Origin of the sequence: Paenibacillus ottowii, from assembly GCF_006874425.1 — a bacterium.
Taxonomy (GTDB): domain Bacteria; phylum Bacillota; class Bacilli; order Paenibacillales; family Paenibacillaceae; genus Paenibacillus; species Paenibacillus ottowii.
Map to the genome: position 1 here is coordinate 1 of NZ_VIJZ01000021.1, position 41896 is coordinate 41896.

At 42.1% G+C, this 41896-nt stretch carries 36 protein-coding genes; 30 read left to right on the top strand and 6 right to left on the bottom strand.

The genetic code is table 11. From position 1 onward, the window contains the following. On the top strand, window positions 1-252 hold a 252-nt coding region (locus tag FKV70_RS25475; protein WP_244310848.1), incomplete at its 5' end, for a condensation domain-containing protein. A gap of 370 nt (window positions 253-622) precedes the next feature. Here the strand turns inward: FKV70_RS25475 and FKV70_RS25480 are convergent. Beyond that, on the bottom strand, window positions 623-1891 hold the full coding sequence (locus FKV70_RS25480) for a helix-turn-helix domain-containing protein (RefSeq protein ID WP_142614940.1): 1269 nt from the start codon (window positions 1889-1891) through the stop codon (window positions 623-625). 544 nt (window positions 1892-2435) lie between these two features. Between FKV70_RS25480 and FKV70_RS25485 the strand changes: the two genes are divergently transcribed. From FKV70_RS25485 to FKV70_RS25585, 21 genes are all read left to right on the top strand, one after another. Next, window positions 2436-3461, top strand: coding sequence for a 3-oxoacyl-ACP synthase III family protein (locus FKV70_RS25485; protein ID WP_142614941.1), 1026 nt, complete (start codon window positions 2436-2438; stop codon window positions 3459-3461). A gap of 37 nt (window positions 3462-3498) precedes the next feature. Beyond that, the gene (locus tag FKV70_RS25490; protein WP_064797184.1) at window positions 3499-4518 is read left to right on the top strand and encodes an alpha/beta hydrolase; all 1020 of its coding nucleotides are present in this window, start codon (window positions 3499-3501) and stop codon (window positions 4516-4518) included. Between the two features lie 13 nt (window positions 4519-4531). Then, window positions 4532-6418 carry an HAD-IIIC family phosphatase gene (locus tag FKV70_RS25495; RefSeq protein WP_142614942.1) on the top strand — a complete coding sequence of 629 codons (1887 nt, stop codon included), beginning with the start codon at window positions 4532-4534 and terminating at the stop codon, window positions 6416-6418. Further along, on the top strand, window positions 6411-6665 hold the full coding sequence (locus FKV70_RS25500; RefSeq protein ID WP_063212019.1) for an acyl carrier protein: 255 nt from the start codon (window positions 6411-6413) through the stop codon (window positions 6663-6665). Before FKV70_RS25495 ends, FKV70_RS25500 begins: the two co-directional genes overlap by 8 nt. Further along, window positions 6666-8015 (top strand): MATE family efflux transporter, encoded by a 1350-nt coding sequence (locus FKV70_RS25505; protein ID WP_142614943.1) that lies wholly within the window; start codon window positions 6666-6668, stop codon window positions 8013-8015. Between the two features lie 32 nt (window positions 8016-8047). After that, window positions 8048-9295: an ATP-grasp domain-containing protein gene (locus FKV70_RS25510; RefSeq protein ID WP_063212017.1), complete on the top strand. Its 1248-nt coding sequence runs from the start codon at window positions 8048-8050 to the stop codon at window positions 9293-9295. 60 nt (window positions 9296-9355) lie between these two features. Beyond that, window positions 9356-10822: a chorismate-binding protein gene (locus FKV70_RS25515; RefSeq protein ID WP_142614944.1), complete on the top strand. Its 1467-nt coding sequence runs from the start codon at window positions 9356-9358 to the stop codon at window positions 10820-10822. Next, window positions 10806-11897 carry a phenazine biosynthesis protein gene (locus tag FKV70_RS25520; protein ID WP_142614945.1) on the top strand — a complete coding sequence of 364 codons (1092 nt, stop codon included), beginning with the start codon at window positions 10806-10808 and terminating at the stop codon, window positions 11895-11897. Before FKV70_RS25515 ends, FKV70_RS25520 begins: the two co-directional genes overlap by 17 nt. 3 nt (window positions 11898-11900) lie before the next feature. Then, window positions 11901-13283: an aldehyde dehydrogenase family protein gene (locus FKV70_RS25525; protein WP_142614946.1), complete on the top strand. Its 1383-nt coding sequence runs from the start codon at window positions 11901-11903 to the stop codon at window positions 13281-13283. 10 nt (window positions 13284-13293) lie between these two features. Next, window positions 13294-13989, top strand: a complete 696-nt coding sequence (locus FKV70_RS25530) for a cyclase family protein (protein ID WP_142614947.1) — start codon at window positions 13294-13296, stop codon at window positions 13987-13989. A 9-nt stretch (window positions 13990-13998) separates the two neighbouring features. Then, on the top strand, window positions 13999-14763 hold the full coding sequence (locus tag FKV70_RS25535) for an SDR family NAD(P)-dependent oxidoreductase (RefSeq protein ID WP_142614948.1): 765 nt from the start codon (window positions 13999-14001) through the stop codon (window positions 14761-14763). 25 nt (window positions 14764-14788) lie between these two features. Then, complete coding sequence (locus FKV70_RS25540) at window positions 14789-15535, top strand: 3-oxoacyl-ACP reductase family protein (RefSeq protein WP_142614949.1); 747 nt, start codon at window positions 14789-14791, stop codon at window positions 15533-15535. Window positions 15536-15759: 224 nt separating this feature from the next. Beyond that, window positions 15760-17472, top strand: a complete 1713-nt coding sequence (locus tag FKV70_RS25545; protein ID WP_063212010.1) for a sensor histidine kinase — start codon at window positions 15760-15762, stop codon at window positions 17470-17472. Then, the gene (locus tag FKV70_RS25550) at window positions 17469-18890 is read left to right on the top strand and encodes a response regulator transcription factor (protein ID WP_142614950.1); all 1422 of its coding nucleotides are present in this window, start codon (window positions 17469-17471) and stop codon (window positions 18888-18890) included. The genes FKV70_RS25545 and FKV70_RS25550 overlap by 4 nt, the downstream gene beginning before the upstream one ends. A 269-nt stretch (window positions 18891-19159) precedes the next feature. After that, window positions 19160-20896, top strand: coding sequence for a type 2 periplasmic-binding domain-containing protein (locus FKV70_RS25555; protein ID WP_142614951.1), 1737 nt, complete (start codon window positions 19160-19162; stop codon window positions 20894-20896). Window positions 20897-20959: 63 nt separating this feature from the next. Beyond that, a complete protein-coding gene (locus tag FKV70_RS25560; RefSeq protein WP_064797173.1) occupies window positions 20960-21874 on the top strand; it encodes an ABC transporter permease in 915 nt (304 codons plus the stop codon). A gap of 13 nt (window positions 21875-21887) precedes the next feature. Continuing rightward, a complete protein-coding gene (locus FKV70_RS25565) occupies window positions 21888-22781 on the top strand; it encodes a carbohydrate ABC transporter permease (protein WP_064797172.1) in 894 nt (297 codons plus the stop codon). Window positions 22782-22947: 166 nt separating this feature from the next. Further along, the gene (locus FKV70_RS25570; RefSeq protein ID WP_244310849.1) at window positions 22948-23607 is read left to right on the top strand and encodes a histidine phosphatase family protein; all 660 of its coding nucleotides are present in this window, start codon (window positions 22948-22950) and stop codon (window positions 23605-23607) included. A 232-nt stretch (window positions 23608-23839) separates the two neighbouring features. Then, window positions 23840-24823, top strand: a complete 984-nt coding sequence (locus FKV70_RS25575; RefSeq protein WP_167669755.1) for a LacI family DNA-binding transcriptional regulator — start codon at window positions 23840-23842, stop codon at window positions 24821-24823. A gap of 197 nt (window positions 24824-25020) precedes the next feature. Beyond that, window positions 25021-26256: an MFS transporter gene (locus FKV70_RS25580; protein WP_063212004.1), complete on the top strand. Its 1236-nt coding sequence runs from the start codon at window positions 25021-25023 to the stop codon at window positions 26254-26256. An 11-nt stretch (window positions 26257-26267) separates the two neighbouring features. Further along, the gene (locus FKV70_RS25585) at window positions 26268-27752 is read left to right on the top strand and encodes a glycoside hydrolase family 32 protein (protein ID WP_142614953.1); all 1485 of its coding nucleotides are present in this window, start codon (window positions 26268-26270) and stop codon (window positions 27750-27752) included. Window positions 27753-27856: 104 nt separating this feature from the next. On the opposite strand, the gene FKV70_RS25590 is transcribed toward FKV70_RS25585, so the two are convergent. Further along, window positions 27857-30703 carry an alpha-amylase family glycosyl hydrolase gene (locus FKV70_RS25590; protein ID WP_142614954.1) on the bottom strand — a complete coding sequence of 949 codons (2847 nt, stop codon included), beginning with the start codon at window positions 30701-30703 and terminating at the stop codon, window positions 27857-27859. A 700-nt stretch (window positions 30704-31403) separates the two neighbouring features. On the opposite strand from FKV70_RS25590, the gene FKV70_RS26825 reads away from it, so the two are divergent. Genes FKV70_RS26825 through FKV70_RS25600 form a run of 3 tightly spaced genes read left to right on the top strand, consistent with a single transcriptional unit; the run spans window position 31404 to window position 32361 of the window. Beyond that, entirely contained in the window at window positions 31404-31793 is a 390-nt protein-coding gene (locus tag FKV70_RS26825) for an alpha-amylase family glycosyl hydrolase (RefSeq protein WP_244310850.1), read from the top strand. A 36-nt stretch (window positions 31794-31829) separates the two neighbouring features. Continuing rightward, window positions 31830-32153 (top strand): alpha-amylase family protein, encoded by a 324-nt coding sequence (locus FKV70_RS26830; protein ID WP_231116882.1) that lies wholly within the window; start codon window positions 31830-31832, stop codon window positions 32151-32153. 22 nt (window positions 32154-32175) lie between these two features. Continuing rightward, entirely contained in the window at window positions 32176-32361 is a 186-nt protein-coding gene (locus tag FKV70_RS25600) for a hypothetical protein (RefSeq protein WP_142614955.1), read from the top strand. A gap of 349 nt (window positions 32362-32710) precedes the next feature. On the opposite strand, the gene FKV70_RS25605 is transcribed toward FKV70_RS25600, so the two are convergent. Further along, the gene (locus FKV70_RS25605; RefSeq protein WP_142614956.1) at window positions 32711-33724 is read right to left on the bottom strand and encodes a LacI family DNA-binding transcriptional regulator; all 1014 of its coding nucleotides are present in this window, start codon (window positions 33722-33724) and stop codon (window positions 32711-32713) included. A gap of 305 nt (window positions 33725-34029) precedes the next feature. Between FKV70_RS25605 and FKV70_RS25610 the strand changes: the two genes are divergently transcribed. Further along, window positions 34030-35418 carry an MFS transporter gene (locus tag FKV70_RS25610; protein ID WP_142614957.1) on the top strand — a complete coding sequence of 463 codons (1389 nt, stop codon included), beginning with the start codon at window positions 34030-34032 and terminating at the stop codon, window positions 35416-35418. A gap of 134 nt (window positions 35419-35552) precedes the next feature. Here FKV70_RS25610 and FKV70_RS25615 read toward each other — a convergent pair whose 3' ends face one another. Together FKV70_RS25615 and FKV70_RS25620 are read right to left on the bottom strand one after the other, a co-directional pair. Next, a complete protein-coding gene (locus FKV70_RS25615; RefSeq protein WP_063212000.1) occupies window positions 35553-36008 on the bottom strand; it encodes a hypothetical protein in 456 nt (151 codons plus the stop codon). A 460-nt stretch (window positions 36009-36468) separates the two neighbouring features. Next, complete coding sequence (locus FKV70_RS25620; RefSeq protein ID WP_063211999.1) at window positions 36469-37197, bottom strand: SDR family oxidoreductase; 729 nt, start codon at window positions 37195-37197, stop codon at window positions 36469-36471. Between the two features lie 191 nt (window positions 37198-37388). Between FKV70_RS25620 and FKV70_RS25625 the strand changes: the two genes are divergently transcribed. From FKV70_RS25625 to FKV70_RS25640, 4 genes are all read left to right on the top strand, one after another. Then, window positions 37389-37733, top strand: a complete 345-nt coding sequence (locus FKV70_RS25625; RefSeq protein ID WP_044785920.1) for a winged helix-turn-helix transcriptional regulator — start codon at window positions 37389-37391, stop codon at window positions 37731-37733. Between the two features lie 189 nt (window positions 37734-37922). After that, window positions 37923-38504 carry a TetR/AcrR family transcriptional regulator gene (locus tag FKV70_RS25630; RefSeq protein ID WP_063211998.1) on the top strand — a complete coding sequence of 194 codons (582 nt, stop codon included), beginning with the start codon at window positions 37923-37925 and terminating at the stop codon, window positions 38502-38504. 118 nt (window positions 38505-38622) lie between these two features. After that, the gene (locus FKV70_RS25635; RefSeq protein WP_162305694.1) at window positions 38623-39036 is read left to right on the top strand and encodes a nuclear transport factor 2 family protein; all 414 of its coding nucleotides are present in this window, start codon (window positions 38623-38625) and stop codon (window positions 39034-39036) included. Window positions 39037-39072: 36 nt separating this feature from the next. Further along, the gene (locus FKV70_RS25640; RefSeq protein ID WP_142614958.1) at window positions 39073-39954 is read left to right on the top strand and encodes an ergot alkaloid biosynthesis protein; all 882 of its coding nucleotides are present in this window, start codon (window positions 39073-39075) and stop codon (window positions 39952-39954) included. A gap of 769 nt (window positions 39955-40723) precedes the next feature. On the opposite strand, the gene FKV70_RS25645 is transcribed toward FKV70_RS25640, so the two are convergent. Further along, window positions 40724-41896: IS110 family RNA-guided transposase (locus FKV70_RS25645; protein WP_244310852.1), on the bottom strand; the 1173-nt coding region annotated here is incomplete at its 5' end.

The window sequence follows — 41896 nt, forward strand, 5'->3', positions numbered from 1 at the left end:
GTTCAGGAACACAGAACCTCCAAATTCGATTTGACCTTGTCCATGAGTGATGAAGACGGGCAGATCAAGGGTTCCTTTGAATATTGCACGAAGCTGTTTGGCGCCGATGCGATTGAACGATTAACCGAAGATTTGATAGCGATCCTGTCACAGGTTGGAGCCAATCCAGATTTGCTATTAAGCGATATTCAGGTGAACTCAGACGAGCAGACAGAAGGCTTCTCGCCAGATTCCATTGACTTTATGTTCTAGACCAGTTTTCAGTTTTCTAAAAATGATTTCACTGTGCAGGCAAGGGCAACGGCTCGTCCGATGGCCCTTGCCTGCAAAATATTTTCCTGACATAACAACGATTCGTTCTTATTTCGTCGCTCTCTCAAATTGCTTTGCTCGGCCCAATAACTGTGATCGTATTCTCCTATACTTAGGAGATGAACCCCACAGCTCGAATAGCAACACTATATTGTCTGAGACAATCAAGAGATTGACGATATGCGTTTTGGTAAATACACACTTCAGTAGAGAGGTAGCACATGCTCAATCTGATTTGGTCTGGACTATGTATAAATGAATAAACCTCAGGGACCTATCCATCTAAAAAAAGGAGCCCTGAGGTTTTTTATTATTGAGTAGGAAGGACTTGCCTGTAGTAATACGAAGCGGTCTCAAAATCTTTTTGGTGATAGTAAGCTTCAGCTATAAGGACATACAATTCGCTTATTTTTTTGTGAGCTTGCTTTTGTTGATATATGGTGCGAGCTAAGAAGAAGTGATCCAGAGCTTGCGCTAGATTTCCATTACAGGAGTTGATTCGTCCTATTAAAATATTGAGCTGGGCTTTTAAATCCAGATTCATATTTACATGCAAAAAATCATTACAGATTCTTTCTGCTTCTTTAATGTTTTGAATGTCAATATAGAGCTCAGCAAGCTCCAATTTGGAATTGATCAGTCCTTCTTCATCGGATAACAAGGAGTATGACTCAATAGATTTCTCGATATAGACTAAAGATTCATCATAATTCTTGATCTTTTTATACAGAATACCCAAATTTAAGAGTGAACCCGCTTTCAACTTCTTATTGTTGGTTTGTTCAAAAAACAGGAGGGATTGCTCGTACTGCAGCTTCGCTTCCTCCCAATTCCCCGTTTTTTTATAGCATACGCCCATGGTCATTGAAATTTCGCCAGCCTTATAAAATGCACTGTTTTGTAGATTAATCTGCTGAGCCTCCAATAAATGAGTTAGCGCAGAAGTAATCTCATCCAAATGGCAGTGAAAGATGCCAAGGTTGAGAAGAACATCAACATAAAGCAGTTTGTCGACTGTAAATTGCTTGGTCAGCAGCAAAGCATTGTTGAAGCTTTTTAAAGCCTCTGTTAGCTGATTGGTGCGATACAAAATTTGACCCTGCAAATTATATGATTTGGCTCTAATATCGTAATCAAAAGGAGGAGCATGCTGAATGACATCTTCAATATATTCATAGGCTTTTTCCATATCGTTAGATAACCAGTAATACCTTGCATACAGTAATTGTTGCTTGGCTTTTAGATCCGCTTCTTCCTCTGTGATTTCTATACTCTTTATTATGTTTAGAAACTCATTTAACAAATTGTTTTCAAGATACTGTTCCGCCCTTACTAATTGAGCAGGAATGGAGGGAGGAAGGGAAACGGTTTCCGGAACCTCTTCTTCTAACAGAAAAGTAATAGAGCAATTTAATCGCTCCGCAAGCTTGCTGATGATCTCAAAAGAGGGCATCGCATTTCCTTTCTCAATTTGACTAATGTAACCTCTGGTTACAACATCTCTGGCTAGATCCTCCTGACGCATTTTTAAACCTTTTCGTAAATTCTTTATCTTTTTTCCTAGTAAAATCATATCCATAAAAAATACCCCCTTCTAATACATATTAATATGTTAGCATAAAATACATTTATAAAAATATATTCAAAAGTTTACTAATTGTGAAATTGAAGAAAATAAAGCTAGTACAAGTATGGCATATTAATCCAAATAAATCATTAGAACTTATTAAACTTTTTTTGTAATATTGCCAAATTAGATAGGTTCAGATGAACCATTCGCGCCAAAACATACCATTAACAACTAATTTCTTAAAATATCTTGAAAGTTTTCAAAATAAACTTTGACATAATTTGTTACCAGTAGTATCATAATTTCCAAGGAATTAATGACATATGAGGAGATGATGAGGGATGAACAAGAAACAAATGATTCGAGTTTCGCTTTATTTGTTACTGTTGGTATCATTTTCATCTGGTTGTGAATATTTGTTTGGCAATGGATTTTTTGCAAATCTCACGACAATAGATGTCTTGCCCTGGTCATTAAATGTATTTCGTCTATAGAACAGCATGAGTAAACTACATAAGATTTATTGAAGCCCACATTAAAAGGGGGAAGAGAATTGTCAACTTCGAGTTATGGAATTCGTGGTTTTGGACAGGCACTGGGGCAGAAGCGAAAAGTAGAAGACGAGGTTCATAAATATACATCTAATATTGATAAAGTGAAAAAATGGGGTTACGAGTATTTTTATGCGGCGGCTCCTGAAGTCAGCCAAACGGATTTAGCGTTTCAGGCTGCGGAAGAAGCTCTGAACCATGCGGGGATCACAGCGGAAGAACTTGATTTTATTATACTGGCCATTAGCGAAATTCCCGAGTATCTCTATTGGGACCCTGCCTGTGAGCTTCAACATCGTCTTGGTGCACATTCCTCGGAAGCCATTTTATTTAACCAAGCCTGTAGTGGCGGGCTCATGGCCTTTGACACAGCAGCTGGCAAGTTTGCTGTTCACCCCGACTATCAATATGGCTTAGTGGTTACCTCCAATCGTAATAGCGAAGAATACCGCAATCGTGTCACATACAATTCTTGTTTTCACTCCGATGGTGCTTCCGCTGCTGTTGTCCAAAGAGAACATCCACATTGCCGCTGGGTCAGCACGAAAATATGGAGTGATGGTACATATGCTCCTCTTTTCCGGTATGATTGGGGCGGGAGTACAGAGCCATTTAATCCTGTTAATTTGCAGCACATTCATTCCTTTTCACCGCTGGCAAAAGTGCAGGTTTTTTTTGACGCTGATCCTGTAAAATTGATGGAATTTATTGAATTGCTAAACAAGCGCATTCGTCTGGTTACAGAGCAGGCGTGCGAGCAAGAGGGAATTCAATTAACTGATATCCGTCGAATCATTTATCTCCACGATAATGTTAAATCTATGCAGGAGATTGCTGAAATTTTTGAAGTAGATATAGACCGAACCAATGCTAAATTGGCGACCCAATATGGTCATATGGGAGTCACCGATCAACTTTTTGATTTTAAACAATATATAGAATCCGGCGAGCTGAACAGAAACGACTATGTGGCACTGATTGGGATTGGAAACGGAATGCACTGGGTTTGCAGCTTATTCCAGGTCTAATTTAGCTTGAAATAAAGTCTGTTTTTGGAGGAATATAGTGAAAGAAGATATGATACAAATTCATAGTCAAGATGGTGTGCTGGAAGGTCGATTGGCATGGCCTGCTTGTACTGAACAGGAAGTCCCTTGTGTCATTTTGTTACACCCTTGGGGAGCATGGGACATGGATGGAAGCCATCCTGCGGATATGAGTGTGGATGATCAGCCTGTTCGGATGTTTTTACAACTACGCGATGCCATCGCAGATAAGGGAATGTCCGTACTTCGATATAACAGCCGTTTTGTACCTGCGTCCAATGATTCAGCCGTGGATTATCAGCGCCGTACGTTTTCAGGACTAGTTGAAGATGCATGTGCAGCCGTTGATCTTGTAAGAAACACCGATGGAGTACAAGCTGAAGCCATATGGTTGCTTGGAATTTCTTTAGGTACTGAAGTAGCTATTGCAGCATCTGAGAAAGCCCCTATCTTAAAAGGGTTAGTCCTTATGTCTACCATCGGCGAAAATTATCTTTATCGACGTTACTATATGGATGTAGAGCGCAAGCTGCAATGGTTGTGGGAGCAACAACTAGTTGAAAAGGACGGTACGGTGAAAGTAGAGGCCTTACGGGAACTCGATTTACCAAGATGGGGATGGTGGGACCATCTGGAGGAAGAGTTACAGACCTTGGAATCTGCTTCATATGAACAGATCGCTTCTATTTTAAAATTACATTACGATAAAAATTTAGCACGGGATTTGCAATTAGGGAATGAAGAAGCACCATCCCAATTTTGGCAGGAATGGATAAGCAATGAACCTGCCTATAAGCGTATTACACAATTTACTGGACCAATATGTATTATACAGGCAAGCGATGATAATGCGACTCCTATTCGGGAAGCGTATTTGCTCAAAAATGCACTGAAGGATCGTTCTAATGTGAGCTTCACTGTATTCGATCAATTAGGCCATATTTTTTCCCCACGCAGAGGTGACGCTCGAAGAACATATGGACCTATAGCTAGTGAGGTGCTGAGTTTTTTAACGCATTATCTTGAAGAAAATAACTGAGCAGGAGGAGACTATGGAAATCCATGAGCTTGCCAGGAAAATTCGTCGCTTGAGCCGGGGAGATGATACAAGCAATACCGATATTCTTCTAGCATTGCGACAATTAAAGACCTATGAAGAGCTTGATGTAGTAGGCCACGCTTTGGAAAAGGTGAGTCCTGTTATGATCGGGATTCAGCCCAGAAAGCTCAAAACTTTAAAAATTGCAATTGTCAGCAACTTTATAGCTCAACCTATAATATCCTCTCTACGTACTCTTCTACTCATACAGGAAATCTCACCCGAATTTTATCTCGCTGAATATAACCAGATTGCATTCGAGTTATCCAATCCACACTCAAGATTAGCAAATTTTAAGCCTCAAATGATTCTCTGCCTGCTGGATGAGCAATTTTTGCTTCCACAGGATTGGGATACATTGAATTCTGACTATATTCGTTCACACGGTAGGGAACAGCTTGATACGCTATACAAAATGCTGGACCAATACAATACTTGGCAGCCCAGCACGTTTGTTTTAAATACAATTCCGATTAATTCAATTGATTTAAGTAGTATTATTTCCTTTAAGCATAAGGCTTTATGGGGACGTTTGTGGAGAGAGCTAAACGGCCGATTACTTGAATTCTCGGAGCTGCTTCCTTCGGCTTATGTGCTGGACCTTGAAATGCTATTAATGAACCACCCCGGATTATTAAGAGATGAGCGTATGCATTATTATGCCAGTATCGCTTGGCATAACGATGTGTTTTTACTCGTTGCTCAAGAAGTTGCCAGTTTGAGCCGTGCCTACCTGGGCCTCTCGAAAAAGTGCCTGGTGCTAGATTTGGATAACACATTATGGGGAGGTGTTATTGGAGACGATGGTCCTGCAAATATACAGCTTGGAAGCCTGTATCCTGGCAATTGCTTTGTAAACCTGCAACGGATTGCTAAAAGATTAAAGCAGCAGGGAGTTATTCTTGCAGTATGCAGCAAAAATGAATTTTCCATTGTGGAGGAGGCATTAGAGAATCATCCTGAGATGTTACTTCGACAGACGGATTTTTCAATCATGCAGGTCAATTGGGAACCCAAAAACGAAAATATTCGCTACCTTGCCAATCAACTGAATATCGGTTTAGATTCTCTTGTCTTTATAGATGATAGCCCGTTTGAGCGGCAACTGGTCGCTTCAACGATACCTGAAGTAACAGTTATTGATATAGGTACGGAACCTGCTTTATATCTAAACAGCCTATTGGAGACAGGTTACTTTAATGTATTGCAGACAACGGAAACCGATCAAAATCGCACAGAAATGTATCGTATGCAGGTTGAAAGAAAAGCGTTTTCCAAATCCTTTTCTTCTCCGGAAGAATACTTAAAGCAGCTGGAGATTTGCGTAAATATATTTGAGGCTGATGAGTATTCTATGCCGCGTTTGATGCAGCTGAATCTGCGGACGAACCAGTTTAACATGACCAAAAATCAATATACCGAAGCCTACAATCTACAAAATCAAAAAGAAGGACTGGTAAGCTTGCTTGGTTTTACTTGCAAGGACCGTTTCGGACAGGAAGGAATTATTGGGGGAGTCTGGATTAACAAGCAGCCGAATCATTGGGTGATCCAGAATTTTATGATGAGCTGTCGTGTATTCTCACGTAAAATTGAATACGCGGTTCTTCAGTATATAGTAGATGAAGCCACGCGTTGCCGCATTCAATACATTGAAGCGGAGTATCGTCATACCTCTAAAAATCATATCGTATCTGATTTCTATACAAATGCTGGCTTCCATATGATCCGCCAAGAAGATGAACATACTCAGTACAGAATAAATTTGCCGATTTCAGGTTCGCTACAGCCAGCCTGGATACAAGTTCGCAGTGAGAAAGGAGAAATGCACAATGTCTGATTTTGATCGGCAACTTCAGGAACTGGTGACAGATGTATTAAATACGGATACGGAAGTTCAAGAAAATACTCGACTGGATACTCTTGAAAATTGGGATAGCTTCAATTCCCTCCGTCTCCTTGTTCAGATTGAACAAAACTTTCAGGTCCGAATTAAACTGGAGGATTTTCACAAGTCGCTTACAGTAAGAGAGTTAGGGAATATTATTTTATCGCAACAAAGCGGTAAGACAGTAGAGGTGGAGTAAGTGGAACTTTCTAAAAAACGGAAGAGCCTAGGTTTGCTGGCTTATCCCATTTACTTTGAGCTGTTAGCCGGGGTTATAGCGGGAATTATTGATATTTTTTGGGTCGCACAGTTGGGTAGTGCATCAGTCGCAGCCGTGACGGTCGCAACCAGTCTGGAAAATGTACTTCTTGCCATTATACTCATTGCCAGTGCAGGAACTACGGTTCTGATTTCACGCTACTTGGGAAATAAAGATTTATCCTCTATCAAAAGTGCAGTCAGAGATAGCTGGATTTTGTGGGCGGTAATAAGTCTTCTGGTTGGTGGAATGGGGTATGTATTCAGAGCTGAAATTGCGAGTCTTTTCACTAGCTCTGAAGAAAAAGACACGCTGATTTTAACTACAGCATTTTTGGCAATTTCATTTCCGGGAATCATCATTTTCTATGCGCAAAATATGGTGGATTCTATATTCAAAGGTTACAGCAATACAAAGTTTCCGATGCAAATGGCGTTATTGTCTAATTTGTTAATTCTCGTGCTGGATCCGCTTTTTATATACGGTTGGCTGGGATTTCCCCAATTAGGTGTACAAGGAGCAGCTTTAGCTACTGTGTTAGGGCGAACAATCACTTTGATGATTGCTTTATACACATTCTACCGATCCGATATTATCAAGACATTAAAACAGGTCGAATATGGTGCAAAAACACGGAAAAATGTAAAAGATATTCTTAATATCGGTCTTCCCATGTCAGGTGACTTTATAGCTCGTATGGGGAGCAACATGATTCTCATCGGCTTGATTGGAACCTTTGGAGTCTATAGCATGGCGGCCTATGGAATCGGGACGAAAATCATTGTATTTATAACGATGTTTTTCTACGCGGTTCGACAAGCAGCGAGTATTCAAATCTCTTACCAATTGGGTGCAGGAGAAGGCAAAAGTTTTCATAAAATCGGTAAGAAGGTACTTTGGCTAGGCGGAACCGTTGGATTACTAGCCGGCATACTATTATTAGTATTGGCTCCATTTTTACTTCGAATCTTTACGAATAGTGAACAAGTCATTCAGGAGGGGATGATCTATCTTTATTACATGAGTCTCTATTTGTTGCCTCTTTCGCTTGCAGTAAGTATCGGAGGTGTGTTTTTAGGCTCAGGTCAAAGTCGAACGATGTTTTATGTGACATTAATAGGGACTGCCGTTACTCTTTTAGGGGCATTCACACTCCCTTCTTTTAACAACCTGTATGTGCATGGTATTTGGATATCTCAAATTCTAGGAGTCGTGGTACAAGCAGTGGTGCTGTTGTTTTTATTCCAGAGAGGAAATGCATCTATTAAATCAATTGCTCTGGAAGGCTAACTATTCAATGAACTGAAATGGGAGTGAGAGAATTGAAGGATAGACAGGTCATTGTCGTGATTCATCGTTTTGGAGGTTTAATCTTTGGTAATTATATGAACTACAACACAGTTATTGATCATTCACAAAACGATGTCATCTACTTTGTGAATGAAAATGGATATAAAGATATTGCCGCTTATAAAGAACAAGCAGCTAAAATAGTTCGATTTGAACGTCTGGAGCAGCAAGATGAACTGGATCAAGCTATGTTTGAAGTGGTCAGTACCTATGGCCCAATTGATCACCTCATTAGCTTATCCGAATTTGATATGGACGTTGCCGCATTTTTAAGAACAAAGTACGCTATTCCGGGTGTAGATGAGCAACAGGTTCAGTTGTACCGGAATAAGGTTGAAATGAAGAAGAGATTGAAGGAACACTCTATACGTACCCCTTATTTTATTGATTTTACGACCTCCGATGAAGTCCTTGCTTTCGCTAAAAAAGTGAATTATCCGCTTATCCTAAAACCTAAAGTTTCAGCAGCCAGCATAGGGGTCAAATTAGTGCATACCGATGCAGAGCTGGAAGAATTTCTAACCACCATTTCCTTGGCTGATTATGAGGCCGAAGAATTCGTTGAGGGTACCATTTTTCATATCGATGGCATTGTGAATAAAGGAAAAATCGAGTTTATATCTGTGTCGCGCTATGTAGGTAGCTGTCTGGACTTTTCCAAAGGAAAGCCGTGTGGTTCCATTCTGATTACTAAAGATAAGAACCTACGGCAGCGTATTGTTGATTTTACAGGCCGTTCGTTAAAAGCCCTGGAATTAAGTGAGGGTTCCTTTCATATGGAGCTGATTCATAAACAGGAAAAAGAATTGGTGTTTTTGGAAATTGGCGCACGTTTTGGCGGGGCGGAAATTCCATTCTTTTTACTTGATCGCTTCGGTATCCATCTCGGTGAAGAAACGGTCAAAATCCTGTTGGGCACATTTACGGGAGTTCCTGAAGCGGATTTAAATATACATGGTGGTTTTCTACAAATACCTGAGCCACAGAATACTCCGCTAGAAGTCATCCATGTAACAAGCCTCAAGGAGCAAATTCCGGAAATCTTTTCAGAAGTTATTCCTAATGCTGGAGATATCATGGATGGAAGCGGCTCTTACTACCATATCAGCGGTCGATTTATGTTCGACGGACAAAGTGAAGACCAGGTAGAGCAGGCTATTCTTAAAAGCATTCAACTTTTCCACTTGGAGGGGAAACCTTTAGAAAAAATAAAGATATGAAAAACATCCCTTCCCCTAAACGGTCACTGTAAATATAAAATCTCGAGGAGGTAGTGGAAAATGGTTGTGGACATCAAAAAAATTTTTCCGATTCCTGGTGTAGAATATTTGACAGCCAAAAGAAATATCGTGATCGAGGATTTAAATGTGAATAACTCTTTATATTGGATGCAGGCGCTCTCGTCTTTGTATCCGGAGTTCGCAGAAGAATTTAAAACGGTCTTTATCTCTCAAAATGAGTCAGGAAAACCTCATATCATTTTAGGTTTAGGTAATTATGTATCTATCAAAGTCTCCGCAAGTAAAACGCTGTTAAAAACGAATATTTATATTCAAAATAAAATGCTCTCTGAAATCAATGAATATGTGAATGTAACGCATATGCCTTATAAGGATATTTTTAATAAACTTTCAGAAATGATGAAGACAGTTCAGATGCAAATCCCAGAAGAGTTTGCGGATATGTCATTTTTAGGTGGCTGGATGTGCGAAACCATTCATGATGAATTGCAGGAAGTTGCCGTGTTTACCCTCCCCAAAATCCTTATTCAAGGAACGGAAAATCAATTTGATGTCCTTAGCTGGTCTAACGACGTAATCTTGCCTACCTCAGAAACCATTAGCTATTTAGAGAAGGCAATTCAGGAAGAATACAAAGGAACGATTTCTTATATACCCGATCAAGATACCTATATGAATAACCTGAATCAGATTTTAGATCAGCTGGGTAACAAGGAATTTGCCAAGGTGGTAGTGACCAGAAAGGCAGTCATTCAATTAGAAGAAATGAAAAGTATAATCCCCTTATTCTCAAAAATAAATCAAAAAAATTATCAGGAATACAGTTACTTTTTTAAGTGGAATGATGAAAAAGAGTGGTTTGGTGTATCGCCTGAGGTGCTGCTTATTAAAAAGGGACAGAAGGCGATTAGTAAACCGCTTGCAGGTACACGAAAAATTGCATACGGGCACAAAACAGAGGAGGAAATTATAGCTGAATTGCTTCACGACAATAAGGAGAATAAGGAGCATCAATATGCTGTCAGTCTCATGGTTAACGATCTGAAGGAATTGGCGGTCAACAAAGATGTAGTTATCAATGAGGATAAACATATTCTCAAAACTCCGTATGCCTTCCATTTGAAAACTCATATGTATGCTTCCTTAAAAAAAGAAGTTTCTACATTTGATGTACTCGGCAGCATTTATCCGCCTGCTACGATATGGGGGGTTCCGCGTTTGGAAGTAGAGCCTGTGCTGTCCGAGGTGGAGGCATTCAAACGGGAGTTTTTTGCAGGCGGTTTTGGTTATTGCAGAGCCAATGACGATTCCAATTTTGCGCTAACGATACGAACTGCCTATCTGGAAAATGGAAAGTTACACGTTTTTGCCGGAGGCGGGATTGTTGAACATTCAAATCCTGAAAATGAATGGAAGGAAACAAGAACGAAAATGACTCCGTTCATCGGGAATATTGAAATTACGAATGAAACTAAAGGGGGAAGTTTGCATGTTGGACATCTATAAATATAATAAATCGGCTCCGCCTTCAATTCATGATGTTATCCAAGCGACCTTAAAGTGGCATTTTTCAGAAGAGACAGGCTCCCCCTTTTGGCTGGAAAAGCGCACCTCCTTGCCTTTCAACCCGCTGCATGACATTCAAACATTGCAGGATCTGGATGAGTTTCCCGACTATACGGAAGAGATGAAAAGGATTCCCGTGGAAAAATTGATTCCTAAAGGGATGCATACATTGGATTGGGGCTTTGAAGTGTTTGAAAGTGGGGGAACGACAGGCTCTCCTCAAAAGATCGTCGACATGCTTTCCAGAAAGAAAGCTCTTGAATGGGTATTTCAAGAACTGAATGATCAATCTGTATTCGAAAATTGCACAGGGCACTGGCTGCATGTAGGCCCTACGGGACCCCATATCGTAGGCCGTTCGATTGGACGGATGGCAACCTACCTTTCCAAGCTGTGCTACTATATTGATTTTGATCCGCGCTGGGTAAAAAAGTGCTCCAAAAATAGAGAATTCGATGTTGTTAAAGCCTACATACAACATCTTTTGGAACAGGTTTCTACGGTGCTGGAAACGCAAAATATTGAAGTGTTATTTGCAACTCCGGCGCTCCTGGAGGCGATGAGTAACAATGAAAAGCTGTCCTCCTTAATTCAGAAGAAAATTAAAGTTATTATTTGGGCCGGCACCTCTATTGATGAAGGCACACTGGATGCGCTGGAAACTTTCATTTTTCCAGAAGCCCGCTTCATCGGGTTGTATGGAAATACGTTAATGGGGATCGCACCTCAGCGCCAAAAATTCAAAGACGATCCTAAAGCCTGCGTTTTTCAAACATTACATCCCTTTTCTATGGTTCAATTAGTGGATAAAGAGAATCACAGAGTATTAACACCATATAACACCTATGGACAAGTCAAGTTGACATTATTCTCTCCTGAGTTATTTATCCCTTCACGCCTCGAGCGGGATCAGGCCCTGCGCGTTGCTCCTGTAGGTAGTTATACTTGGGATGGCGTAGCCGATGTGAGGCCGATGGAAAATGTGAAAGAGAAAATCTTCGAAGGGGTTTATTAACCTATGCATATTCCTTTTATATGGTCTGGAGCGAGATACGAGTCGAAGCATAGAAGAGATTTAACATCTCTGCAAGGTTTATCTCTAGGTGAAATAGATGAGCTCCCGTCCATCCTCATATCGAGAATCGCTCATGAGCTAAAAGCAACTCCGAAGCAAGCGTTGGCTGATGTCCATAAAGCTTTCAAAAAAGCTGCCGATTTATTTGGTTCAGCTACGCTAGATGGAGAGAGTCCACAAGATTATGTACGTCATGTACATTTGATATCAGGCGTTCCGCTGAAGGCGATTGAATCCTCGGTAAAAGAATTAAGTCATGCCTTGGCTACAGCAGAACAGTATATTACCGGAAGTGCTCCAAATTTGGCTCCTATATATACGGAAAATGCTTCACGAGAAAATAAAACAGCCTATTGGGTACCGAAAGGCCAAATTTTATCTGTTATCGCGCCCGGTAATAATCCGGCCGTGCACAAAGCCTGGATTGAAGCGCTGGCAGCAGGTTATAAAATTTTATTGCGGCCCAGCGCGAAGGACCCTTTTACACCTTACCGCCTGATCCGTTGCCTGTTAGCTGCCGGGATATCTCCCTTTATGATTGCTCTAGTTCCTGGAGATCATTCTATTGTCCAAGCCATTGTAGACGCAGGCGATCTTGCACTCGTATTTGGAGATCGTAATACAGTCGAGCAATACAAAGGCAATCCAAAAGTGATTACCCGAGGACCGGGCTATTCAAAAGTATACTGGCACTTTGAAGCAAGCAATCACGACCTAATTGCACATGCTCAAGCGAGAGATGTGATTGTTCGCTCCGTCGTAGATGGTGGAGGAATGAAGTGTACCAATGCAAGTGGGATTGTCGTGAATAAAGCTCATCTTCATGAGCTAGATGAAATCGCGCTGCAGCTAAACGGGTATGGCTCGAATGGTTTGCTAGATTATACAAGTGATCTTCCCGTATTTAGGTCAGATAAAGCCTATGCAATTAGAGACTATGTTCATCAAATATTTCATTCCACCGACATCCTTTGGAAAAATGTGAAGGATGAAGAATGGATTATAGACTATGGAGACGGTACAGCCGCACTTTCTCCCTTATTGGTCCATATCAATCATCTACCCGATCATATTCGGTATATGGAGCTGCCCTTTGCCTGTAGCTGGGTATACACACCTGAACCAGATGAGGTCCGCCAAACTCTGAAATCCACCTTGGCACTAAGCCTGCTAACGGAGGATCAGGATTTGATCCATTGGGCTATTACCGAACCGACGATTAAAAAATTAGTAATCAATAATGCACCGACATGGACTACTCACGATATGGTTCCTCACGACGGCTTTATTACAGAACATCTTTTTATTTCAAAAGGTGTAATTTAGGAGGGGAAATATGAGTATTCAAACATCTAAAAAACTTGAGTTGATTGATTTATCTATTGCTTTTTCCAAAGGGATGCCTAAATATAGTGCGGACTGGTTTCCAAAGTTTACGTTTGATGAAGTAGCTCCGGAAACGATGACGGCCGCAGACTGGAAACGACGCTTTACCATTGTATCTTTGTTCGCACATAATGGCACTCATGTAGAGTCTTCCGACCATGTGTTTCGTGATGGAAAAACAATCGACCAGGTTCCTCTACAACACTTTGTCGGGTATCCCGTTTTGATTGACCTGACCGATATTCCAGATCAAACCGAAATTTCAGCAGATCTCCTCAAGCATAGAATGGCTCCTCTCGCTATAGAAGAAGGCGAAATTCTGTTATTCCATACAGGCTACGATGATAGAGAATGGGGAAAGGAAGGCTTTTGGGATCGCTCCCCTTGGCTCAGTGCAGAGGCTGCGGCTTATATTGCCTCCTTAAATCCTGTTTTCATAGGGCTGGATTTTCAAACTGAGAAACCCGCTGAGAAAAACTTTGTGGTGCATAAAAATATAGTTTCACAGGGCGCGGTTCTATGCGAGTATTTATTTAATTTAGATCAGCTCAACTCTGACACTTTATTCGTAGCCCTGCCAATCAAAATTTCCGATGTAGAAGCTTCACCTGTTCGAGCGATTGGCATCAAGGGATTAAGGGGCTAGATCATTACCATGGCGAAAAAAATATGCATAATTAGCGGTGCAGCCAGAGGGATCGGGAAAGCCACGCTCTATAAATATGTCGCAGAAGGATATACATGTATAGCAGTTGATAGGGATCTTAACGCTTTAGAGCAATTAAAAGCAGAGGTATCCACAGAAAAAGCTGCTTCGATAACAACATGGTGTGTGGATCTTCTGCATGACCAAAAAGAGTTGAAGGATCAGCTTGCTGATTATGTACCCGACACAGAAACGCATCTGACCTTAGTCAACAATGTAGGCGGTTCTCAAGAGAAACGGACGCCTTTTCATGATATTTCATGGGAAAGCTTTAATTCATCTTTTGTTTTTAACTTGAAGCCTGTTCTTCAATTGACACAAGCTTGCTTTCCCGTAATGAACAGAAATCAGAGTGGGAAAATTGTGAATATATCTTCAATATCTGCCCGTAAAACGCTAAAAAATGTAGGTGCGGATTATTCCGCGTCCAAAGCGGCTGTCATTGCTGTTTCCCGGCATTTGTCCTATGAATTTGCCGAGCATGGAATTCTGGTGAATACAGTATGCCCTGGAATTATCGGAACCGATCGCATCCTTCATAGATGGCAAAATCGTGAAGAGAAGATTAATCATGAGGTGCTGAGCGGTATACCATTACTTCGTTTGGGGACGCCGGAGGAGGTAGCCGAGGCTGTTTATTTTCTGGGTTCAGAAGCAAATCAATATATTACAGGAGCTGTTCTGGACGTGAACGGTGGAATGTATACGCCTTAAACCAAACCTGCTTGAAAGGGTGAACATGTTGCAAAATAACAGAGTGGCATTAGTTACAGGCAGCTCCAGAGGTATCGGTGAGGAAATCATTCGAAAGTTATCTGAGTCCGATATGGATGTAGTGATTACGTATCATAGTAATAAGCAGCAAGCAACTCATTTGTTGGATACCATCAAAAAAAACAATCGAAACGGGTTATTGGTACGGCTTGACCTGAGAGACGAGTCCAGCATTCTTCGGGCTTTTGAGGAGATTGAAAAGTATTATGGGAAACTGGACATTTTAGTTAACAATGCAGGGATTGGAGTTCCCCAACCCATTGAACAGCTGACGCTAGAAGAATGGAATCATACCTTAACGATTAACCTTACCGGAGCATTTTTGTGTACCCAATATGCTATTCCGCTGCTTAAAAAAAGCGAAGAAGGCAGAATTATTAATATTTCCTCTGTTGCGGCTTTAACAGGAGGAAGCTTCGGCCCTCATTACGGCGCTTCCAAGGCTGGATTGATTGGATTAACTAAATCCTCAGCCCGCGAGCTGGCAAAATACAATATTAGTGTGAATGTGATCGCGCCAGGCCCGATTGCTTCGGAAATGACAGATTCGTTAAATGACGCTGTGATGGAAGGGATAATTGGGAATACGCCGCTGGGTCGCTTGGGTAAAAAATCCGAGGTAGCGGAGCTTGTGCTCCAGCTGGCCAATCCGCAAATTGGTTATCTCACTGGACAAACCATTGTCATGGATGGCGGACGCTATATGCAATAATTGCATACATTTAGGATGATCCAATGTGTAGGCATATGGCTCCTTTAAAAGTCGCTAATTTAGCGGCTTTTTTTATCGCTACAAGTTGTACCACGTCGAAAATAGAACTTACTTCGATTGCCGTAAACTCCATGTAAGCGTTTGACATATTGGAATATCAATCTATAATTATGAACAGAATTGGACACGCCGAGATGGGAGAGTCCTTAGGAGAATGGGTCGGAATGACACTAAAAAAAAGAATCTTTTTATTGTTTTTTCTTAGCGCGTTTATTCCCTTTATCAGTATATTTGCAATTTCTTATTATACCATTGACTCTATTTTTGCGAATAAAATCAATGACGGAATTAGGAGCAATCTACAACAGGTAACTTCATCACTGGAAAATTCAATTACCAATCTGAATCATGTTACTCAGCAATTATCATATAGCGGTACTTTAGGCAAAAAACTGGATGAAGTCTTGAAACCTTCCTCCAATATAATTGAATTGATTGAGGCTAGAGATGAATTAAAGAATGAGTTAAATGTTGTAACGTTTACTAATCCGAATATAGGCTTGACCTTATATTATTTCCAGAAAGAAGGCGCTACACAGTTCGCTAACTTTCCCATCAAAGATCGTTTTGCCCCTGAGTCTTTGCCTGTGCTTTTCAAATCTTATGGAATCGCGTACTATGGTCCCCATATCAGTATGAACCGATTTAATGATCAGCTCGTTTTATCTGCTATGCGAAAGGTGCAACTGCCTCAAAGGGACGATGTATATGTATACGTAGAATCCGGCTTTCGCCTTACGCAGGATATACTGGGTTACAACCAATACCAAGGAGCTTTATCGCATTTGATCCTGAATGGTGAGGGTCAAATTGTTTACAGTGAAATTCCGGAAACGATGAAAGTGGGGGAGAATTTCTTCAGCTTATCAAAAAGTGCTGCAAAAGATGGAATATCCCGTGACTATCATTGGTTTAAGGAGGACTCCGCTCAGAATTGGAGCGTCATATCAGTAATATCACAGGCTAAGTATCAACAGGAGAAAAACCAGTGGTTGCTTCAAATAGTACTGGTCGCTTTATTTTTTCTTGGCTTTACTGTATTTCTTGCTTGGCTTCTGTGGAAGATGGTATACAAGCCACTCGGTCTGTTCCATTCGGAAATTAACGGAATGTCTCAGAATCCACAAGAGGCAGGTAGCCAGACCCGCACTCATATTCCCGAGTTCGATTTTCTATTGGGCGAATTCTCAAATATGCAGCATCAAATCGGTGACCTGTTCAAGGAAGTACAGCAGAAAGAGAAGATCCGTGCAGATTTGGAAGTAGAAAAATTGTTATATCAGATCAATCCTCACTTTCTGATGAATACGCTAGATACCGTACACTGGCTGGCCGTCATGAATGGACAAGGAGAGATTGACAAGTTGGTACAATCTTTAAACAAGCTGTTGTATTACAATTTGGGTAAATTAGGGCAAGTATCGACGATGGAAGAAGAAATTGATGCGCTAAGACAGTATCTAGTCCTGCAGCAAATTCGATATGACTTTGAATTTGACGTGCGTATTTCAGCGGATGACCATGTGCTTCAAATACCTGTGCCTCGTTTTATTCTGCAACCGTTGGTTGAAAATTCTCTCTATCATGGACTGAGTGACGAAGGTTTTATTCAAATTGAAGTTACACTCACCAAAACGCTGAATATCCTGATACAGGATAATGGAGCCGGCATGACCGAGGAAGCGATTCAAAGACTCTTGAACAATCGTATAGCAGAACATAAAAAAGTAGGGATGGGCATCGGACTCAATTATGTTCACCGCATGTTGAGGGCACAGTACGGAGATCAAGCACAACTGGTGATCGAAAGTGAATTGGGTACAGGGACAAGTATTCTGCTCATACTTCCTATCAAAGGAGAAGATGTTCGGGGATGATTAAAGTATTGATTGTGGATGACGACAAATTGGTACGAAAAGGTATAAGCTCTGCGATGCCGTGGAATGAGTTCAATATGGAAGTTGTAGGAGAAGCAAGTAACGGGTTAAAAGCATTGGATTTTCTAAAATCTCAACCAGTCGATCTGATGTTGACGGATCTCGCGATGCCGGTGATGTCAGGTATTGAACTGATGCGAGCTGCAAGGCAACTCTATCCAGAGCTTCATATTGTCGTATTAACACTGCATCAAGATTTCGATTATATCCAGGAAGCGCTCAGGCTGGGAGCCGTTGACTATATAGCCAAGGTACAGCTTGAGAAGGAGCAATTCGAACATGTGCTGCATCGAATACATACCCGAATTGACGAGCTGGCGAATAGAAAACAAAAGCAGCCGCTGCTGAGCGAGACCAATGTCCATTATCGCCATGTGTATGCCCTTGTTTCACTGGATCGCAAGTTAGGACAGAACTGGCCGATTGAACCGACATCCAATGGAGAAGAGCTCCGATGGGAGATTGAACGGAACAGTTGGATGTGGGCGGCACCCATGGACGTAGGGGATCAGCTGTTCCAAAGACTGAAGGAATCCCTGAACCAAGTCCACCAAAGCGCCTTGCTGATTATATCCGATGTACAAGAGCGAACGTGGTCGCAAATCCAAAACTGGATTATTAATTATACAGAAACTTCCTTATTCTATGCATACGACCCTGATGATCCTGTCATTGCCGTTTCGATGAATGTGGATGACTCACTTCCAATTGAACCGCAGGATGAAGATATGGATCGAATTAAGCAAAGTTGGTTTCTATCACCATGGCCCCATAATGACAGTTACTACAACCAACTGATTGAACAGTTCAAATCACTAAGACTGCATAAAAGCCAGCTGATAGGATTGCTATACTCGATCGTTATGGAATGGAATCACCTTTTTGCCCAGACTAAGCTGGGTAGAATCTCAATGAGCCATTCTTTTCTATCCTGGTACGAGGTAGAAGCTTGGATCAAGCAGACTTCTGTGGGCATTCGTAAGGCAGATGTACAGACTTCGTATTCACAGGAAATTGTAGACGCCGTCAAAAAATCGATCATAATCATGCAAAATGATTTGGACCAAGCCTTCACTGCTTCAAGTTTGTCCCGGCAACTGAACATCAGCCGAAGCTATTTCAGTCAATGCTTCAAGGATCTGATGGGGAAGACCTTTAATGAGTACTCCCGTTTTATACGCATAGAGAAGTCTAAAGAATATTTATTGAATACAAATAACACGATTTTCTGGATTGCGGAGCGAGTGGGTTATACGGATGAAAAATATTTCAGCCGAATTTTTCGCGAATTGACAGGCCTGCTGCCAAGCGAATATCGCCAGCTGGGCAGAGGGGATAAAAAGCGTACTCTTTTATAATTCAGTCAAGCCGACAGATTTCTGATAGGAGCTGCCGGTTTTTTGTTCTTCACTTTGATTAGTAAGTTTGGATAGACAGATGTATGTCGATAGGTAGGATAAATGATTACAAGCTAACGATGACCTCATGCTCTGACATGAAACCGCATACATTTTTCTATCCAAACAGACGTTAAATCCCTATCTCGTTTTGTCTTCATCGAGTTTTATAATGAAAGCGCAACCAACAATGATAGAGAAATATTCACAACGAAGGGGAATCGAATGAGATGACAACTAATTGGTCCGTAAAAAGCAAATTGTTGACGAGACGTCTAGCCGTGCTGTCGTTATCTGCCCTGATGATTTCAACCCTTGCAGCCTGTGGGGCATCATCCAACCCTCCCACTGCGAAGGAAGCGGGCAAATATGAGGTAACACCCGGGGACCCATTCAGTGCCTATAAAGACGAAATAACCGTCACGATGGGTCGTGTGACTACAGCCAACCCGAAACTGCCGGCTGGAGATTCGTATGAGAACAATGCGTATACTCGACTGGTCAAAAAAGCGTTTAACGCTCAAATTAAAGACCAATTTGAAGCGAACGGAGAAGATTACAGCCGTCAGGTTTCGCTCGCCATCGCCTCTGGAGAACTGCCTGACATGATGCGTGTCGATTCCAAAGATGAACTCAAAGAGCTGGTTGATAATGATCTGATTGAAGATATGACGGAAATTTACAAACAGTATGCCACAGATAATATCAAGAATATTTACGACTCTTATGAGGGCCGGGCGTTAGACAATGCGACGATAGATGGACGTTTAATGGCGCTTCCAGCTACTTCCCTAGATTCGGCACCAACCATGGTCTGGCTTCGTCAGGATTGGCTGGATCTACTGGGAATCCAGCTTGACGCAGACGGAGATGGTGCCATCAAGCTGGACGATGTGGAGAAAACGGCCGAGGAATTCTTGAAAAGAGATCCGGGTCAAACCGGGAAACCGGTAGGTATACCCTTTGTGAACACCCTGAATACAACTGACTATAATGGTTCTGCCTATACCATGCTTGGAGTTGCCTCAACAAAGGGTTCATTCCCTCAGTACTGGATGAAGGGTAAAGATGGCAGCATTGTTTATGGCTCAACAACAGAGGAAACCAAGCAGATGCTAGGCGTCATGGCAGATTGGTTCAAGAAAGGCATCATCGATCCGCAATTTGGAACACGCACATTTGATGATATTACTGCACTGTACACCAACGGCCAATGCGGTATTGCTTTTGGACCATGGCATATTCCCGACTGGGGTCTGGGTAACGTGAAGCAGAAGGATAAGAATGCGAAATTCACGGCTTACACTTTGGAGGATGCGGATGGAAAGGTAAACGTGGCACACGCCAATCCAGCTAATCAGTTTATCGTTGTAAGAAAAGGATACGAACACCCGGAACTCGCCGTTAAAATAGTGAACCTTTTCTACGATAAACTGGCAAATGATAAAAATGTGGGAACATCTATGCCAGAAGCTGCCAAGTATCAAGAGAACGGCGTAGACGGTTCTACCAGACCGTTTAATATTGAAGTCAACTCGGCGACCTCGTTACTGGATGACTACTCTGACATCGTTCGCGGGATTAAAGGAGAGATTAGTCTGGATCAGGTCCGGACAACAGAATCAAAGAACAATATTAAAAGTATCCAAACTTACTTGAGCAATATGGATACGGATAACGTAACAGCTTGGTCAAAATATCACTCGCGCATCAACGGAGTGGGACTGATTGACAAACTGACACGGGAAAACAAATTTGTATGGATGACACCTGCTTACTCTGGAACTACACCAAGCATGAAACAGACCTGGGCTAATCTGACCAAGATGGAGCAAGAATCTTTCATCAAAATCGTGACAGGTGCAGAACCCCTGAATTACTTCGATACATTCGTTAGCAATTGGAAGAAGCAAGGCGGTAATCAGGTAATTCAGGAAATTAAAGACGAGGTCGCATCCAAAAAATAAACAATCATGAACGGTTAGCAGGGCTGCGCATTCGCAGCCCTGCTTTAGGAAAGGGGTCCATCCATGAAACAGGGGAATGATAATGCAAAAAGCCGATTGGGCACGGGTGCCATGTATCATCTGATGATGCTTCCAGGTATTTTGTTTTTGCTTATATTCAGCTATGTTCCGATGGTCGGTGTCATCACGGCGTTTCAGGATTATATACCAGCCAAGGGGATGTTTGGCTCTAAATTTGTAGGACTGAAGCACTTTATTTATATGTTTAAGCTGCCGGACATCGCACAGGTTTTTAGTAATACGTTGGTGATTGCCATTGCCAAGATTCTATTGGGAACACTGATGGCTATCATTTTTTCCATTTTGTTAAATGAGATCCGCATTAGATTCGTAAAAAAAACCGTACAGACAATCGTTTATCTGCCACACTTTCTATCCTGGGTAGTTTTAGCGTCTGTGGTTGTTAACATGTTCAGTTTGGATGGAATTGTGAATCAAATTTTGGTTATTTTCGGTCTGGAGAATATTAATTTTCTCGGCAGCAACACCTGGTTCCAGCCGCTGATCATTGGAACAGACGTGTGGAAGGAGTTTGGTTACAGTTCCATCGTCTATTTGGCTGCAATTACTTCAATTGATCCGGGTCTGTATGAAGCGGCAGGAATGGATGGAGCCAGCTGGTGGAGAAAAGTATGGCATATTACGTTGCCAGGCATGCTGCCTATTATCCTGCTCATGGGAGTGATGAGTCTAACCAATATTTTGAGCGCTGGCTTCGATCAAATTTATAATCTGTATAATCCAGTTGTCTATGAGTCGGGAGATATTCTGGATACTTATGTATATCGGATTGGACTCGTTGGGCGACAATATAGTTTCGGTACGGCTGTTGGCCTGTTCAAGTCAGTGATCGGTATTGTTTTGCTATTGTCCGCCAACCAATTGGCCAAAAAATACACTGACCGTAAAATATTTTAAGGAGGCAAACCCTGTGTCATATTCTAAGAGCCAAAAAGGTCGAATAGGCGGGTTAGTCATCTATGCCATTGTCATATTGCTGGCATTGATCTGCCTTCTTCCGTTATGGAATATCGTTGCGATTTCATTTAGCAGCAGCGAGGCCGTATCAGCTAATGCTGTAGGTCTCATACCGGTCAATTTTACAACCGCAGCGTATACGAAAATTATCGATGATGCTCAGTTCTGGCGTTCCTTTGGTATATCTGTTCTACGTGTTGTACTCACACTTCTTCTCAACATGATTCTTATTGTTCTAATGGCCTACCCGCTCTCCAAGTCGAAAAGGGAATTTAGGGGCAGAAATATCTATATGAATATCATGATCTTTGCCATGCTGTTCAGCGGCGGGATGATCCCAAGTTATCTACTGATCAAAAACCTCGATATGCTCAATACAATTTGGTCGCTTGTTCTACCAGGAGCTGTCCCTATATTCAGTGTCATCCTTGTCATGAACTTCTTTTCTGCTGTACCTAAGGCCCTAGAAGAAGCAGCATTCATCGATGGAGCCAGTCCGCTGCAAGTCCTGTTCAAAGTGTATGTGCCTGTGTCCATTCCTGCGTTGGCGACGGTAGCACTATTCAGTATCGTGGGAACATGGAATGATTTCTTCAGTGGGCTGATCTATATGACCCAAGTCAGCAATTATCCGTTAATGACTTATATCCAATCCCTTAATGTGAATATTGCGGAGCTTCTTCAATCCGGCACCAACTCAGCACAACTCAGCAACTTGACTGAAATTTCAAACAAAAATCTAAATGCGGCCAAAATCGTAGTCGCCGTCATCCCGCTGCTGCTGATTTATCCGCTGCTTCAAAAATATTTTGTAACTGGAATTGTTGTAGGATCGGTAAAAGAGTAATTGTATGCTGTTATATCCACAGAGCTTTCAAGATAGTAATGTTGACTTCCTATACTCAAGGCAGTTCTTGATTTTTAGCATTATCGTATTTATTTGCCACCCCTCGAATAGGCTGTATAGACGCCAAAAGATCTGTAAAAAAGCCTAAACGTGGGGAAGTGACCTGATGCCATTATCCGGTGAAAATGCAGTAGAATCGGAAATGATTTCACCTACTGAAGACTTGATGGGTAAACACGATGTATTAAAACGAATTTTTCTTATTCAAGAGGCAGTATTATCCAACTTTTCGTTGGTAGATTCACTTCGGCAAGGCGGATATATTCTCTATGCCAGGCATGCAGAAGCAACACAGGGAATAGATCAACCATACCTTAACTTCCAGAATTGTTCTACCCAAAGGAATCTTTCCGAAAAAGGTAGAAGACAGGCTATAGCCTATGGCGAATTACTACGAAGCTTACGCATTCCCCTTGAACTTCCAATTATCGCTGGCCCTTTTTGCAGAACCCAGGAAACGGCTGCTTTAGCTTTCGGATGGGGAAATATTCAAGTAGATCCTTTTTGGTATCAAATTTATCGATTGAGCGGCGTTTTAAACCCGATAGAACAGGAATGGATATTAAGTTCCCTCAAATCAATCTTGGAAATCCAACCGTCCCCTGGGAGTAATAAGGTCATTATCGCTCATAGTTTCCCAAAGGGGATTGGTTTAGGCGAAATTCCAGACATGGGAACTATCGTTATAAAGCCTTATGGAGTAGGCAAAGGTTTTGAAGTGATCACACAAGTATCTTTAGAGGAGTTAAATACTAAGAACTTCTAAAGATAAAAATAGCAGATTAAGGGTAACGATTGGCAGGGCAGAAGTTGAGCAGGGAGTTAATTTATTCCTTATGCTCGACTTTTTTATGCCTTGCCGCGAAATTCGTATGCGGGATCGACGATGTCATTGCAAATACAGCACCGAAGGTTGGAGACATGTTTTTTCACGTTTAACCATGTTAAAATAATAGAATAATTGGAGACATGGCATGGAGAGAAGGCGGGTTGAATCAATGAAACCAAAACTTAATGATGTTGCACAATTAGCTGGAGTTTCACCGACTACGGTTTCTCGCGTACTTAATAATCGTGGCTATATCAGTCAAGAAACGAAGGATCAAGTTCATAAAGCGATGCAGGAGCTAAATTATTTTCCTAATGATGTGGCTCGGTCATTATTTAGTAAACGAACAAATCTGATTGGATTAATCATTCCAACTACAAACAACCCATTTTTCGGAGAGCTGACTTTTCATATAGAGAATATTTGTGCGTCATTAGGCTATAAGCTGTTACTTTGTAACAGTTTGAATCAGCTAGATAAAGAAGAGTCTTATGTAGATATGCTTATGCGAAATCAAGTTGATGGTATTATCGTTGGTACACACAACCGAGGTATCGTAAATTATGAACAGAAGAATATTGCCGTCATTGCGATCGATCGTTTCCTATCCGATTCAATCCCAGTTGTAGGATCGGATAATTATATGGGTGGAAAACTGGCGTCAGAGCTGCTTATTGGAAAGGGATGCAAGCATATCTTGCACATCAATGGCCCTGTTGAATTGGAAACACCAGCAAACTTAAGAAGAAAAGCATATGAAGATGTGATGGAACAATATGGTCGAGAGGCAATTACCTATGAAGTACATGATCCCTTTCACCAACAGAATCACGATGAACCGATAAAGCGCTTACTTGATGAACATCCTGAAGTAGATGGATTGTTCGCGAGTAACGATATGGTGGCTGCGTCTTTTATTGCTGAAACAAGAAGAAGAGGAAAACGGGTTCCTGAAGATATCCGCGTAATTGGATATGATGGAACAGAAACAACCCGTAATCTTCTTCCTGAATTAACAACAATCCAGCAACCAATACAGGAGATCGCGAGATCTTCCATAGAGTTACTTATTAAAGAAATTGAAGGTGGCTTCAGTGATGTCCCGCGAGAAACCTATCTACCCGTGAAACTTATTGAAGCTAGTACAGCTTAATACCATTTCCCTAGTTTTCTGCATATGTATAAGGTGGAGCTATCCTTATTGGAGTAATTGAAATCAAAGAGGAGAGCTCTTTTCTTTCGAAAATGTGTCAAGCGGTTGACACATGAAAGCGGTTGACATATAATCAGTCTGTAAATACGAAAGTGCTTTCATTTACATTAAATGTTCAACTAAGAGGAGCGTTCGATATGAGAAAGTCAAAGAGCATGTACTGGAAACTAAGTGCCTATTTCTTCTTTTTTTTCTTTACTTGGTCAGCAAGTTATTCATTGTTTTCCATCTGGCTAGGTCAAGAAATCAGTCTGAATGGTGCTGAAACAGGTGTTATCTTTACTGTAAACGCTATCTTTGCTCTATGTATGCAACCGCTTTACGGCTATATATCTGATAAAATCGGCTTAAAGAAGCATATTTTATTTCTAATCAGCTCTTTACTTTTATTTGTTGGTCCTTTTTATATCTTTATCTATGGGCCGTTACTTCAATACAATGTGTTTCTCGGCGCCATTGTAGGCGGGTTATACTTGGGTATTGCTTTTTTAGCGGGGATCGGAGCTATCGAATCTTATGTAGAGAAAATCAGCCGAAAATATGACTTTGAATACGGGAAATCTCGCATGTGGGGCTCGCTAGGTTGGGCAGCAGCAACATTTTTCGCTGGTCAGCTCTTCAATATCAACCCTAACATTAACTTCTGGATTGCATCAGTATCTGCTGTCATTCTGTTTATCATTATGATGACAATTAAAGTTGAAATGACAGAATCTGAGCTGGAGCGAGCAGAATCTGTTAACTTTAAGCAAATCGGCTATTTGTTTGCAAATAAGCATTTGTGGTTCTTCATTTTATATGTTCTTGGTGTTACCTGTATTTACAATGTGTATGATCAGCAGTTTCCAAATTACTTTTCATCGACGTTCTCCACGGTTGCTTTAGGCAATCAAGTTTACGGTTATTTAAATTCTCTACAAGTATTCCTGGAAGCAGGCATGATGTTCTTAGCGCCTTTCATTGTCAACAAAATTGGAGCGAAAAAGGGTCTGATATTGGCAGGCTTCTTGATGGCGTTCCGGATCATGGGTTCAGGCTTAGTTATAGGACCTTACGGTATCTCAGCTATGAAATTGATTCATGCATTGGAACTGCCAATCATGCTGATCTCCGTATTTAAGTACTTGGCTGCTAATTTCGATACGCGGCTGTCCTCGATTTTGTATCTGGTGGGATACCAGTTTACGAGTCAGGTAGGAGCTTCGATCTTCTCGCCAATCGCCGGTATGTCTTATGACATTAGAGGCTTTGCAAATACGTACGTAATTATGGGTGTTTTCGTATTTGTCTTTGCAACCATCTCAATCTTTACCTTAAAGAAAGAACCGAAAAAGCTAGATCCCAAGCCTAACAAGCATATTAAAACAGCATAGGAGGAAGACAAATGAACAGCACATATATTAACAATACGAAGCAAGCTGAGGAAGCATTAAAACAGGCAGAAGCGAAAATGAACAAGCGGTACCGATTAGGTTATCACATTATGGCACCAGCAAACTGGATTAACGACCCCAATGGATTAATTCAATTTAAAGGTGAATATCACGCCTTCTATCAGCATCATCCTTATGATGAGAATTGGGGTCCAATGCATTGGGGTCACGTGAAGAGTAAAGACCTTGTCCATTGGGAGCATTGTCCGATTGCATTAGCACCAGGAGATGCGTGTGATCTTGATGGCTGCTTTTCAGGAAGCGCAGTAGATAATAACGGGGAACTGACACTGATCTATACTGGCCATCATTATATTGATCAACCCAATAATATCTTTTTCCAAAATCAAAATGTGGCAGTAAGCACAGATGGCATTCATTTTACAAAATTAGCGCAGAATCCCGTAATCGCTGAACCTCCGACAGATAGCTCCCAGCATTTCCGTGATCCGAAGGTATGGAAGCATGAGGATACATGGTACATGATCCTAGGTAACAGCACGAAAGAAGATCTGCCGCGTGTTATTTTATATACATCTCCTGATCTTAGAACTTGGACCTATCATGGTGTGCTTTTGCAGGGAGATAAGAATATGGGCTTCATGTGGGAGTGCCCTGATTTCTTTGAACTGAACGGTAAGCATATATTCATGTTCTCCCCACAAGGTATCGATGCACAAGGAGATAAGTACAATAACTTGTTCCAGACGGGATACTATGTTGGCGAATATAATTATGATAGTAATGAATATCAGCATGGAGAGTTCATCGAGTTGGATAACGGTCATGACTTCTATGCGGTTCAAACTTTTCTAGATGATCAAGGTCGCCGCATTGCGATTGGTTGGATGGATATGTGGGAATCGGATATGCCGACAAAAGCAGACGGCTGGTCCGGAGCGCTGACGATCCCACGTGTAATTACGTTGGGCGCCAATAATAAATTGCTGATGAATCCAGTAGAGGAAATGAAGTTGCTTCGTCAAAGCGAACATGTTTTGTGCCAATCTAGCACTATTTGTGGTAGTTACTTGGCGGAAGTTGAAGCGGATCTGCTTGAAGTGAAGGTCGTGTTCGACCTGACAAAGTCAAGTGCAGACCTGGTAAGCTTGAAGCTTTGCGGAACAGGTGAAGAGGAGACAGTTATTACTTATTCTATCCTGGGTCAGAAACTTATGCTTGATTGCTCTATATCAGGCAAGAAAACGGATGGAGTACGTCAAACAACCTTAAATGCAGAGGGACAGTTGACGTTGCATGTATATCTGGATCGCTCATCTATTGAAATATTTGCGAATGAAGGGGAAGCTACGATGACCAGTCGTATCTATCTAAGTGAAAAACTGCTAGGCATAGAACTCGTATCGGAGGGCGGAGAGGCTATAATAAATGAATTGACATACTGGAAATTGAAAGATATCTGGCAAACTGAATAACTCGATGAAAAAGGTTGCTTTCTGAGTCGTTGAATGACTTAGAAAGCAACCTTTTCACGATGCAGTACCGAACTAAAGTTGCTTCAGTTAGCTAATTCTACAGTTTACTTCAGATAGGTTCCCGTTTCTCCAATTCCGCCTCTGCCATTCAATACATACACCCTTGCATTTCCTTTACCGGAGCATGTCAGGGTAAACTTGCCATCGGTAACAGTTTTGGAATCACCAGTCACTGCATCCACATAGGTTCCGTTGGGAATGCCGGTAAACGTGGCGTTGCCCGAAATCGTGACCAATGCAAAGCTGTCAATGCCTTTGTCGCTGTCGGTATATCTTCTCTTAAACGCCAGATCGCCCGACACATTCTCTGTGGAATACTGGCCTTTTTGCAAGGCGGGAACAGCTCTTCTGATTAAATTAAGCTGTCTGATATGTTTCGCCAGAGGATGGTTGAGCGATTCCGCAAGTGTTCCGGTAGCATGGGTGTATTTGCCGTAATCTTGTACCGTAAGATTGCCTTCTATGTGATCGCCGTAATAAGCCCGTCCCGTTTTGCTTAGTGGTGCGTTTGGACCCGGATCAATGACAGCCCCTTTTTGAAATTCGATTTCGGAACCATAGAAAATAGCGGGTATTCCGCGGAAGGTGAACATCAGATCGAGATTTTCAGCCCAAGTATCTTGTGTACCCGCGAATCTTTGATTTTCTGGAGCCTGGTCAGGCGCATAGTCATGTGAGTCGACATAGGTTACATTCCACGTAGCATCATTATAGTATTGGTCGCCACTTCTCATATTGAATGCTTCATGAGCGCTCTTGAATGCCCAATGCATTGGGAAATCAATCACATCCATACCCGATTTCATCGAATAGTCAGGCTTATGATAGGTATTTCCGTTTAAGAAAGCATTGTTTGAGGTTGGCTGTCCTGCTGTAGTAGAGTTGTCCGCCCACTCTTTTTCAACTGACGCTTTATTGGAAGCGTAGTCATTTTTCCCATCGCCCGGATACGATTTCGAGCTTTTCCAAGTATAGAATGGCGTCGAAATTGCTGGAATGCCACTGTTCCAGACATCTCTGTACCGGGTGGCTACTTCTCCAAAAATATAGAAATCCGAGCCGCCTCTTGTCTTCCAAGCAGGAATATAGTATTTATTGAAAATATACCGGCTCACATGCTTGACCGTATCGACACGGAAAGCGTCCACACCCATGTCAATATAGTGATTGTAGGTATCAATTAAATATTTGTTAACTACAGGGTTCTCCGTGTTCAAATCCACGCAATCTCCCGCTATCTGTCCGGTTTGAACTGTATAGGATTCCCAGGAAAGACTTTTCTCCGTATGGTAAATGTTTTTATTCGTTCCCTCGTTCTTCATTAAATCGAGCCTTGCCTGATATTGCTGATCAGGCGTCAAAGTATCATAGTTTGACGGCAGCTTATCTGTAGTTTTCACCAAGTTATTAGCAGTATCCGGTTTAGCCGGATCTTTCTTAAACATGGGGTACAAATTCTCTTCACCAAAATTACCAGTATGATTGACGACGATGTCCTGAATAACCTTCAGCCCTTTAGCATGGGCCGCATTGATCAAATCCTGATAAGAAGCTCCTGCCGACTCATATCTAGGGTCTACTTTGGAAAAGTTTATTGCATGGTAACCATGGTAATCATAACCGCTGGCATTCTGCACAACAGGTGTAATCCAGATGGCGCTGAACCCGAGGGCTTTGATATAGTCGAGCTTTTGAATCAGCCCCTTAAAGTCTCCTCTCCAAGCCGGGTCCGAATCGGGATTACGCGCCTTGGCATCATCCCATGCATGTACATTGTTGCTTGGGTCACCATCATAGAACCGGGAAGTGATTACGAAGTAAATAGTGTCTTCCCGAAAATCGCCCTTATCCCCAATATTATAAACAAAGCTTTGTTTGGTTTGATTTCCAGCACCGTCTATAACGAGAAATTTTAATGTCGTGGTCTTGGAGATAAGGATGGAGGGTCCGGTCAATCCAGCAAGAGCATTGCCAAGGACATAAACTTTTGAACTTATGGTTGGTTCCGTACCATCTTCCGTATAGTATGCTTTGGTCGTAGCTGCCTTGTTATCTTTGATCGTGAAGGATACAGTCACGGAGGAATCGGAATGCTCAGCAGGCAAATTCGCTGTGATTGTGGGAGCTTGCAGATCTGTATTCAGGTCAATCACATAATCGAAAGAGGATATATTTCCAGTTTGACCGCTAGAATTGACGCCGAAAGCCTTAATGGTCAAAGAAGAAGCAACTTTAATTGGAGAGGTATACATGGTCGAGGATGTCGTAGGTGTCGAACCGTCTAGCGTATAGTAAATCTTATCGTCACGGTTGGTACTGGACAGCGTCACCGTTTGGGACGAATCGTATGTTTTGGGTACAGGAGAGGCAGAAATCGCTGGAATTTTAGGCATCTCCGGGTTGGCATCATACCATGTGTTATCTGTGTAATACCAGCCCTCTTTCACACTGCGAGACAAGTCGGCCGTCTGTTTACCGCTGCCGTCATTAAAAATGAGACTTGAGCCCATAGCCCCGGCGATGGTGTAACTGTACCAGTCGTTTCCATCCGACTTCATCAAAATTCCCGGCCACGCCCCGCTTATTGGCACAGTTGCCGGATTCAGATTCCAGTAATGGATTCGAATCGCTGAATTCCAGCTTGAAGGCTTCTTAAAGTGAACCGTTAACCCAGTTTGAGTGGAATTAACTGTTGTGGTAGGTGCATATGTAGCGGTAACGGTAGAAGTGATCGAAGGGGTGGTCGATGGAAGAGCAGTCGCTGTGGTATTCGTGTAGGTGGCCGTATAATTGTTGTTACTCGAAGCTACACTGGGTAAACCGAAGAAGTTGAAGCAAAGCGATACAATAATCAACCAAGAAATAAAACTCCCCGTTTTTTTTCTTAGCAAGTTAACAACCTCCTGATAATTTTAGTAGGATAGATAATGCAATCGGTTGCATAGAAAAACAAAAAAAGAAAGGCATTTATTTTAATAGAATGGATTCATTGATCGCCTCCTCCGTTGTATATTTGGAAAACAATCATTGTACACGCTTACAAAATAAACGATGAGAACAGCGCATTCAGACAGGCTCTATACCAATGATTTTTCCTTTTATGATTATATCAACCATACTTTTACTGGTCAATGCTTCGCTAGGGACATATATTTCAATCCTAAGATAGCCTGTTCATCAATGAAGCCAATGTCCGAAAAGCTTATAAATTTATCTTGAATATAAATGTTGACAAGTTGTTAAATAAATGAAGTCATCTCATTGAGTGCAATCGAATGCAAATGATTGCCCCATATGAAAGCGAATACATATTGTTTTACTCTCTTTTGTTTACTCCTAATCTCTTAAGAGAGGTTGGTTGTAAAATAAAATTAAAAAAGGAGTGTTTAGCATGAGGAGAGAAGACAAGCCCCGTTTTGAGATGTACCTGGAGTATTGTTCTCTTTGTCGTATTGTTGTTACAAACGATTGGGTTTACTCCCGAAGCACAGGCGAATGCTGATGTTCAGCAGTTAGGCGATTCAGACTCGAAGCTAACAGCTGCCACAAACTACGAACTTCCGGAAAGGACGAAGGATGGTCTTATTTTTCATGCGTGGAACTGGTCTTTTGCTAACTTCACCAATCCAAGCCAACAAGGAAGGGGTGACAGAAGGCAGCAAGTGGTGGATTTTGTACCAACCTATCAACTTTAATATCGGCAACTCTCAATTGGGAAGCAGGGAGGATTTCAAACAGCTTTGCCAGGAAGCGCATAAATACGGTATAAGTGTTATCGTTGATGTTGTCGCTAATCATACGGGGAATGCGGGCGGTGGAAATCAGCAGTATCAGCCGGCGCATAATGTTGATCTGGTGATCAAGAATAACCGCTATTTCTGGCATGAGGCCAGAGGTGTGGAAAACTGGAATGACCGTTGGCAAGTCACGCAGTGGGGAATTGGTCTGTCCGACCTCAACATGTCTAATCAGGAATTGTAAGATATCATTATCGGCTTCCTGAATGACGCCATTTCCTTGGGCGCCGACGGCTTCAGATTTGACGCCGCTAAGCATATTGAGCTGCCTAACGATCCCGGGGGCTACAACTTCTGGCCCCGGGTACTGGGCTCGTTGAACAATAAAGACAAACTGTTTAATTACGGGGAAGTGCTTCAAGGCGGAGCTGACAACTTTGCTGGCTATGCCAATTACCTCAGTTTGAGCGCCTCCAGCTATGGGGGGAGTGTCAGATTTGCAATTGGATATTGTCTCAGGATGTCGGCAGCCATGAACGCTCGTTTAACAGATCGAATTAAAATCGCTCCAGGCTTCTGGACTAGCCTGAGAGAAATCGGATAGAACCCATTGACGTTGCGCGCCAATGAATCTTCCGATAACCATAATTAACGGACCGATCGTACCGTCCGCTCAATATTATACCATTTGGCAAGCTTATTACGAACAATCCGGACGTCGCTGCGGGAATCGTCAAACTTGCGACAGCGTAAGAGACGGCACAGTATCCGTCAGCCGTCTTGGCGACCTTTCACGCTCGCGACTTCCGTGACGTGCTTAACTGAATGGCGCGCTATAAGCAAATGTGCCCTCCCGTCTATTAGTTATTGAACTAACTGGAATCGTTAGTTGAACAACACAGCAGCAGTCTATGACTTTATTTTCTCGTTCATGGCTGCTGCCGTATGAAATGTTGGGGGCAGTCTAAAACTTAATTTTCTTTGGACATGATCCATACCGTAAACGCCGCCTTCATCGAGGTCACCGGATATTCGACAAAACTCCCAACATACTGAGCTCATTTTGGAAAAAACCTTACAAGAGAGCGTTTCCATTATTGACGTTGGATTGCTTAAAAAACCATCCCAGCAGGTCCAGCAACCGCGTAGGAGCATCGAAGGTTAGGATACTCCATGTTTTGTAATGCTGTCCCGAATTTCTAACTGATGCGATATGGACCAGTGGACAGCTGCTAATTCTTCTCCTCTAATAAGCTTAATGAGATTGCGGGCGGCGACCATGCCAAGTTCAGATGCTGAATATCGGACAGTTGATAATTTAGGCCGGATTATTGTAGCCATATCAATGTCATCAAATCCCAAGAAGGAGACCTGTTCAGGTATTTTCACCCCATTCTCGGCCAGAAAGTTCATAGCACCTATGGCAATTCGGTCCGTTGCGCAGAACACCGCACTAGGCAATGGACCTGAATGATAAAGCTTTCTCATAGAGGTTATGCCGTCTTCAACTGAATAGCCGCTTTCCAATACACGTTCGGGACTTACTGGCAGGTGAGCGGCCTTTAATGCCTGTTCATAGCCCAAAAAACGCTGATTGCCCACTGAAATATCCCCCGCTGGCCCCTGCAGCATCGCGATATCCTGATGCCCCTGCTGAATTAAATAAGTTACCGCTTCAAAAGCAGCCGTTATGTTGTCAACATGCACGGAAGGAATGGATTGGTCTCGAAAATCGCGTCCGATAAGGATACAGGGAATTCCCGCCGCTTCAATGAGCGCGAATAGCGTATCCCGGATTTCGCTTACCGATATAATAATTCCGCTCGCCTGCATTTCACGGAACATATTGTAATAGTGTATTTCAGAGTCCTCGTCCCCCCCTGACAAGGCGATTATGACATCGAAGCCGTATAGATGCGCTACTTGATTGATGCCTTCAACCATGTCATCAAAGACGTTGTTTTTAATTGCGGGCAGAAGTACTCCAATCAGAGATGTATTATTCTTTACCAGTGTCCGTGCTATGGCATTTGGACGGAATTGAGTGGCTTCAAGGACATCCTGAACCCGTTTGCGTATTTCGCTGTTCACCGTCTGGCTGTTATTGATTACTCTGGAAACCGTTGAAATGGAGACGTTGGCCATTCGAGCCACATCTTTTATAGTCATTTTCATTGTACACACCGACTTTCAAGCAAGTATTTATTTAGAAATAAGTTCTCAAAGTGAATTGAATTTATTATATCAGTTTATTGAGTTTAACAAAGATTCCAGAGCAAAGAAAGCGCTTGACCTTGGTTTATTAGGGGAGTATAATCAACTTCGGAAAACGTTTTCTAGTATTTTTTGGACAAAAATAATTGTTTTTACCAATAATAAGCTGGATTAAAGGTATTTCAGCTTCTTTTTTTAATTATTGAGAAAACGTTTTCCTTATGGCCTTGGGTTGTAAAGAATAACAAGGGAAAAGGAGCATGAGCATGAGAAGTTCGAGCGATATTGTTGTAATGGGAAATGAGGCTTCAGTGCAAACCGGTACAAATATTACGCTGAAAGAAAAAATGGGCTATGGATTCGGTGATTTTGCCAGCCAGTTACTGTTTGCCGCCGCAATGACATTTCTATCCTACTTTTACACAGATGTAATCGGGATCAGCGCCGGGGTCATTGGTACTTTAATGCTAGTTGCACGCGTACTGGATGCGTTTATTGATGTTGCGATTGGGGCTTTGATCGATAAAACGAAGAGCAGACACGGGAAGGCCCGTCCTTGGTTACTATGGATGTCCGGGCCATTTGCGTTGTCTGGAATTCTCTTGTTCACGGTTCCAAGTGGAAATATGACAATCACTATTTTATACATTTACGTTACCTATCTGCTGATGAACTTTATCTATTCCAGTATTAATGTCCCTTATGGTGTGCTTAATTCCATGATAACGCAGGATTCATACCAGCGTTCTTTGCTCAATATTTTTCGTATGAGTCTGGCGAATATTGGTGCCTTGCTAATTAATTATTTCACCCTCCCGTTAGTGAAGTCGTTCGGCGGCGGTCAAAAAGGGTGGATTTTCACCTTTATTATATTTGGATTGCTCGGAACTTTCTTATTTCTCGTCACCTTCTTTAGTACCAAGGAAAGGGTCACTCCATCTGTTGTACAAAAGCCAATTCCGTTTGGACGCGCTTTTGGAGCGCTGATGCGTAATAAATATTGGAAATTGATTCTTGGGTTTGCTGTGGTCTATTTTATAAATAACGCACTGGGCACAGGTATGAATATTTACTACGCACGTTATGTGTTAAAAGACGCCAATCTGATTGGAGTGCTCGGCATATCCTTACTGCTTCCTTCCCTGTTTGGTTATATGCTATTGCCCCCCGTCGTTAAGCGGATCGGTAAACGGAATTCTTCTATTATAGGAAGTATCCTCTTGATTGTGGGATCGGTTGTCATTGCCGTCAGTCCCACAAGTCTTATGGCGGTCTGTCTGGGGCTCGTTATTAAAGCGCTTGGTCATGCGGCTATTCTCGGAACCTTCTTTGCCATGTTGGCAGATACCATTGAGTATGGCGAATGGAAGACAGGAATGCGTACCGAAGGACTGGTGTATAGTGCGGGTAGTTTCGGCACAAAAGCGGGAGGCGGTTTGGGAGCAGCAGTCATCGGCTGGGGACTGGCATTGGGAGGATATGCTGGTGGACAAGCAACAATCAGTGCCACTGCGCTAGCGTCTATTCATTTCATGTTTATCTACGTTCCAATTATCTTGGCTGTTCTGCAAATTTTGTTTCTGGCATTTTACAACCTAGATAAATTATTTCCGGGTATTGTCAAAGAACTTGAATACTTAAAAAACGCTGAATAATTACTTGGTAAATGAGGTAGCCCTTGAATGAACTCATCCTATTGTTGAAATACTGGCAGCAGGGCAGTTCAAGAGGGCTGCTTTTTTCATTGAAGTAATCTTCAGGGGTAGCGGCGGTAGCTGACGGCCTTTTTCTATATAGTCACAGACAAATCTGTCAGTTCAAAATACCATTCTAGGAAAGAGTTAAAGCTTTTCCATTGCGAATTCAATTTACCAGCAAAAAAATCCTCCATCTGCTGGCCCAATCCTAAGCCTATGACTTCGTCTGTGTTCTTATTATAAAAAAAGCCGAACTCCCCTTCAAAGTTATCCAACGGAATGTATTCTTCAGGCAGGTTTAAACCGACATGAGTTCTCTCCATGCCTAACATATAATCCGAAGAATTGATCATAAACCAACAAATCTGGTAGATTTCACGTCGTCTATTAATGAAAGTCGGCCCATCCTCTGCATGCAAATAAAACGCAGCAAAATCTGAACCCAAATCGATGCCTAACTTTACTAATGCGTGTTCATACTCCTCTGTAATGTCTTCAAACCACCAGTTTTTGCTTTTGCAATAATTGATCACTTTTTCCGATAGCATTTTGACTACTCCTCCGATATAAAATAAACTATCTAAAATTATCTCCCTCAGTATATCATATCCCTTTCCATATCGTTCTTCGTGCCTTGCCAAATCAGCAATGAAAGCTTGCAAGCATCAAGAGATAGGGCTAACGCCGATTACGAGTTTATATATTCGGCACCCAGCTATGTTGGATAAGTGGAAACTGAGGTCATCGTTTCAGTGCCTGCTGTGGAATACTGGACTTTCGATGAATATGATGCATGGATGAACGCGGAGAAGAAGAACCTGAAGTCCATGACTGGTTCGTCATGGACTCCTTCCACTGGTTGGTTTATGTGGACAGAGGACAAGGCTTGACCCTATGCCGACAATGGATATGAACATGGGTTGAGTACACAGAGAATCTATTCCGCTACTCTGGACAATCTTGGGATGAAGCAACAGGTCTTCAGTATCGCTAACCATTCCTTCTGTTTTACCAAGGCACAACTCCATGATCGTCAAAAAAGCCACCAGTTGGACCGTCACTATTTATTGTGGCAAGCTTCACTACAATGGAGGCTGCTTGTTCGACCGAACGATAGCCACTATTACCATTTAAATCGGTAGCTGTAAATCCAGGGCAAACTGAGTTGATTTTAACAGGAGAATCGCTTAATTCTTTAGCAAAGAAAACGGTTAAAGCATTTACAGCCGTTTTGGAACTATTGTAGGCGAGCGAATTCACATTATAAAATTCCGACGTTGGGTCTGAATTCAAGGTTAAGGAACCTAATCCGCTGGATAGATTAACGATTCTTCCGGAAGAAGAGTTTCGGAGCAATGGAAGCATTGCTTTAGTAGTAGAAAATACGCCGAAAACGTTTGTCTCATAAGTACTCTTCAGAACGGACAGTTCCAATTCACTCGGAGGTATGTCGCCTTCTAAAAACACGCCTGCATTATTAATCAAGATATCAAGCAATCCGTATTCTTCCTTGATCCATTCCACTGCGGAGAGAACAGAGCTTGTGTTTGTGACATCAAGAACCACTGTTTTAGCTTTAATTTTCTCCGTTTCCAATAATGTTACGGCCTCATGCCCTTTTTTTTCGCTTCTTGCTCCTATTAAAATCTCATACCCCATGTTTCCCAATTGTCTTGCTGTCTCAAAACCAATACCTTTGTTTCCACCTGTAATTAATACGATCTTGGACTTATACATAAAATTACCTCCCTAATCTATTTTCTAAAACCTGTACTTACAAAAATGTATTAAATTCTTATCTTTTTCATGACTATTTCTCATCTAATCACAATATGAACTCCTTTCATTTTTGATATAATTAATATAGTGAAAATGATTGATACTTGTAAGTACGCACATTTTTGTAACTTAATGAAAGGAGTGGCGATATGGGATATGGATTAAAAGGATATGGCGATTGCAGTGAAGAGGTTATAAGAGCCTGCCCTGTTGAAATGGCTTTGCATATGATAGGAGGAAAATGGAAGGGAATCATTATCGACATTTTATCCGAAAAATCGGTCAGATTTAATGAACTTAGACGATTAATACCAGGGATTTCACAACGAATGCTGACTTTACAGCTCAGGGAACTCGAGGCGGATGGAATTGTGAAGAGGGTGGTAGATGACACTGTGCCACCCAAAGTAGAATACTTCCTAACTGAACAAGGAAATAAATTGTCGAGTATTATCGATTCTATAAGAGTATGGGGAAAAGAGTTTCTCTCCTAAGTCTGCGATCGGGAAGTCTTAGTGGATAGCCGTATGCTTACTCTCTGCTTATAGATATGACGAACAAAGAAAAATCTCTTTGAAGCTGCTGACTTATATCCATTTCGATATATGAGGACGAATTAATATGTAGGTTTTCTTGACTATTTAGTCTTGAAAAAATATAATGAGGATGAAAGGAGGATGAAGTTGGGAAGAAACAAAGAATTTGATACGACAGAAGTACTTCATAAAGCTATGGAAGTATTCGGACATTACGGCTATGAAGGAGCCTCACTGCCTCAACTACTGAAGGGACTCGGCATTGCCCGGCAAAGCTTATACGACACGTATGGTACGAAGAGAGACTTGTTTGTCCTTGCTCTGAAGCATTACGTTAATGAGAAGAGTAACGCAGTCATGAAGTATTTAGCAACCTCTGAATCTGCAAAGCAGGGGATAGCTTATGTATTTCATGAAGCAGCAAAGGTATTAAAGGATAAGAACCGGCAAAAGGAATGTTTTATTATTTTTTCAGCTATTGATCAGATGCCTCATGACATGGAGATCAAAGCTTTTTTATTAAAAGATTTAGATACACTGGAAGAAGCCTTTTTTGAAACTCTGGTTCGAGGTCAGGAGAATGGAGAAATCTCGAGTGACCGAGACCTTCGAGCTTTGGCACGTTACTTGAATTTTGCAAGATACTCCTTGACCCAATTGGCCAAAATGACGAGTGACCCCAAGGTTATGGATGATTACGTCGCGGTAAGTTTATCTGTATTGGATTAATAATGGAGCTTTATCATGGCTTCATTATTATTTTTCGAATTTCCAGACTGAACAGTCCGATTTCGATATTTTTTTGCTTATTTTGGACTGAATGATCTATTAAAAAGGAGAGATGGATATGACAAGTGGAAATTTTCCTGAAGCCCAGGCAACCGAAATTCTAAAGGTGTTTCAAAGCAGTTTAGTAAAACAGGATCTTGAAAGATGGTTAACGCTATTTCGAGAAGATGCCGTCGTTGAGTTTCCTTATGCTCCAGAGGGTTATACTCAAAGACTGGTCGGTATTGAAGAAATTCGTAATTACATTATTGAGCTGTTCAAGCAAATGAATATCCTCTCTTTCTCATCTCCAGACCTGTTTGTATCTAAAGATAAATTGGTTGCTGAGTATACATGCGATGCTGTAATGACAGGAACAGAAAAAACGTATCGGCAGCGGTATATTTCCATGTTTCACTTAAAGGATGGGAAGATAACACTTTTTAAGGATTATTGGAATCCAACGGTCTTACTTGAAGTCGCACAAGGCTAGATTTTTAAACTTACAATTAAAAGGAGATAAAACAAAATGATGAATCAACAAAAGATACTTATTACAGGCGGAACAGGAAAGACAGGGATAAGAATTGCAGAAAGGCTGAATCAGCAGGGATATTCCTACACCATTACCATGAGGAATAAAGAAGCCATTACAACCCCTCAAAATCAAGTCTATTTCAACTGGTACGATAGTTCGACTTTTCTCCCTGTCCTGTATAATATTGAACGAGTTTATTTGGTTGCACCCGTGGGCGACCCAGAACCCATTAAAGTAATGAAACCATTTATTGAAATGGCGTTAAAACAGGGAGTACGGCGGTTTGTACTTCTCAGCAGTGCATCCATTCCAGAGGAAGGTCCGGTATTTGGCCCTGTCCATCAATTACTGAAGAAATTGGTTCCAGAATGGACCGTGCTCAGGCCTTCTTATTTTATGCAAAATTTCACCGAAGGTCAGCATGCAGCAACCATCTCACAACAAAATTTGATTTTTAGCGCAGCAGGGCAAGGTAAAGTTGGCTTTGTAGCAGCTGAAGACATCGCTGAAGTCGCTTTAAGAGCACTTACTGATGAGGATGCACATAATACGGAGCATATGATTACGGGGCCGGATTCTCTTTCATATGATGATGTTAGTCTAATTATTAGTGAAGTAACGGGAAGAAAGGTTATACACAAATCAATATCAGATGATGAATTGACCCACAGCTGGTTAGCAGCAGGGATAAGCAAGGATTATGCAGAAATCATGACCAGACTCGACCGTAAAATTCGCGAGGAAGGGGCGGAAAATCTAAGTACGGATACTGTAATGAGGGTGACTGGGAAGGCACCTGTCTCTTTCCAACAATTTGCACAGAAACACGCAGACATCTGGATGCAAGAATCGATCAGTACTATAACATTTTAGCCAAACTCTAACAGTGTACATTACACAGCGGTAACGCTATCTGTGTTGGCTTAAAGTTTGAAGAGGCGTAAGAATCTCATTATATTACGGTTGATACTCAAGCATATTAGCTGCTGGCGAATCTGGCGTTCTTCAGATTTTTTCACTCATTATTTCACAACTTTGTGTCAAAAAAGAGGTAAGCTTTGTGTCACTGTACAATAAGTTTGTCCAAAATTTATCCGAGGAGAGTGAAGATTTTCAGGACGACCTACTGCAAAAGATTAGTGTACTCCTCCTTGACGGATAAGCAAATGGAGTTAGTTATTAGATCGCGATGGGTAAAAGAAAAAGAAGAAGCAGCCTCGACAGAGATACTCTGTGGGGGCTGCTTGATGACAACTGACGATACTTCATTAAGCTCCCTCGAAATGATTAATTTTTCTCACTCAAACTCTTGAATTCGCAGGATTTCACCTTTAGTTTAGCGCGAGATAAGAAGGGAACAGAGGAGCCGATAGCTTGGAACAACTGAAAGGGCGTGCAGGAACAGGGGTGCGGGATGAATCACCCAATTCACTCCATATTCTGCACGTCTCCATGTCGCTCCTAGCGATTTTCACTCCCATGTCTCAACGGGTCCAAGCCCTTTCGTTCCTTCGTTACATCTACTAAGGGGTGGAGGTCGGTTTTTCTAACGGAACGGGTCCGAGCCCTTTTGCGTAATGTCTCCCGATACTCCGTGCTTTTTGGAATCCTGCGAATGCATCAGCTGGTGAGAAAATGCCGGTTAAGCTGCTTGCGGAAAAACTTTGTTGGAGTCGTAAGCCTCGCTGCTCTTCGCCAGACTGACAAGGATTCGGGCTACTTTACCGCATAATTTCATAATAGATTTCATTTTCTTTAGCTTTTTCACGTCGACATTGTGGTGGTGCAGCGCTCTAACATCCGGATTGGTCATGACCATGCACATCGTCATGAGATAGAGGAAGCGTCGGAGACGAGGGCGCCCACGTTTGCTGAGCACCATCTTTCCACGCCATTTCCCAGAACTGGCTTCTGCTAGATTTAGCCCGGCATGGCGGAGTAAAGCATTGCCGTGTGCATAGCCGCTCAGATCACCGGCTTCACCTAGCACACCAGCTAAGCTCGTTGCATTTACGCCTTGAATGGCAAGCAACTTCTGAGCGTACGGAATACGCACCAGGATGTAGTGAAGCTCGTGCTCAATCTGCTCAAGCTGGCGCTGCGCCAAGTCGTATTCTTCGAGCAGCTGACCCAAGTGCAGTTTGTAGGCGTGCAGCGCCTGCGTGGCGCCAACACTGCGTTTAGCCAGGGCAATGAGCTGCTCGGCTCGATGAATGCCCGCATGGCGTTTCACGTATTGCTTCCAGCCGGCAATGACTTGTTCCGTCGTTAACTGGCTAATGTCCTTCGGGAGAGGAAACAGCCTTAACGTGGCTATGGCGCTGGTGCAGGTAAGGATTTTAAAGACGTGACGAAGTTCCGGAAAGACTATATCTACCCAGCGATGAATCTGGTTAACGGCGCTGTTTAGCCGTTTGGCAACTGTGTCGCGGTTGGCCATGAGAATCCGCAGCTCCTCGTAAGCTTCCGGGTTGAAGCGCACAGGGGAATAGTAACCGTTTTTGACCATATCCGCGATGACGAGCGCGTCTTTGCGGTCGCTTTTAGATGGCGTATTGTCGCGGTTTTCCTTGTTCTTTTTGACGAGATGGGGATTTACGAGAACAGCCTCAATGCCTTTGACCGAAAGCCAGCGAGCCAGGCTGAACCAGTAGTGACCGGTGGGTTCCATGCCGACGATGACTTTGCTCAGCGTGTACGACTTGAGCAGATCTTGAATCCAGCGGCCGAACAGCTGGAAACCCTCGTCATGGCTGCCGAACTCTAGCGGCGATCCTAAGGCAATTCCCCGAAAGCTAACCGCACGAGCGACGTG

Bases quoted from the DNA above. Each gene is read 5' to 3' on its own strand.
- FKV70_RS25545 (WP_063212010.1), top strand. From the start codon at position 15,760: ATGACACTAAAAAAAAGAATCTTTTTATTGTTTTTTCTTAGCGCGTTT.
- FKV70_RS25570 (WP_244310849.1), top strand. From the start codon at position 22,948: ATGCCATTATCCGGTGAAAATGCAGTAGAATCGGAAATGATTTCACCT.
- FKV70_RS26825 (WP_244310850.1), top strand. From the start codon at position 31,404: ATGCGTGGAACTGGTCTTTTGCTAACTTCACCAATCCAAGCCAACAAG.
- FKV70_RS25580 (WP_063212004.1), top strand. From the start codon at position 25,021: ATGAGAAAGTCAAAGAGCATGTACTGGAAACTAAGTGCCTATTTCTTC.
- FKV70_RS25640 (WP_142614958.1), top strand. From the start codon at position 39,073: ATGATGAATCAACAAAAGATACTTATTACAGGCGGAACAGGAAAGACA.
- FKV70_RS25550 (WP_142614950.1), top strand. From the start codon at position 17,469: ATGATTAAAGTATTGATTGTGGATGACGACAAATTGGTACGAAAAGGT.
- FKV70_RS25585 (WP_142614953.1), top strand. From the start codon at position 26,268: ATGAACAGCACATATATTAACAATACGAAGCAAGCTGAGGAAGCATTA.
- FKV70_RS25600 (WP_142614955.1), top strand. From the start codon at position 32,176: ATGAATCTTCCGATAACCATAATTAACGGACCGATCGTACCGTCCGCT.
- FKV70_RS25625 (WP_044785920.1), top strand. From the start codon at position 37,389: ATGGGATATGGATTAAAAGGATATGGCGATTGCAGTGAAGAGGTTATA.
- FKV70_RS25500 (WP_063212019.1), top strand. From the start codon at position 6,411: ATGTCTGATTTTGATCGGCAACTTCAGGAACTGGTGACAGATGTATTA.
- FKV70_RS25525 (WP_142614946.1), top strand. From the start codon at position 11,901: ATGCATATTCCTTTTATATGGTCTGGAGCGAGATACGAGTCGAAGCAT.
- FKV70_RS25555 (WP_142614951.1), top strand. From the start codon at position 19,160: ATGACAACTAATTGGTCCGTAAAAAGCAAATTGTTGACGAGACGTCTA.
- FKV70_RS25560 (WP_064797173.1), top strand. From the start codon at position 20,960: ATGAAACAGGGGAATGATAATGCAAAAAGCCGATTGGGCACGGGTGCC.
- FKV70_RS25530 (WP_142614947.1), top strand. From the start codon at position 13,294: ATGAGTATTCAAACATCTAAAAAACTTGAGTTGATTGATTTATCTATT.
- FKV70_RS25605 (WP_142614956.1), bottom strand. From the start codon at position 33,724: ATGAAAATGACTATAAAAGATGTGGCTCGAATGGCCAACGTCTCCATT.
- FKV70_RS25540 (WP_142614949.1), top strand. From the start codon at position 14,789: ATGTTGCAAAATAACAGAGTGGCATTAGTTACAGGCAGCTCCAGAGGT.
- FKV70_RS25575 (WP_167669755.1), top strand. From the start codon at position 23,840: ATGAAACCAAAACTTAATGATGTTGCACAATTAGCTGGAGTTTCACCG.
- FKV70_RS25515 (WP_142614944.1), top strand. From the start codon at position 9,356: ATGGTTGTGGACATCAAAAAAATTTTTCCGATTCCTGGTGTAGAATAT.
- FKV70_RS25520 (WP_142614945.1), top strand. From the start codon at position 10,806: ATGTTGGACATCTATAAATATAATAAATCGGCTCCGCCTTCAATTCAT.
- FKV70_RS25615 (WP_063212000.1), bottom strand. From the start codon at position 36,008: ATGCTATCGGAAAAAGTGATCAATTATTGCAAAAGCAAAAACTGGTGG.
- FKV70_RS25620 (WP_063211999.1), bottom strand. From the start codon at position 37,197: ATGTATAAGTCCAAGATCGTATTAATTACAGGTGGAAACAAAGGTATT.
- FKV70_RS25635 (WP_162305694.1), top strand. From the start codon at position 38,623: ATGACAAGTGGAAATTTTCCTGAAGCCCAGGCAACCGAAATTCTAAAG.
- FKV70_RS25495 (WP_142614942.1), top strand. From the start codon at position 4,532: ATGGAAATCCATGAGCTTGCCAGGAAAATTCGTCGCTTGAGCCGGGGA.
- FKV70_RS25535 (WP_142614948.1), top strand. From the start codon at position 13,999: ATGGCGAAAAAAATATGCATAATTAGCGGTGCAGCCAGAGGGATCGGG.
- FKV70_RS25480 (WP_142614940.1), bottom strand. From the start codon at position 1,891: ATGGATATGATTTTACTAGGAAAAAAGATAAAGAATTTACGAAAAGGT.
- FKV70_RS25610 (WP_142614957.1), top strand. From the start codon at position 34,030: ATGAGAAGTTCGAGCGATATTGTTGTAATGGGAAATGAGGCTTCAGTG.